Origin of the sequence: Actinomyces urogenitalis (genome assembly GCF_002861525.1) — a bacterium.
Lineage (GTDB): Bacteria > Actinomycetota > Actinomycetes > Actinomycetales > Actinomycetaceae > Actinomyces > Actinomyces urogenitalis.
In genome coordinates, this window is record NZ_PKHA01000002.1 from 287,337 (window position 1) to 333,900 (window position 46,564).

Sequence of the window (46,564 nt, forward strand, 5' to 3'; positions counted from 1 at the left end):
CCGCCCCAACACCGTCAACCTCGACGGCATCTTCTCCCGCCTGCCCTCGGTGGTGTGGACCTCCGCCGGCCCCTGCGCCACCGAGGACTTCGAGACCACGCGGATGCGCCTGCGCGCCAAGCTCGGCCACCCCGTCCAGATCAACTCCGTGGACAAGTTCCCCCGCATGACCGACTACGTCCTGCCCTCGGGCGTGCGCATCGGTGACGCCGCCAAGGTCCGCCTGGGCGCGTACCTGTCCGAGGGCACCACCGTCATGCACGCCGGCTTCGTCAACTACAACGCCGGGACCCTGGGCCGCTCCATGGTCGAAGGCCGCGTCTCCCAGGGCGTGGTCATCGGCGACGGCTCGGACGTGGGTGGCGGTGCCTCCACCATGGGCATGCTCTCCGGCGGCGGTCGTCAGCGCGTAGCCCTGGGCGAGCGCTGCCTGCTGGGTGCCAACTCCGGCCTCGGCATCCCGTTGGGCGACGACTGCGTGGTCGAGGCGGGCCTGTACCTGACGGCCGGTACCAAGGTCTCCCTGCTGCCTTCGGGCGGCGTGGTCCCGGGTGCTCACGGCCTGTTCAAGGAGCCGCGAGTCATCTCCGCCCGTGAGCTGGCCGGGGCCTCCAACGTGCTCTTCCGCCGCAACTCCCAGTCCGGCGCCGTCGAGGCGCTGGCGCGCGGCGGCAAGGGTATCGAGCTCAACCCGGAGCTGCACTCGCGTCAGTAGGAGCACGGCAGGAGCCGTACCCTCAACGCCGCCGGCCAAGCCACTGGCCGCGCTGGAAGGTGTGACGACGACGGCGCAGGCCCGCTCCGCCGTCGTCACACCTTCCAGCGCGCAGCCTGTCTCACACCCGCGCGACGCGGTCCAGGCTGGGCACGCCGTCGCGGAAGGCCGGGTACTCCTTGGCCTCGCGCTCGCGGCGGTGCATGGCGACGTAGTGGCGCTCAGCCTCACCGGTGTAGACCTGGCGCGGGCGGCCGATGCGCTTGGCCGGGTCGGAGATCATCTCGCGGTACTGGGCGATCCAGCCCGGCAGGCGGCCCAGCGCGAACAGCGGGGTGAACATCTTGGTCGGGAAGCCCATGGCCTGGTAGATGAGCCCGGTGTAGAAGTCGACGTTGGGGTAGAGCTTTCGGGAGACGAAGTACTCGTCGTGCAGAGCGACCTCCTCCAGCTCCATGGCGATCTCCAGCTTGCGGTCCCCCTCGCCCGAGCCCAGGCGGGACAGGACGTCGTGGGCGGCCTCCTTGACCAGGGCCGCGCGAGGGTCGTAGTTCTTGTAGACCCGGTGGCCGAATCCCATGAGCCGGACCCCGTCCTCCTTGTCCTTGACCTTGCGCACGAACTCAGCCGTGGTCATCCCCTCACGCTGGATCATGTCCAGCATGCGCAGCACGGCCTCGTTCGCCCCACCGTGCAGCGGCCCGGACAGGGCACCGATGCCAGCGGCCACGGAGGCGTACATATTGGCGTCGGCCGAGCCCACCAGGCGCACGGTCGAGGTGGAGCAGTTCTGCTCGTGGTCGGCGTGGAGGATGAGCAGCATGTCCAGGGCCCGCACCACGGCCGGGTCGATCTCGTAGGACTGGTAGGGCATGCCGAAGGTCATGTGGAGGAAGTCGTCGACGTAGCCGCGCTTGGGGTCGGGGTAGAGCAGCGGCAGTCCGATGGCCCGCCGGGCGATGTAGGAGACCATCGTCGGCATCTTGCTCAGCAGCAGGACCGTGGCGAGCTCGCGCTCGTAGGGGTCGTGCGGGTTGAGGGTGTCCTCGTAGTAGGTGGCCAGGCCGGAGATCCCTGCCTGCAAGATCGCCATGGGGTGGCCGGAGGAGGGGAAGGAGGTGAAGAAGGAGCGGAAGTCCTCGTGCAGGAGGCGGTGACGCGAGATCCGCCGCTCAAAGCGCTCATAGGTCTGGGCGTCAGGCAACTCTCCGTTGATGAGCAGGTAGGCCACCTCCAGGAAGGTGGAGGACTTGGCCAGCTCGTCGATCGGGTAGCCGCGGTAGCGCAGGATGCCCGCACCGCCATCGATATAGGTGATGTCCGAGGTGCACGAGGCGGTGTTGGTGAAGCCCGGGTCCAGGGTCACCAGGCCGGTCGCACCCAGGAGCCTGCCGACGGCGAGGCCGTCCGAGCCCTCTGTGGCGTGGACGCGGGGCAGCTCCAGGCTCGTGTCCTCGACGGTGAGGACACCCGGCCCGTCAGCCTCGGACAGGTCGACGGCGGAGCCGGTAGTGGGGGCGTTCTGCTCAGTCATGATGACTCCTTGCGGATGGAGGCGCGGACCCGGGCAGCTCGTACTGCCACGCGGCACCCGCTGGGGCCTAGGTCCTGTTCCGTAGGCCACTTTAATGGCTTCGAGACGACGGCGGGGCTCGAGCACACCTTGAGAACCGCCGTGCACAGAAGAAGAGAGGGCTAGCGGAACAGCTCCGTGCTCCGCAGACGCTGGCAGGCAGCGGCCACGCGCTCGTCAGTGTCCGTCAGGCTCATGCGCACGCGTCCGGCTCCGGCCTCACCGTAGAAGTCGCCCGGGGCGACGACGATGCCCAGCTCCGCGAAGGCCCCCACCAGGTCGAAGGCGCTCACGGAGGCAGGCCCGGCGAGCCAGAGGTAGAGCCCGGCCACCGAGGCAGGGTCATTGACGAGCCCGGCCACGCTGGTCGCCTCGACCAAGGCCTCACGCCGAGCCCGGTAGGTCTCGCGCTGCGCCTCGACGTGCGCGTCGTCCGCCAACACCGCCGTCATCGCCGCCTGCACCGGCGTGGGCACCAACAGGCCAGAATGCTTGCGCACCTGGGTCACCGCCCCCACCAGCACCGGGTCACCAGCGAGGAAGGCCGCGCGGTACCCGGCCAGGTTAGACTGCTTGGAGGTGGAGTAGAGAGTGAGCAGCCCGTGCAGGTCAGGGCCGCCGTCGCAGCGCCGTCCCGTCACCCGCGGGTCCAGCAGGCTCGGGACCCCGGTCGAGGCCCAGGGCTCGCTCCAGGCCAGCTCGGCGTAGCACTCGTCCGAGGCGACGACGGCGCCGCGCTCACGCGCCCAGGCCACGATCCGCGCGAGCTGGTCGACGGACAGGACGTGCCCGTCCGGGTTGCCCGGGCTGTTGAGCCACACGAGCGCCACGCGGCCGCCCTCGGCCCCTTCCGGAAGCTGCCAGGTGGCCGGGTCAGCGTCCGTATCCACCGGCACCGGGGTGGCGCCGGCCAGGCGAGCGCCGACGTCATAGGTCGGGTAGGCAGCGCGGGGGTGGAGCACGAGGTCACCGGGACGCACGCCCAGCTGCAGGGGCAGGAACGCCACGCTCTCCTTGGAGCCGATGGTCGGGATGACGGCGTCATGGGTCAGTCCCTGGACGCCCCGCCGTCGCGCCATCCAGCCGATGATGGCCTCGCGCACCTGCGGGGTACCGATCGCCGTCGGGTAGCCCGGGGCGTCAGCGGCGCCAGCCAGCGCCTGACGCGCCAGCTGGGGCGTGGGGTCCACCGGGGTGCCGACGGCGAGGTCAACGACGCCGTCCGGGTGCTGGGCCGCACGGGCTCGGTAGGCAGTCAGGGAGTCCCAGGGGAAGTCCGGCAGGGCAAGGGGGCGAGGCAGGAGCCGGGAAGCGTCAGGCGTGTGGACCTCAGTCATGCCGCGATCCTGCCACAGGGCGCAGCCTGGGGCTCCGGGCGCCCGCAGCTCAAGAAGTCATGCGGCCACCTGGCGACCAGCCCGTCAGCGCGCTCGCAGGGCGGTGGCCGAGCGGTCAGGCCAAGCCGTGCTCGGCCTTGTACTCCTCGTTCTGAGGCGGCAGCGCGGCGATCATCGGGTCGTCATAGGGCAGGGCGCCGGTCTTCTGGGCGCCGCCGGGCGAGCCGAGGTCCTTGAGGGAGAAGAAGTCGATGTTGGCGCGGGTGTAGTCGCTCCACTCCTCGGGGACGTCGTCCTCGTAGAAGATCGCCTCGGTGGGGCACACCGGCTCGCAGGCTCCGCAATCCACGCACTCGTCGGCGTTGATGTAGAGGCTGCGCTCCCCCTCATAGATGCAGTCGACGGGGCACTCGTCAACGCAGGCGCGGTCCTTGACGTCGACGCATGGCTGGGCGATCACGTAAGTCATCAGGCAGTGTCCTTCGTGTCCTTCTCAGGTGGAGCGCCCGGGTGGCGCGCGTGTCTGGTGCCAGTATTAACCTCTGGGCGCCGGCACCCAAGGAGGCGGCGTCCTGACGGCGAGGCTACGGCACCCGCGCCGGCGACCGGCCCGGTATTTCGCAAGCCGCGGCTCGCCGATCTGCCAAGGCGCCCCGGCCGGGGCCTGAGAGCTCACTCGCCCCCGCCGCCGTCCTCACCAGCGGCCTCGGCAGGCTCAGCAGGCTCAGGCGAGGGGCAGACGAGCACGTTGTCGGCCTGGTAGGAGGTCGACAGGACGTCGTCGGCCGGGGAAGCGCCCTCGGGCGCGCGGCGCGAGCGCGTGACGGTGATGTCGAAGCCCACCTGCCCACCGCCGTAGGGCACGCAGCTGGCGGCGGTGGAGTGAACCACCTGGACCGGCCGGATGTTGGTCTTGTCCGAGGAGGTGATGGACACCGTGTAGTACGGGGTCGACCACAGGCGCACGTGCACCTGCCCGTCAGCGGCCCAGGCCTGGACCAGAGCGGCGTAAGGGGTGGAGTTCTTCCACTTCAGGTCCAGGTGCCCGGTCCACAAGGTGGCTTCCCGGCCGGCCGGGTACCGGGTGAACCACACCGAGTGGGGGTGGTGCTCGACGTCGTCCATGCCGGCCTCAAAAGCGGCGTTGAAGGTCGTCGTCGTCACCTGGGACAGGCCGCCGCCCATGGCGTTGGAGTGCACGCCGCCGGACAGGACCCCGGAGGAGGTGAAGCCGTGCTCGGCGTCGATGGGGCCGAGCACCTGCGCCAGGGAGAAGGTCTCACCGGGACGCACGAGCGTGCCGTTGATCTTTGCCGTCCCGGTCACGAGGTTCTGGGTGCGCACCGGGTCGTAGTAGTAGGCCGTGGCGTACTCACCGACCACCTGAGCCACCCCCAGCTCCGCCTCGGACTCGGCGTGCGCGGCAGCCACCTCGCTCAGCTCCAGGGGCACGGTGCGAGCGGTCGCGTCCTTGCCTGTGGTCCCTGCCTGGAGCAGGGAGTCGGCCAAGGCCTTGGAGTCGACGGCGGCGCCCGGCGTGGCAGCGACGAAGCTCGGCGTCCCGGCCGGCGAGCCCTCGATGGTGAAGGAGGAGTCCTGGGCCGCGGACTCGATGCCGGCGCCCATGGCCGCGAGGACGGCCTCATGGACCTTGTCCGGGTCCAGGGAGGCCGTGATCTCGCCCTGGGCACTCGTGACGGAGGTCAGCGCCACGACCTGCTCAGGCGTGAGGGTGAGCTGCCCCGAGGCCGCGGACTGCGCGGCGGTCCCCTCCGCCGTGACAGTGAGGTCACCAGACAGCAGCGGCGTGAGGACGTCGTCGATGAGGGCCTGGGCCTCGGCGTCCGTGACCGCAGGCTCGGTCTGTCCACTGACCAGGGCGACGCTGTCCTGCCCCACCGGCCAGCCGGAGGACAGCTGAGCCACGGAGGCCTCGACGTCCAGTCCAGTGCCGGCCACGGCCGGGGTGAGCACCGGTGTGGTGCCGTCAAAGGAGACCGTCGCGTCCTTGGTCCCGGAGGACAGGGTCTCCAGATGGGCATCCAGAGCCGTGCGCAGGGTCGCTGCGTCCACCGGGGCGACCGCGGCGACCGTCTCGCCACGCAGACGGCTGATCAGCGTCAGGGGGTTGAGGGTGAAGCCGGTGAGCCGGCGCACCGAGGCCTGCGCGTCCAGGCTCACGCCGGACTCGGCCGGGACCAGCTGGTCGCTGGCCTGCCCTGCCGTCACGGTGACGGGCTCCTCCAGCTCCGGCGCCAGGACGTGGGCGATGGCGGTGCGCGCCTGCGCGGGGCTCATGCCGCCGACGGCGACCCCCGAGACGCTGGAGGAGCCGAAGAGGTGCTGGGTGGTCGCCAGCGCCGTGCCCGCCCACAGCAGGACGAGGGCGGCACCAGCCGCGACGCCCACGAGGGTCTTGCGCCGCGCAGGCCAGCGCCGGGAGCGGACGCCCTCAGACTCCGTCTCCGCTTCCTGCGCTCGCGCCGGTTCCTCGCTCGCCAGCGCAGTCTCAGCGGGTTCGGCCGCCTCGGCCGGCGTCGCGGCCTGGGCCAGGCTCGCAGCCTCAGCCAGGCTCGACGCCTGGGCCGGGGTAGCGACCTCGGCCGGGGCGTCCGGGCTGTCAGGAGCCGCCGCAGGCGGCTTGGCGTCGCTCATACAGGTTCTCCTGGGCGTGAGATCCGGCAGCAGCCGGGGAGGGAGAGGGCAGGGATCAGGCCTGGCCACGACGGCGGCGCGCAGCCTCCTTGAAGCGCTCCTGGGAGTCCAGGATCACCTTACGGATGCGCACGGCCTCGGGCGTGACCTCCACGCACTCGTCCTCGGCGGCGAACTCCAGCGCCTCCTCCAGGGTGAGATGACGCGGGGGCACGAGTCCCTCGAAGGAGTCAGCCGTCGAGGAGCGCATGTTGGTCTGCTGCTTCTCACGCACGACGTTGACGTCCATGTCCTCGTTGCGGGGGTTCTCACCCACCACCTGGCCCTCGTAGGTCTCCTGGGTGGGGTCAACGAAGAAGGTGCCGCGGTCCTGCAACCGGATGAGGGCGTAGGCCGTGACGGCGCCGGCGCGGTCAGAGACCAGGGAGCCGGTGGTGCGCGAGACGATCTGACCGGCCCAGGGCTCGTAACCCTCGGCGATGGAGGAGGCGATACCGGTGCCGCGGGTCTCGGTGAGGAACTGGGTGCGCAGACCGATCGTGCCGCGGGCCGGGATGAGGAACTCCATGCGGATCCATCCCGTGCCGTGGTTGGTCATGGTCTCCATACGCCCCTTGCGGGCCGCCATGAGCTGGGTGACCGCGCCCAGGTACTCCTCGGGCACGTCGATCGTCATGCGCTCAACCGGCTCGCACTTGACGCCGTCGATGGTCTTGGTGACGACCTTGGGTTTGCCCACCGTCAGCTCGAAGCCCTCGCGACGCATCTGCTCGACCAGGATGGCCAGCGCCAGCTCGCCGCGGCCCTGGACCTCCCAGGCGTCGGGGCGGTCGGTGGGCAGGACGCGCAGGGACACGTTGCCGATGAGCTCGCGGTCCAGGCGGTCCTTGACCTGGCGGGCGGTGACCTTGGCGCCCTTGGTGCGTCCGGCCATCGGCGAGGTGTTGATGCCGATGGTCATGGAGATCGCCGGGTCGTCGACCTTGATCAGCGGCAGCGGACGCGGGTCCTCGGGGTCCACGAGGGACTCACCGATCGTGATGTCCTCGATGCCGGCGATCGCGACGATGTCACCGGCGTGGGCCTCGGTGGCAGGCTTGCGCTCCAGGCCCTCGGTCACCAGCAGCTCGGAGACGTGGGCGGAGCGGATCGTGCCGTCGTGGCGGGCCCAGCCGACGTTCTGCCCCTTGCGCAGGGTGCCGTTGTGGATGCGCAGCAGGGCCAGACGGCCGAGGAAGGGCGAGGCGTCGAGGTTGGTCACGTGCGCCTGCAGGGGGGCGTCCTCGTCGTAGGAGGGGCCGGGGATGCGGTTGATGATCGTGCGGAAGAGTGGCTCGAGGTTCTCGTTGGCCGGCAGCTCGCCGTCGGCGGGCTGGACCGTGTCCGCGCGCCGCGCCTTGGCCGAGGCGTAGATGACCGGGACGTCGAGGACGGCGTCCAGGTCGATGTCAGGGTGCTCGTCCGCCAGGTCGGAGGCCAGCGCCAGCAGCAGGTCCGTGGTCTCGGAGACGACCTCGCTGATACGCGAGTCAGGCCGGTCCACCTTGTTGACCACGATGATGACGGGCAGGTTGGCAGCCAGCGCCTTGCGCAGGACGAAGCGGGTCTGGGGCAGCGGCCCCTCGGAGGCGTCCACGAGGAGGACGACGCCATCGACCATGGACAGCCCGCGCTCCACCTCACCGCCGAAGTCGGCGTGGCCAGGGGTGTCGATGACGTTGATGACGATGCCCTCGGGGACGCCGGCCTCAGCCGCAGCAGGACCCGCGTAGTGGACCGCGGTGTTCTTGGCGAGGATGGTGATGCCCTTCTCGCGCTCCAGCTCGCCAGAGTCCATGACGCGCTCACCGGTGTTCTCAGCGGTGGCGCGGGCGCCGAAGGCGCCCGCCTCCCACAGCATCGCGTCGACGAGGGTGGTCTTGCCGTGGTCGACGTGGGCGACGATGGCGACGTTGCGCAGGTCCTGGCGCACGGTCATAAGCGGGCTCTTCTTCCGTCCGGGAGGCGCGCCCACCAGGTAGAACGACGGCGGAGGGGTCCGTCGTCGCCGGGCGCACAGCAGACCAAGGGTAGGTAAGACCCGGCGGTGTGTGCCATGACGGGGATGACACGCAGGCTGTGCGCCCCCTCACGCCGAGCGCCCGCGGCTCCCGCTACAGGAAGGAGACCACGATGAGTGCCAGGCAGACGGCAAGGACCGCCACAGGCGCCCAGTTCACCACGCTGACCAGGCCCTGGCCGCCCGAGCCCGCGGGCGAGCCCGTCTGCTCGCTGGATCCGCGCCCCGCCTCGCCGTCGGCACGCTCGGCCGGTCCGCGCCCCGATGAGCGCGCCAGGCGCTCCTGACGGCGTCGTTCATGGGAGCGGACCCGCTCGTGAACGGCGCGCCGGTCCGCGTAGGCCTCGATCAGGTCCCCTGCGCCGTCGGCGTCCAGGCTCGTGCGGAAGACTCCCTCGCCGGGGCTCAGGTACTCCTCGCGTACCCCTCGGTGCGTCAGAGCCTCGGCGACGGCGCTGCCACCCACCCCGCGGCCAGTGTGCATCTCACGCTCGCGCAGCTCCTGCCGGCGTCGCCAGGAGGTCGCCAGGCCGCCCGCTCTCTGGGCCGCCGCTGCCGTCACAGCGCTTCCGTCACGCAGCATGATGACCAGGGACCAGCGGGTCGAGCAGTGGGCGACCTGCGTCCAGGGGACCACGTGGGTCCTCCAGGCGTTGCGCACCCGCAGGTGCTCGTCGCTGAGCGTGATCGCCGGCGCCCACCACAGCGCCCAGACCGCGACACCGGCCAGGCCGCCCCAGCCGAGCACCGGGACCAGACCGGCCACGCCGTCGGAGCGCAGGACCATGCCGAGGACGGCAGCGGCTCCCAGCGCGAGCACGACCGAGCCGACGCGACCAAGCAGGGAACGGATGATGACGGTAGGCACCCGCCCATCCTGCCTTGAGCGGGCCGACGGCGCGACCTACCACCCGCTCCCAGCACGAGTGTGGCCCCGCACCGGTGGGTGCGGGGCCACAGTCAGCGACTCAGGCAGTCATGCCGAGCTCAGTCCTTCATGTAACCGATGTTCTCGGCACGGTAGGAGGCCAGGCCCTTGGCACCGAAGTTCGCGAGGTTCTTCGGCACGGCGGTCAGCTCCATGCGCTCGTAGATCGGGAAGTTCATGACGTTCTCCCAGATGAGGGCGTCGCACTCGTTGGTGAGCTTGTAGCGCTCCTCCTGGTCGGCCGTGGTGGCGACCTTCTGGATGTACTCGTCGATCTCGGGGACCGAGATACCGGAGTAGTTCTGGTTCGAGCCGGTGCCGTAGATCTGGCCGATGTTGGCCATCGGGTACTGGGTGCCCTGCCAGGTGAAGGCGGTGAGCTCAAAGTTACCGGTGTTGATGTAGTCCTTGAAGTAGCCGTTGGAGTCCACGGAGTTCAGCTTGATCTCCATGCCGATCTCCTTGACCTGGGACTGCAGCAGCGTGGCCTCGTTCTCCGTGGTCGGGGTGCCAGCAGGCAGGGTGAAGGAGACGGACAGGCGCTGGCCGTCCTTCTCACGGATACCGTCGCTGCCCTCGACCCAGCCAGCGTCGTCGAGCAGCTTCTTGGCGGCCTCGACGTCGTAGCTCCAGTCGCCAGAGTTGTCCTGGTAGCCCGCCTGGTTAGGCATGAAGAAGCGGTTGCCCAGCAGCACCTTGGAGGTGTCCACCGGCAGGCCGGCGAGGTCGGACTCGGCGATGGCCTGGCGGTTGCAGGCGCGCAGCAGGGCCTGACGCACGGCCTTATCGGCCAGGACGCCGGTAGAGCCGTTGAGGGTGAAGTGACGCCACTGCAGACCGTAGTTCTGGCGGACCTCGGCGTCCTCGCGACCGATGCACTGCTGGTAGACGTCAGCAGAGATGATGTAGTCGATGACGTCCAGCGTCTTGTTGGCGAAGGCGGTGGCCTGAGCCGCAGCGTCCAGGACACGGAAGGTGACCTTCTCCAGCAGCGGCTTCTCGCCCCACCACTTGTCATTGGGGACCAGGGTGACGACCTGCTGGGACTTGTCGAAGCTCTCGATCTTGAAGGGGCCAGCGAAGTAGTCGTTGTTGAAGTTGTCCTCACCCGCCATCGCGTTGTTGAAGGCGTCAGCGGTGGACATGAGCTCCTTGGGGGAGACTCCGGAGGCGACGTTGCTCCAGTCCGGGAAGACGGACTTGAAGGTGATCTTGGCGGTGAGGTTGTCGACGATCTCGACGCTCTCGATCTGGTCGTAACCGTCAGTGGAGGCCCACAGGTACTCCTCGTCCAGGCCGTGGGACAGGGACTCCTTGATGTCCTCCGAGTCCCAGCTGCGACCGTTGCCCCAAACCGCCTTCTCGTTGACAGCCATGGTGACGACGGTCTTGCCGTTCTCCTCGGTGCCCTCGAGCTTGGTGAGGAAGTCGGGGTTCGGGGTCGGGGAGCCGTCGTCCGCCCAGTCCAGGACGAAGGGGCTGACGAAGTCCATGATGTTACGGGTGTCCACACCGTTGCCGTCGACCGTGGCCTGGTTCCAGTTAGCGATCGTGGCCGTCAGGGAGAGCTTCAGCTCACCACCCTCCTTCAGGGCGGAGCGCTCCTGAATGTTCATGGCCTTGGTAGCTTCCTGGGCGCCCTCGGAGGCCGAGCCGGAGCCAGAGCCCGAGTCACTGGACTTGGCGCAGGCCGCGAGGGCCGCCATGGCTGCCACGGAGGCGGTGCCACCGAGGAAGAGGCGGCGGTTGATCATCATCATGGGGATCTCCGTTTCAAAGGACGGGTGGGAAGGCAGGTAACCGTGAGGCGCACCCGCCATCACAATGAAGCAAACCATACGAATGTTTCCCGCCATGCAACAGACGTTTGCAGAATCGTCACCAACCCGAAACATGCTCGACGCACCAGGGAGCGTTCGTACAGAGCCCGAACAAGTGAGAGTCTATACATTGAGACGCATAGACTCTCACTTGTCTTAGATGATGAGACACGAGCGTCGGAACGCTCGGCACCCCGGGGTCAGAACACCGCCGTCTGCTCCGGGTAGTAGCAGGCGACCTCGTGATCCTGTCCCTGGGGAGCGAATCCCGGCATCTCCCCCAGACAGGCCAGACGCTGGTCCTCACTGAGAACGCTGGCGAACTTGGGGCAGCGCGTGCGGAAGCGGCAGCCACTGGGAGGGTTGGCCGGGCTGGGCATGTCACCCTGAAGCAGGATCCGGCTGCGCGTGCGCTCCTTCGCAGGGTCCGGGATCGGGATCGCCGAGAGCAGAGCCTGGGTGTAGGGGTGAGCAGGAGCGTCGAAGATCGCGTCCACGTCACCGACCTCGACGATCTTGCCCAGGTACATCACGGCCACGCGGTCAGCGATGTGACGCACCACAGACAGGTCGTGAGCGACAAAGAGGTAGCTCAACCCCATCGTCGCACGCAGCTCGTCCAGCAGGTTGATGACACCAGCCTGGATGGACACGTCCAGCGCCGAGACCGGCTCGTCCAGGACGAGCAGCTTGGGCTGGAGAGCGAGCGCGCGGGCAATACCGATGCGCTGGCGCTGACCACCGGAGAAGTTACGCGGGTAGCGGTTGGCGTGGCTGGGCTCCAGGCCCACCAGGCCCATGAGCTCCTCAACGCGCGGGGCGATGTCCTCCTTCTTCCACCCGTTGGCGCGCAAGGGCTCGGCCAGGATGTCGAAGATCGGCAGACGCGGGTCAAGCGAGGCCATCGGGTCCTGGAAGACGATCTGCAGGTCCTGGCGCACCTCCTTGCGCTGGGAACGGCTCAGCTCACCGGTGTCCTTGCCCAGCACGACGATCTTGCCGGACTGGGGAGCCTGGAGACCCAGGACCTCCATCAGCGTCGTCGTCTTGCCGCAGCCGGACTCACCCACGATCGCCAGGGTCTCACCCTCGCGGATGTCGAAGGAGACGCCGTCGACGGCGTGGACCGTGCCCACGCGCCGCTTGAAGACCGCACCCTTCATGAGAGGGAATTCCTTGACCATGTCGGTCACCCGCAGCACCTCGGTGCGCTCGGCGTGCGGGAGGTTGAGGGAGTCAGGTGTCTTGAGAGAAGGCACCGGGTAGATGTCGGTGTAGTCGAGGCTCTTCTCCTCGATGACCGGGAACCGCCGGCATGCGGAGTACTGCGGGCCAGCAGCCTGGTCCCCGGAGGCGTCCGTGGATCCCTGCCGCACCAGCGCCAGGTCCGGCTCGCCCTCGCGGCACTCCGGGGCCACCATGGGGCAGCGCGGAGCGAAGGGGCACCCGGTCGGTAGCTCCAGCAGAGAGGGCGGGTTGCCCTCCAGGGTCGCCAGGGCGGAGTCCTTCTTGGCGTCCAGCCGAGGCAGCGAGCCCAGCAGCCCGATGGTGTAGGGCATGCGTGAGCGGTAGAAGATGTCATCGACGTCGCCGGTCTCGACGATCCGTCCGGCATACATGACCGAGACGCGGTCGGCCATCCCGGCCACGACGCCCAGGTCGTGGGTGATCATGATGACACCGGCGCCGGTCTCCTTCTGGGCGGTGCGCAGCACGTCAAGGATCTGCGCCTGGATCGTCACGTCCAGGGCCGTGGTCGGCTCGTCGGCGATGATGAGGTCCGGGTTGTTGGCGATGGCGATGGCGATGACCGCGCGCTGGCGCATACCACCGGAGAACTCGTGCGGGTAGGCCTTGGCGCGTACGTCGGCGTTGGGGATACCCACCAGGTCGAGCAGCTCGACGGCGCGAGCCTGGGCGTCAGCCTCGGACAGGCCCGGGTTGTGGACCTTGAGGGCCTCAACGATCTGGTTGCCCACGGTGTAGACCGGTGTCAGCGCGGACAACGGGTCCTGGAAGACCATCGAGACCTGCGTGCCGCGGATCTTGGACATGTAGGCGTCGTCGCGCCCCAGCAGCTCGGTGCCGTGCAGCTTGACCGAGCCGGAGATCTGCGCGGACTCATCCAGCAGTCCCATGACGGCGGTCGAGGTGACGGACTTGCCGGACCCGGACTCACCCACGAGCGCCAGCACCTCACCACGTGCGACGGAGAGATTGACCCCACGCACCGCGTTGACGCGGCCGTCCTCGGAGGGGAAGGACACGTGGAGGTCGGTGACCTCCAGGAGCGGAGCCGGCGAGGCCGGGTCAGGCAGGGCGTCGGACTCGAAGACGGGGGCGTTCTTGCTGGAGCGGCTCATGCCTTGCCTCCGGACTTAGACGAGGGATCGATAGCGTCGCGCAGGCCGTCACCCATGAAGTTCACGCACACGAGCATGATGACCAGGACGGCAGCCGGCGCCAGGAAGATCCAGGGATAGGTCGTGGCCGAGCGCTGTCCCTCGGCGATCAGCGTGCCCAGCGAGGTGTTGGGAGCCTGGACCCCGAAGCCGAAGTAGGACAGCGTCGTCTCGCTGATGACCGCGTAGGCGACGTTGACGGTGGCGTCCACGATGAGCAGCGAGGCGATGTTCGGGATGATATGGCGCAGGATGATCCGCGAGCTGGGAACGTTCATGAAGCGCGCGGCGTTGACGTAGTCCAGGTCCTTCACGCTCAGCGTCAGGGAGCGGACCACGCGGGCGGTCAGCATCCAGCCGAAGCCAGCCAGCAGGATGATGAACAGGGCGATGGAGCCCTTCGCGGCTCCGGCACGCTGGGACAGGATGGCGATGATGAGGAAGGAGGGCACGACCAGCAGCAGGTCGGTGAACCACAGTGCGACCTTCTCCCACCAACCGCCGAAGTAGGCAGCCGAGGAGCCGATGAGCGCGGCGATCGAGGTCTGGAGCAGCGCCACGCACACACCGATCATCATCGACTTGCGCGTGCCCTCCACCACCATGGCGAAGACGTCACGGCCACCCTGGGTGGTGCCGAACCAGTGCTCCGAGCTCGGCGGGGAGAGGAATGCGGAGGTGTCGACGTCCGTGTAGGCCCACTTGCCGATGTAGCTGCCGAAGATCGCGAACAGCGCCACCAGGATGAAGCCGATGGCACCAGCCACTGCCGACTTGTTGCGCAGGAAGCGGCGCAGCGTGATCTGACCGCGCGTCAGGCGCTTGGACTCCGCCGGGTTGGTCTCACGCAGGTCACCAGCCTCAGACTCGCTGACCGGCATGTCCGCAGGCTGGTCCATGGGCGAGTGCCCACCGACGGTCATCTGCTTGCCGATGGAGTCCATGCCGTTGTGGTTGCTTGCCATGTTCAGCTCACCCTCACTCGGGGGTCGACGACTGCGACGAAGACATCCGACAGCAACGCACCGGTCAGGGTGCACAGGCCGGAGAAGGCGACGACCGCGACAGCTCCGTTGATGTCGTAGCCGGCGATGGAGTTAACCGAGTACTCACCCATACCGTGCCAGCCGTAGACGCGCTCGGTGATCGCGGCCCCAGTGAACAGCCCGGCCAGGGCGAACGCGAAGTAGGTGGCCATCGGGATCAGCGCGGTGCGCAGCGCGTGACGGGTCACGGCCTTGCGCTTGATCAGGCCCTTGGCACGAGCGGTGCGCACGTAGTCAGCGCCCAGCGTGTCCAGCATGAGGTTGCGCTGGTAGCGCGAGTAGGAGGCCAGTCCTCCCAGGGACATCGACAAGGTCGGCAGCACCAGGTGCTGCAAACGCCCGGCGAATCCGCTTCCCTCACCGGTGAACTCGAAGATCTGGTAGCCGGTGGAGCGGTTGATCTGCACCGCGAGCACCTGCAGGAGGATGGCGATGACCATAGCCGGGGTCGAGATGATGATCATCGCGAACAGCGAGACCGCACGGTCAGAGAACTTGTACTGGCGGGTGGCCGTCCAGGCGCCCAGCGCCACGCCACCGGTCATACCAATGGCCGCACCGGCGAAGACCAGTCGGATCGAGGCGCCGATCTTGGTACTGATCAGGCCGTTGACCGACTCACCCTTGGGAGTCACTCCCCAGTCCCAGGAGGTGACGATCGAGTGGAGCCAGGTGACGTACCTGTCCCACACCGGGATCTCAGAGCTGATGTTGTACTCGATCAGGTTGGCCCGGATGGCGTCCCAGTTGAGGGTGGGGTCCTCGCGGTTCCAGTTGTTGATCGGGTCCAGTGACGCGGAGGCCAGGATGTAGGCCAGCGAGGTCGCGAGGAACAGCAGGAGTGCGTAGTTCGCGATTCTGCGCGCAAGGTAGGGGAGCATGTGGTCTTCTCTTCCGGAGGACCGAACGGCTTCCGCCACGTCTGGGTGGGCCCCGTCCGGTTACGGACATCTCCGCTCCTGCACAGGTCCCACGATGTGAGATCTAACAGGTCGGACCGTCACACGATACCCGGAACTTGAAACCTGTTGTGCATGAACGGCGTGGCGCAGCCCACTCTATGTGGGCACGGCGTCATCATGACCGCGAACTTCACTCATATGTGGCGCCAATCGCGCGGCACCTGACCGCCACACAGTGAGACGGCACGACACCCGCCGCCTACGAGCGAGGAGCCGAGGCCTGCCAGGCCTGTCCCAGCAGCTCGTAGGAGCGTCGCCTCGCCGCCGCGTCATGGGCGTAGGTGACCACGAAGATCTCCTCCAGGCCCCAGCGGTTAGCCAGGTCGCGCAGGCCGTCCACCACTTCCTCGGGCGTGCCAACGTAGGACAGCCCCATCGCCTGCTCCACCGCCGCCTCGCGGCCGCTGGCCAGCTCCTGCCAGGCCTGGTGGTCCATGCTCGGCGGGTCCAGCGGCGCCGGGCACCCCCCGATGATGCGGGCGGAGGCAGCCATCGCCGTGGTGAACAGGTCCTCCGCCTCGGCGTGGGTGGGAGCCACCATGACGTTGACCGATGCCCCGGCGCGAGGTGCCGCCATGTGCGAGGTCGGGGCCTCGGCGTCGAAGACGGAGCGATAGGTCACGACGGCCGGCTCAGCCTGAGCCGGAGCGAAGTGGGAGGCGACGGCGAAGGGCAACCCCAGCGTGCCGGCCACACGGGCCCCATTGACCGAGGACCCGAGGATCCACGGCTCCACCTCAACCCCCTCGCCGGGGATCGCGCGCACATGCGCCGGACGCGAGCCCTCATCCTGCTGGCTGGGCGCCGTCGCCTGCGAAGCGGGCTGGGCCTGCGGGACGAAGTTGGCAAGCGACCCGGGCACCACCGCGACGTCCTGGGCCGGCCCGAGGTAGGACAGGGTCTCCAGCACCTCCTCGGCGAAGCTGCGCGGGTCGGCCGCACGGCGGCGCAGGGCGGTGGCGGTCAGCGGGTCCGTACCCGGGGCACGGCCCAGGCCCAGGGCGACCCGGCCGGGGTAGAGGGTCGCCAGGGTCCCGATCTGCTCGGCCACGACGAGAGGGGCGTGATTGGGCAGCATGACGCCCCCAGAACCGACCTTGATCCGCGTGGTCGAGGCCAGTACCTGGCCCATGAGGACGGTGGTGGCCGAGGCCAGGAAGGTGATGGAGCCGTGGTGCTCCGCCAGCCAGTACCGGTGGTAACCGTGGTCCTCAGCGGTACGAGCCAGGGCGATCATCTCCTGCAGGGCGTCACGTCGGGTGCGACCTGCGGAAACAGGGACGAGGTCCAGCACCGACAGCACGGGAGAAGACACTGTGTCAGGCATGGCGTCAGCCTAGGTGCGCCGAGGCGGTTTCGGCCTGGGACCGCTCTCCTACGACTCACACATGGCGCCCTCAGCGGGGACCATGAAGGGGCCGCAGGCCCGATCACGGGACCTACGACCCCTTCCGCAGTGAGGTCAGCTCCGGCGCCTCAGTGCTCGACGACGGCGCGAGTGGCCGGGTTCTTGTCACGGTGGCGGTAGTACAGCGCCAGCACGGCACCAGACAGGTTGTGCCACACCGAGAACACCGCACCAGGCAGGGCGGTCTCCGGGGTCGAGGCGAAGTGGGCCGCAGCCAGAGTGGCGGCAAGCCCGGAGTTCTGCATCCCGACCTCGATCGAGGTAGTGCGCGCGGTGCGCTCCTTGCCGCCGCCCAGACGGCCGGCGAAGTAGCCCAGCAGGTAGCCAAGCAGGTTGTGGCACACCACGACCCCCAGGACAATCAGACCGGCCGAGGCGATCTTGGAGGCCGAGTTGGACACCACGGCCATGACCACGTAGCAGATGCCGAGCACGGAGACCCACGGAAGCACCGGCAGGATCTTGGCCACGAGAGAGCCGAAGAGGCTGCGCACCACCAGGCCGCCGATGACGGGAACGAGCACCATCTTGACGATGGACAGGGCCATCGCTCCGGCGTCGACCGGCATGTACTCCCCAGCCAGCCACTGGGTGAGGATCGGGGTCATGATCGGCGCGATGAGCGTGGAGATCGAGGTCATCGTCACCGACAGCGCGACGTCGGCACGCGAGAGGTAGGAGATGACGTTGGAGGAGGTCCCGCCCGGGGCACAGCCCACGAGGATGACGCCAACGGCCACCGCCTCAGGCAGCTGGAAGGCCCAGGTCAGGGCGACCGCCAGGCCCGGCATGATGACGTACTGGGCGACCACGCCGATGAGCACCGGCAGAGAACGCTTGGCCACGAGCGCGAAGTCCGGCAGCGTGAGGGTCAGGCCCATGCCGAACATGATGACGCCGAGGGCGATGTTGGTGCCCTGCGCCAACGGCTTGAAGGTGTCCGGCGCCAGCATCGCCACCGCGAAAGAGGCCAGGACCAGCAGCGGAAAGACGGTGACGGCGCGGCGCGCCGAGCGGTCCTCGTTACTGGCGCTACTGCGTGCGGCAGCAGGAGCGGGCTGAGATGAGGTTACGGGTTCGACTGGGGAGGTCATGGCTCTACCCTCACACGTGGTTCCGCGATGCGGACAATAAATCTCACGATCTGACCAGTGGGGCGGGCCACTGTCAGGCGCGACGAAGAGGAAGCAGCCCCGCCACGACGGACTTGAGCACGTCCCCCAGGACGAAGGGCGTCACTCCCATCGAGAAGGCCGCACCCCAGGCGGCGCCGGTGGCCGCCTTGAGCCAGATCACGCCGGGCACGTAGACCAGCGCCGAGGCCACGAGCAGGAGGGCGATACGCCGGCCGAGCACACCCGCCCGGCAGGACAAGCCGGCCCCCGCGCCCTGGCCGAGGCCCGCACGCGCCGCCTTCCCAGCGACGACGACGGCCAGTGCGTAGCCCAAGACGTAACCGAAGGAGGCGGTCACGCCGCTGCCCCAGCCAGCCAGCACCGGCACACCGAGGCAGGCGGCCAGCGCGAAGACGGCGACCGAGGCCAGTCCTCGACGCGCGCCGAGCACGCCGCCAACCCCCATGACCGCCAGGGTGCCCAGCGTCACCGGCACCGGAGTGAAGGGCAGCGGCAAGGAGACCTGGCCGATGAGGGCAATGGCTGCGGTGCCAGCCAGGACCAGCCCGGCCTCCACCAGGGCCGTACGCACCCAGCTGCGGGACCGCGCCTGGTCAGAAGCTGCCGTCAGTGACTGTAAGGAAGACTGGTTCGTCGTCATGACATAACCGTAAGGGAGCCGATGCGTGGTCGTTCCGCAGGAACAGACCGAGCAAGCAGAGCCATCCTTGTGGGATCACACAAATCTCACCTTTTCGGCCGATCCTCGCCACGCTTCCCTGCGACCGCTTCTCAACGCCGTCGCCTCATACCCACTGGCCGATCCAGCGCATGAGGTCCGCCGTGACCTCCTCGCGGTTGACCTCGTTGAGCAGCTCATGGCGCGCCCCGGGGTACAAGCGCAGGGTCACGTCTCGCACACCCGCACGCCGCAGATCGGTAGCCACCTGGCGCACGCCCCGCCCCATGCCACCGACGGGATCCTGGTCACCTGAGATGACAAGCACCGGCAGGTCCTTGGGAACAGCCGCGAAGGCCTGGGGACGGTTGACCTCCATCGCACCGTGGGTCAGGTCCCGGTAGAAGGCGGCGGTGCAGCGCTGGCCGCTCAGCGGGTCAGCGATATAGCGGTCAACCTCCACCTCATCCCGGCTGAGCCAGTCATAGTCGGTCCTCACCGGGGCAAAGGGCTTGTTGTTCGCCGCGAAGGCCTGCTTCTCCAGCAGGGCTGAGGGGTGACGCGGCCCGGACAGGCGCACCTCGGCCTGCGCCAGGCGCATCCCGATCGGGCCAAGCAGCCCGGGGCTAGCCATCGTGCCCATGGCGATCAGGCCCGCGAGCCGGGATCGCTCACCCTGAGAGGCAACCCAGCCGCGCACGAGCATCGAGCCCCAGGAGTGGCCGAAGAGAACAACCGGAGCCTCGGGCCAGGCGGCGTCAATCGCCTCGCGCACCACGCTGAGGTCGCTCAGGACGAGCTCCCATCCCTCGACGTCGTGCGTATGACCGCGCTCATCGGCCGAGGCGATCGTGCCACCGTGCCCACGGTGGTCATCGGCAACGATCACATAGCCGGCCTGCGTGGCCTGGGTCGCGAAGCGCTCGTACCGGGCCGAGTGCTCGGCCATGCCGTGAGCCAGCTGAATCACCGCACGCGGCTGGTCGGTGGCGGCCGGGGACGCCCCGGCCTGGCCGGTCGACGAGGCAAAGGGGGTCACGCCCTCGGGCAGCCAGGCACGGACGAACAGTTGCTTGCCGTCACGCGCCACCAGGTAGGTCGTCTCGGTCCTCATAGCCGCCTCCGTGCCTCGGCATCGATTCCACGTCGCTGTTGCGACTGTCCGCTCAGCCACATGCTGCCACGCTCAGCCCCGCCAGGCCCGCAGATCCACCCGCACTCACGCCGGCCCCAGGATTTCTCTCCCCTCCACCGACCACCTATGCCTCCACCGACCACCAGTGTCTCCACCGACCACCTATGCCTCCACCGACCACCGAATATGCGTAAATCCCGTGGTCCGGGGTGGTTCTGGCGGTCGGTCGCACTTTGCATGGTCGGTCGTGGCGTGCGCGGCCGGCCGTCAGATGGTCAGTCGCACTCTGCACGGTCGGTCGCGGCATGCGTGGTCGGCCGCTAGGTCGCCACCGCAGCCCCTCCCCCTTGATCCGACGGCGTACGGTGGCTGCCGTGCCCGAGGTCGCCCGTTCCTGCCCGCAGGGCCCGCACCCGGGCCCAGCCCCTGCCCAGGAGCCGCCCCTCCCGCCTCACCAGGCATCGACCAAGCCTCAAGCCAGCGGCCACAACTCCGTCGAAACCGGAGCCCTGCTCGGCAACGGCAAGCAGGCGCTGAGCCTGGTCGCCTGCGCCCTGCGCGACGCCGGCGTCCATACCGTGCTGGCCCCGCGCTACAGCTGCGAGACGATGCTGACCCCCTTTGAGCTGGAGGGGATGCACCTGCGCCTGGTCGAGGTCGGGGACGACCTCCTGCTCGACCCCACCGAGCTCGCCCACGCATTGGACCAGGAACCTGGGGCCGCGGTCCTCCACTGCGAGACCTACGGCGCACAGGCCAGCCCCTCCCTCACCCGTCTCCTGCGTCAGGCACGCCGCGCGGGCAGCCCCGTCATCCTCGACGCCACCCACTCGCTCCTGGAACGCCCTGAGCTGCTCGCCACCTCCCCAGCCCTGCCTGCCGGCCCGTGGCAGGTGGCGCTGGCGAGCACCCGCAAGCTCCTGCCCGTTCCCGACGGCGCAGTCCTGGCATGGTGCGACGGCCCTGCGAACGCTGGCCTGCACCAGCTGGCCCGCACTGCCACTGGCCGCGGCGCCGACGTCACGATCGCGTCCTTGGGCCAGCAGCTGTTCTCAGCCCAGACAAGACTCGCCAGAACACTGGCGTCCCGCACCGTCCTCGATACCGGAGCCTCGGCGCACCTGTCACCACAGGCTCAACAGGGGCGCCTGGAGGTCTGCCGCCTGGCCGAGGCCCACGAGGAGGCCATCGAGCGCGCCATGGAGCCCCGCGCCGCGAGCGCGCTGACGCGCCGAGTCCTGGCCGGCGCAGGCTCATATGTCGAGCGGCGTGGCTGCAGCGCCACTCTGCGCCATGCTTTGGCCCAGCTCCTTCAGGCACGTCCCGACCACCTTCAGCTCCTGCCCTCACCGAGCGCCGGATGCGTGGCCCTGCGTGGGCAGGCCGACGCCGTCGACCGGCTACGCACCGCCCTGTCCGAGGCGGCACTGTGGGGTCCGGTGACCTGGGACCGGCCGGAGGGCAGGCTCGATCCTCGCCCCTGGCCCGCCGTCGTCACCCTGCCTACCGACCAGAGTGAACGCACTGGCGAGATCCTCGCCCTCGTCCGAGCCTGCCTCTAGGGCTGGCGATCCTCGGCACCCCGTGCCGAGACCCCGTGGCGCGTACCGTGACGCCATGGCCATCCACACCTTCACCCTGGTCCCCGCCGCCTACGTCTTCCTGCTTCGCACCGGCGAGCACGGCCAGCCCGAGGTCCTTCTCCAGCTGCGCCGCAATACCGGCTACATGGACGGCTACTGGGCCTGCGGGGTGGCCGGGCACGTCGAGGCCGCAGAGAGCGTGCTGTCCACGGCGGTACGTGAGGCGGCCGAGGAGATCGGTATCACGGTCAACCCTGCCGAACTACGGCCGCTGACCGCGATGCACCGCTCCAATGACGTCGCCGGGGCAGCGCTGGAGCAGCGGGTGGACTTCTTCTTCACCCTACAGCGCTGGTCCGGCCAGCCCCAGGTACGTGAGAGCGAGAAGAACGCCGGACTGTCTTGGTGGCCCCTGGAGTCCCTGCCTGAGAAGGTCCCACCTCATGAGCGGGCAGTCCTCAGCCTCCTCGCCTCCGAGCTCGACGGCGGGGCGCGGGTCCCGGCCGTCACGGTCTTCGGCTTCGATGGCGAGGAGATCGACCGCTATGTCACGGCCCGTGACCACGGACCGGCACGCGGCTGAGGGCCGCCCTCACCCCACCTGCAGCCGCAGCTCGTTGCCCCAGGGGTCGCCGACGAGCAGGCGGTCAGCACCCGCGTCCTGACGAACCTTCACGCCACGGGAGGCCAGCCTCTCGCGTGTGTCCGTGAGGTCGCTTGCCTGAGGCAGGAGGATGTCGACGACGCCGAGGCCCAGCGCCGGGGCACGCAGCCCCGCCCCCTTGGTCCCCCACACGTTCATCGCCATGTGGTGGTGGTAGCCGCCGGCGGCGACGAAGAGGGCGCTGCCCATGTCACTGGTGACGTCGAAGCCGAGGACGTCGACGTAGAAGCGGCGCGCGGTCTCCACGTCACCGACCTGGAGGTGCACGTGCCCCACCTGCCCGGCCACGGCCAGGGCATCGTCCGCGCTGACCTCGCGGTCGCGCGGAGCAGCCGTGATCGCGTGGGCAGCATCCAGCTCCCGCTGGGTCCCGGACACGCCCAGGTGAGTCAGGAGGAACTCGTTGGGGTCGATGTACGAGGTCCCCATGGTCACTCCCTGGGACCCCCACTGCCAGGTTGAGCGCGGCCGGTCGTAGTACAGCTCAACGCCGTTGCCCTCGGGGTCGTGGAAGTAGAAGGCCTGGGAGACGAGGTGGTCCCCGGGCCCCTCAAAAGCCTCCGGGTGACGCACCCACATGCGGGTCAGGGACCGGGCGAGCTCACGCGGGGAGTCAAAGACGATGGCGGTGTGGAACAGTCCAGCGCTGCCCGGCGCCGCCGGCCGCAGATGGGGAGCGTCCACGAGCACGACGACGACGCGCTCACCGAGCCCGAGCACCGTGCGCCCCGGTTTAGTGGCCAGCGGGCTCAGCCCCACGCCACGCACGTAGAAGTCCTCCAGCGCACGGCGGTTAGCGGTCCGCAGCTCCACCGCGCCCATGCGCGTGGCCTGCGCGAGGCGGTCCGCCTCTGGCCGCTGCGCACGAGTCGCCAAGTCGGTGCGGTGCGCGACGTCAAGCAGCGGTGTCATGGTGGCCACAGGAGAAGCCGCGACAGTCGGCTGTGCCGACGCCACTGCGGCGGCAACGGGGTGGCGAGCATCGGACATAAGAACCTCCCTAGTTCGTTAATTATTCAACTAAACTGAAGGCTCCGATCTTCCGAGGCCTCAGTCACATCCCAGGAAGCCCAGGATTCGCGGCAGCTCCGCGCGCGCCTGGACCAGCCCCGCCTCATAGGCCGAGACCACCCGGTCATAGCGCAGCTCGCCGTTCTCCACTGGCATGCGCGTGGGCTGATACAGGTAGACCCGCCCCTCACGGCGCCCCTGCTCCAGCTCATTCATGGTGCGGTTGTAGTGCGCCGGGCGATCGATGATGGCCTCGGCCACGGCCGGATAGCGGCGGAACAGGCGCCGGAAGGCACCGGGGCGCTTCTCCTCGGGCTTGCGGTAGCCCGCTGGCCGGGTCGAGACCACGAGCATGCGCTCGTAGCTATCAGCCGCCGCAGCGTCCGTGGCAAAGCCCCCGGTGGGCCCTAGGGCGCCGTCGAGGTAGGGCACGCCGTCAATGAGGACGGTCGGCATGAGTACCGGCATGGACGAGGAGGCCTGGCACCGGATCGTCAGCGCCTCCAGGCTCGGCATGTCCTCAGCACCCCAGTAGACCTCCTCCCCGGTGTCACAGCGGAAGGAGCCGATGCGCACCTGGCTGGTCGAGGCGGCAAAGGCCGGCAGGTCAAAGGGGATGGACTCCTCCGGCCTCGCGGTGTGCTGGTAGATGTGCTCGGAGTTGAAGTAGCCCTGGCGCCTGGCAAAGCTGCCCCACCCGCCCGCTTGCGGGTCGGTGGTCAGGCGGACAAAGGCCTCACGCGTGCGCCACAGGTCGCGGGAAACCATGTTGACGGTGTTGGTTGACCCCGCGGAGATCCCACCCACCCAGGGGAAGGCGAGTCCCGCCTCCAGCATGACCTGGACCAGCGCCGCGGTGTAGACCCCGCGCATGCCACCACCCTCGAAGACCAGGGCTACGTCCTCCACCTGCCGGGTCACAGGCGCAGGCGCGTGGCCGGGCTGGCCGAAGGGAACAGGACGGGCAGGAACAGACCAGGGTTGTGAGCACATCGCCCTCAGCGTATCGAGGTGCCCTGCCGGCGCCACTGACGCTCACGTAGCGTGAACGCCATGAGTGCACCGCTCCTGCTGACCCCCCTGCCCCTGCGCCACCGGCAGGCCCGCAACCACCTGGTCCTGCCGCCGATGTGCATGTACTGCGTCGACAGTGGCGACGGCGTCCCCACCGACTTCCACGTCCTGCACTACGGCACGCGCGCCGCCGGCGGCTTCGGCACGGTCATCGTTGAGGCGACGGCCGTGGCCGCCAACGGCCGCTTGTCCCCTGCCGACCTCGGCCTGTGGGAGGACTCGCAGGTCCCCGCCCACCGCAGGGTCGTGGACGCGATCCACGCCGGCGGCGCGCTGGCCGGGGTCCAGCTCGGTCACGGCGGCCGCAAGGCTGGCACGCCCCCGTGGCGCCCTGCCGCAGACGGCACCGCTACCGGCCGCACCACCACACTAGAGGGATGGGACCTCGTGGCACCCAGTGCCGAGGCCTACCCCGGCCACGCCACACCACGTGAGATGAACGAGGAGGAGATCCGCCAGACGATCGCCGACTTCGCCTCAGCCGCCCGCCGGGCCGTCGAGGCCGGGTATGACCTCGTCGAGCTGCACGGCGCCCACGGCTATCTCATCCACCAGTTCCTCTCGCCCCTGTCCAACCACCGTACCGACGCCTACGGCGGCTCGCCCGAGGGACGCCGTCGGCTGGCCCTGGAGGCTGTGGCCGCAGTGCGCGAGGCAGTAGGACCAGACACGGTCGTCGGCATCCGCCTGTCCGCCACGGACTGGGCCGAAGGCGGCCTGACCAGCGCGGACACGGCTGAGCTCGCGCGCCAGCTCGTGGTCCAGGGCGCCGACGTCCTGCACATCTCCACCTCGGGCAACGTCCCGGCCCGCTTCCCGATCGGCCCGGGGTACCAGGTGCGTTTTGCCGCCGAGGTCAAGCAGGCCGTCGCAGGGATGACGACGCCGGGTGGCGGCGAGCCCGTCGTCATCGCCGTCGGGCTCATCGAGAACGGCCCCCAGGCCGAGCAGGTGCTCATAACCGGCCAGGCCGACGCCGTCGCCGTGGGCCGCTACGCGCTCCGTGACCCCTACGCCCCGTTGCGCTGGGCCCACGAGCTCGGCGTCAACGAGTGGGACAAGGCCGGCTTCCCGCTGCCCTACTGGCGCGGAACATGGCGCTGACCGGCGTCTGAGGACGCTGAGTCAAGGACGTGGGCGGGCAGAGGTCTTTTCCTCTGCCCGCCCACGTCGTTCACAGCGCCTGGCCGTCGACGTAGAACCAGCGCCCGGCACGCTTGCGGAAGGTCGAGCGCTCGCGCATCTGGTCCGCCACCACCCGGCCGTTGAGGTCTGAGGTGAGGAAGTGGGCCGTGAAGGTCACGCGGGCCTCCTCGCCGTCGGCCGCCTCGCTCCCACCACCGTGGACCTCCTCGACCTCCAGTCCGGTCCACCGCGTGCCCGGATGGCAGTAGGGACCCTCGGGCCGGGTGCGCGGCCACCAGGAGCGGAAGAGATGGTCCTCGTCCCCCAGGGCGAAAGCGGTGTAGCGCGATCGCATCAGCGCCTCGGCGCTCGCCACGGCCCCGCCGTCGAGCAGAGCCTGGCAGCAGTTCCCGAAGGTCTTCCCGCTCCCGCAGGGGCAGGGATCGCTCGCCCCGGCCCCGGCGCGCAGCACAGGCTCGGGGCTCACGCCTGGTCCCCGGCCCAGTAGGCACGGATCGCCTGGGCCATCCAGGGGCCGTCCTCGACGCCGCACATCTCACGCAGGGAGTGCATGGACAGCAGCGGCTGGCCGATGTCCACCGTGGTCACGCCCAGGCGCGCAGCCGTGATCGGGCCGATGGTCGTGCCGCAGGCCACGGCGTTGTTGGACACGAAGCTCTGCGAGGGCACACCCGCAGCACGGCAGGCCCGCTCCCACACGGTCACGCCCACGGCGTCGGTGGCGTAGCGCTGACGCGCGTTGATCTTGGTCAGGGGCCCGCGGTTAAGCAGGGGCTGGACCACCGGGTCGTGCAGCTGGGCGTACTCGGGGTGGACCGAGTGCCCGGCGTCCGCGCTCACGCACACCGAGCGGGCCAGGAGTGCCTGACTCGCGTCCCCCTCAAAGCCCATGGCACCGGCCAGACGCCCCAGCACCTGCTCCAGGAAGGGGCCGCCGGCCCCCGAGCGGGACTCCGAGCCCACCTCCTCGTGGTCATTGGCCACGAAGACGATCGCGTCGCGCGCGCTCGCAGCGTCCCAGGAGGTCCCGTCCCCGGCCGCCAGAGCCTCCAGGGCCACCAGGCCCGCGCTGACCGAGGAGAGGTTGTCCAGGCGCGAGGAGGCGAGGAACTCCCCGTGCCTGCCGAAGCGGGCGGGAGCCTCGGTGGGGAAGGTGAGGACGTCGTGGAAGGCAAGGTCGGCCGGGTCGATGCCGGCCAGCTCGCACAGGTACTCCTCGACCGCGCCGCGCTCGCCGCGCGAGGCGGCATCGTCATGGCGCGTGGCTAAGTGGGCAGGGGCGGGGCCACTGACGCTCGTGGGCGCGCCTGCGGCGTCGTCCAGGAGGGTCCACAGCGGCAGGAGGTTGGCCTGCGGGTTGAGGTGGAGGGAGTCATTGACCCCACGGTCCAGGTGCGGAGCCACCTGGGCCACACGAGCAACCGGCCCGGTGCGCACCAGGTGCACCTCGCCGTCGCGGGTGACCAGGCGACCAGCCAGACCCAGCTCACGATCGAGGAAGGAGTTGAGGAGCGGGCCGCCGTAGACCTCGGCGTTGATGAGCTGGAAGCCGTGACTGGTGACGGCCGCGGTGGGCTTGAGCTTGAGCGCAGGTGAGTCCGTGTGGGCACCCAGGATCCGCAGGCCGGTGTGCTGGCCAGGTGAGTCCGGCAGCATCCAGGCAATGATGGCGCCGTCACGCAGGACGTAGCCACGCGTGGGGACCTCGTTCCAGGTGCGCTTCTCATCGACCTGGCTGAAGCCGACGGCGTCCAGGCGCGCGCCGGCCGTGGCGACGGCGTGGTAGGAGGTCGGCGAGGAGACGACGAGGTCGGCGAGCGAGGCCGCGTAGGCGTCGACGTCATGCAGGGTCTGGCTGTAGGTGTGCGCTGACATGCCCTCAGTGTGGCACCGGTGCGTGACAGGACGGTGTCGCCGAGCCCAGGGCATGATCGAGCCATGAGCACTCCCGCCTCCCCCGCCCCGCTTCCTCCTGCCTCGACGACGACGGTCCGCGCCGTCCTGCTCGACGCCGACGGCGTCCTGCAGCTCATCGGCACCCCGTGGCACCAGGCGCTGACTGAGGCTGCCGGACCGGAGTTCTGCGAGGCCCTTCTGCGTGAGGAGGTCTGCGCGCTGGAGGGCAGGGAGAGCCTCATGGAGGTTCTCACTCGCCTGGTCCGGCGCCTGCACCTGTCCCCCACGCCCGAGGAGCTGGCCACCCTGTGGTGGCAGGCAACCCCTGACCCGGTGGCCCGCGATCTGGTCACGCGGCTGCGCCAGGCGGGCTACCTCACGGTGCTGGCCACCAACCAGCAGCGCGAGCGGATGGAGTGGATGCGCACTCACCTGCACTATGACGGCCTGTGCGACCTGGACGCCTACTCCTGCACCCTGGGGGTAGCCAAGCCAGACCCGCGCTACTTCACCACCGTGCTGGAGCGGGCCGGGGTGGCCGCGCACGAGGCCCTGTTCGTCGATGACAATGCCGAGAACATCGCCTCCGCAGCCTCCCTGGGCATCCACACCCTGCACCACCGCGCTGACGCCGGCGGGGAGGTGCTGTGGGCCGGGGTCAGCCAGGAGCTGCAGCGCTCTCAGCGAGCCGCTGGCGAAGACTGAGACCACCCTCCTCCTTCAGGAGGAGGACCGCCCGTGCGAAGTCTCATCCTTGAGGCCTTGTGAGGGCCCCGGCCAAGAGGACAGACTCGTGCCTGACAGACAGCACAATCCCCCTCAGGAGGCGTGGTGAAGCAGGAGACCGTTCAGGTGACCGCACCGTCCTCCTCACGGCAGCGTCTGGCGGAGCGGCTCAATGACCCCTCCCGCCGCGCCCCTCAGGTCTTCCTACGCATCATCAGCCGGATCCACCGCCTGCTGCCCGTCTTCATGCGCAGGATCATTCCGGTGACCTTCGTGGGGTACGCGCTCATCAACGGCTCAGCCTTCATCCTGGACGTCTCCATCCTGTGGATGACCTACGAGCATCTGCACCTGTTCTACCCGCTGGCCGTCACCATCGGCTACGCCGTGGCCGGGGCCTACTCGCTGCTGCTCAACCGGTGGCTGAACTTCCAGGCGCACGGGCACCTGGCGGCCCAGGGGTCGCGCTACCTGGTAGGACTGGCCAGCCAGTACGTCATCTTCATCCTCGGCCTGTCCAGCCTGTTGCACTGGCTGGGGGTCAACGCCGAGCTCGCACGCTTTGTCTCAGCCTGCTGCGAGGGCGTCTACCTCTACGTCCTCATGCGCCTATGGGTCTTCCGGGGCACGCCCGAGCCTGTGGAGGACAGGGGCGCGGCCCACACGGGGCAGCCGGCCACCGTCAAGGTCGTCGCCTGAGCCGCTGACCTCAGTGCTCTGGGAACCGGGCACCCTGGCTCGACCTTCCTCCCGCGCTCACCACCAGGCGCGCGTCGTCTCCGTCGGACCGTCAAGCTCCGTCAGGCCCGCGTCCACGATGTTGACCGGGCGAGACGCCCCCTCCCAGACCGATCGGGAAGGAAAGTCGACGCGCACACGGAAGCCGTCCTGCGCCCACGCCTGACGCAGGCGAGCAGGCATCTCGGGGCTGAGCCAGGCCAGCTGGGCAGCGTGAGCGACCTGGGCGCACAGCTTGCCGCTCGTCATCTCCTCCAGGGGCGTGACCTCAACCGTGACCAGCGCGTCCTGACTGGAGGAGCCAGGACCGAGCGTGATGACGTCCTCGATCCGCACCTGCGCTTCGCGCTGCAGGGCCGCCGTCACGGCCGCAGGCGCCGCGGGCAGCTCGTCGCCGTGCGGGAAGTGGGTGCCCTCAACCTGGGTCTTGGCCAGCGCCGTCGGCAGGGGACGTACCGGCGCCGGGACGAAGGCACGCGCACAGGCCTGCCCCCAGCCACGCGGACCGTCCTGTCTCACGGTGACGCCTGGCAGGCCCTGGACCTCGTCCCAGCGCGCCCCGCGAGCGCGCCGCACCAGCTTGCGAATGCGCCCGTCCTGCCAGTAGGTCACGGCCTCGTGCCACGGCCCGCCCTCCGAGGCCTCAGGGGAGGCCAGGAGGGCGACGACGGCGCGGGCGGTGGCCTCGGCGACGTCGACACGCCGGGGTGGGTGAACCTTGTCGTAGCGCACCGCGATCTGCATACCCCACGGCACGCTGGGATCAGCCGGAGCGTCGCCCTGCGCCACGAGGGGAGACAGGGGCGCAGGACAGGAAGGTAAGGATCCACGGGCACGCACGACCCGACCGTACCGCGGAGCAGACCTCATACCCGACTCACAAGAAGCGTCGCTAACGTGGTGCTATGACCGATGGACCTTTCCAGCCACCGTCGCCCGTTCCAGGCCCGCAGCCGAGCGAGCCGCCCATCCAGGGCACGCCGGCACCCGCCCCCGCTGACCCCTATGCTCGCCCGGCCGGCCCCGATGCCCGGTCGGCGGCCGCCTATGCGCCGCCAGCCCACCACCAGGCCCCGCCCCCTGGCGGTCAGCCCTCCGGTGGCCAGCCCCTCGGAGCCCAGCCACCACAGCCACCACAGCCGCCGTCGATGCTCAACGGCGCCACCGTCCACGGACTGGGCGGCGTGCCGGGCCTGCGCCACCCTGCGGAGATGCCGCTGGTGTGGGTCAGCGCGGTCGTCACGGTGCTCGGCTACCTGCTGTGGATCGTGACCCTGGTGTGGATGGCGCTGACCGGTGACGCCGTGGAGGAGGGCACCGCCGGCGAGATCACCACCGAGCTGCACAACCTGCTCACTGACGGCGGGCTCATCTCCCAGGTCCTCCTGATCCTGCCCGTCATGCCGATCGCCATCTGGATCATGCGTGCTCTTATGTACGCCCAGCTTCGCGGCCAGGGCGTGCAGATGAGCCCCACCCAGTTCCCCGAGGGCTACCGCATGGTGGTTGAGGCAGCCAAGGCCTTTGGCATGCGGCGCGTGCCCGACGCCTACGTACTGCTCGGGAACGGTCAGATCAACGCCTTTGCGGCCGGACACGGCTTCCGTCGCTTCGTGGTGGTCTACTCCGACCTGTTCGAGGTCGGCGGCGCCGCCCGCGACCCGCAGGCACTGCGCTTCGTCATCTCCCACGAGGTCGGCCACCTGGCGGCCGGGCACGTGGGCTACGTCCGTCTCCTGTTCACTCAGCTTGCCGCTCAGATCCCGCTGCTGGGCCCCGCGCTCTCGCGCGCCCAGGAGTACACGGCGGACAACCACGGCTACGCCTTGGCGCCTCAGGGCGTGCCCGGGGTCATGGGACTGCTCGCCGCGGGCAAGTACCTGGGCTCGCAGGTCAACCTTCACGCCCTGGCGGACCGCGCCACCCGAGAGAAGGGATTCTGGCTGCACCTGAGCGTGTGGATGGCCTCCCATCCGGTGACGACCTGGCGCGCGCACGCGCTGCGTGACCGGAGACGGCCCGGTCGCGTCATGTTCCGACCCCAGGAGACCACGGCGTGGTTCCCGCCCGTGCAGCCAGCCGGCTCCCTGCCCTCCGGGGTGTGGCCGACCCCTGCCCAGGTCCTGGCAGTCCTGGACGCCACGCAGCCCCAGGGCACGAGCGAGGAGCAGTTCGGGCGCTACCCGGGCGTGCACTATGACGTCCCGCGTGACGTGCTGCGCCTGGCCGACCCGAGGCCACGTCCCAGGGACGTCTCTGAGCACCAGGCACCGCCCCAGTAGCCTCCGACCCGCGACACCTCCAGCCCGCCTCCTGGCTCGCGCCCTCGGCGTCCGCCGCGAGGCGGGCTGGAGTCTGCCGTCTGCCCCTCAGTCCAGCGCGTACCCCGTAGCCGGGCCGGACGTGTTGGGCTGCCAGCCCAGCGCCGGCGCCACATGCTCGGCAAAGGCCTGAAGGACGTGCAGGTTGTCGTCCACGCCCAGCTGGCTGGGAATGGTGAGCATGAGGGTGTCCGCCTCCTGGACGGCAACATCGGCCGCCAGCTGCTCTACCAGCACGTCCGGCTCAGCGGCATAGGTCTTGCCAAAGGTCGAGCGAAGACCGTCGATCATGCCGATCTGGTCCTGCGAGCCTTCGCCACGCAGACCGAAGAGCTGACGATCCAGATCGGAGACGATCGGGAAGATCGAGCGCGAGACGCTCACGCGTGGGGTCCAGCCATGCCCAGCCGCCCGCCACGCGTCCTTGTACCACCTGATCTGCTCCAGCTGAAGATCCGCGAAGGCCGCACCGGTGGCCTCGGTCAACAGGGTCGAGCTCATGAGATTCAGTCCCTGCCGCGCCGTCCACTCGGCAGTCTCACGCGATCCGGCTCCCCACCACAGTCTGCGCTGCAGGCCGGGAGAGTGCGGCTCGATACGTAGGCCAGGAGTGGTCAGCGGCTCACCCTCCATGAGCATGCCGCCCTTGTCCAGCTTGGCCTGGGGCACGCCGTTGACGGCCGCCAGAAGCCGCTCAGTGTGCGCGTAGGCGATATCGGCGCCACGAGGGTCGGTGGAGCCGGTGCAGCCGAAGGACTCCCAGCCGCGCAGCGCCTGCTCCGGGGACCCGCGCGAGATCCCGATGGCAATGCGTTGGTCAAGCAGGAGATCCAGGGCGCCGAGCTCCTCCGCCAGGTAAAGCGGGTTCTCGTAGCGCATGTCGATCACACCGGTGCCCACCTCGATCCGCTTGGTCCTCGCGCCGGCCGCCGCGAGGACGGGGACGGGCGCCGCCGCCTGGCGGGCATAGTGGTGGACTCGCCAGTAGGCGCCGTTGACGCCGATCTCGTCAGCTCCGACGGCGATCTCGACGGCGTCCTGGAGGGCCTGAGCAGCGCTGAGGTCACCAGGGCCTCGCCCGTGTCCGTAGTGGCCAAAGCTAAGGAATCCAAACGACTTCATGTAATCTTCAACTATATAGGTTGTCACCCTATTCCCCTCACTCCCACCCTTCAGCGTGACTCCACTCATGGCCCGGGCTATGGCATGACAGTCACTGCGAGGCTCTCCCTCCCGCGCGTCACCGCCACGCGGTATAACCTCTATGCCCCCTCACGCGGCAGACCAGCCCCGCAAGACCCACCCCCCTGAACCGCGGGCCGCGTCCCTGGCCCGATACGCCGAGGCGGGCTGTACCTCCCTGAAAGGACCGCCATGAGTATCCGCACCTGGCGGCGGCCGAAGCCTGACGCCCTCCGACGCCGTCACTACCGCCCCTTGCTCGCTCTCGCCCTGGCCGCCGGACTCGTCCTGCCCACCGGGCTCGCAGCCCCACTGGCCAGCGCCCAGACCCCCGCCACCGCAGCGGTCTACAACGGGACAAGTCCACACACCGCCGCGCCGGACTACCTCGGGATCACCCGCGCCCTGCGCTTCCAGGTCACGAACCGATCCGGCGACGTCGAGGAGACCAACAATGCCTCGGGCGAGCAGTGGTCGGCGCACGGCATGGACAACGCCGCGCTCATCGACGTCGACCAGATGGCCTCCCCCTCCGCTCTCAGCGCCGCCCTGACGCTGACCAACACGACTGACTCCGCCGTCACGCCGAGCGCCAGCTACCTCCTGCCAGAAGGACGTCGCACAAGTCAGGACGCCAGCGCCCCGCGCCTGGCCGTCTCAGGACCAGCACGTCTGGACGGCGCGGCCAACCTGACCCTCAGCTACGACAACGACCAGGCTCCCAAGCTCCTTCGGCTCACCGGCACCCTAGGGGCCGGCAGCTCCGCGACGGTGACCGTACCCCTGACGCTGACCAACCTGGACACCTTGGACATGTCCCTCGGCGGGTTCTCCGGCACCTACGCCTCGATCCAGGAGAACGACATCACCGTCAGCTCCCAGCGACAGACACGGCTGGCGACCGCCTGGGTGCGATTCGTCACCTGCGTCAAGGCCTCCAACGGCCAGGACTACCTCGCAGGCACCCAGCCCTACCTGGGCACGGTCCTAGATAAGAAGACCAGGACCTACACCACCGTTCCTGCCCAGGTGCAGGCTCTCATGCCAGCGATGTCTGCCTCAGACTTCGTCACCGAGATGGTCAATCGCGGCGACTCCTCAGCGAACTACCAAGGAGTCGTCTCCAACTTCATGAGCTCGGCCGCCCAGGACACCACCCTGTACAGCGGCAGCCTGTACTACCTCGACCTCACCCGCATCAAGGCGGCGTTAGCCGGCTCGGGATGGTCGGTCAACAACCTCACCCACGCCGGCTACCACAACGACACGGACCAGGTCTCCGACGTCTACGCCTACCAGACCTGGGGCCGCGCCGTCATCACTGATTCTGACGGCCAGGCCAGCCAGGTCTCAACTGACCGCCAGTACGTTGAGCTCTACCAGGACATCGAGGCTCACGACCTGAGCCTGTGGGTCGGGGACAGCTACTCCCCGCAGGACACCCTGACCTGGATCCGCACCTACGACGGCCAGGGACTTGCGCTGGACGACCCCCGGGTCTCCTACGACGCCTCGGCAGTCGACACCTCCGCCGCTGGGGTCTACCCGGTGACTTACACCTACCAGCCTCGCCCGGGCGGGGAGACGGTCACCCGCACCATCCACGTCACCGTGCGAGACCGTGCACCCGGGCCCACCCCGACGGCGTCCTCGGCACCGAGCACAGCCTCGCCCCCGCCTAACGCATCAGGCTCCGCGCCCACGCCGTCGTCCGCTCCGAAGGCCCAGGCCCGCAGCCTGGCCCGCACCGGTACCAGCACCACCGCACCGGCAGTCGTCGCAGCCGCCGCTGTCGTGGCCGGCGCCCTCGGCACGAGCCTGGCGCGCCATCGGCGCCTCTGACGCCGTCACCGTGGGTCCAGGAGCCGGATCCTGATCCGGTCAGACAGAGCAGGGGGTGGTGCGAGAATCTCTCACACCACCCCCTGCTCCAGGACCAGCCATGCCCCGCCACCACACGCCCTCCCACAGTCTCGCCTCCCAGGACTCGCAAGCCACCCGTCGCATCCAGGAGCGAGTCGGCCGCAACTACCTGGACTTTGACGAGCCACCTGCCCCCGACGCCCACGTCCTGGTCCGCGCCGTCGGTGACCGTCGCGTGCGCGCCTGGGACGTGGCGCAGCTCGACGGCGAGGGCGGCCCGGTCTTCGTCCTCCTGCACGGCCTGGGAGCCGGTGCGCTGCTCTTCCAGGAGGTCATCGAGGAGCTGCGGCGCTACGGACGCGTGCTCGTCGTCGACCTCCCCGGCTTCTCCAACCTGCCGCGCCCCCGCAGACCCATGACGATGGAGGACTTCGCCGCCAGCGTCGAGGCCCTGGTCGAGCGGATCGACCTGTCCGAGGAGCTCGACGTGGACAACCCCGTCCTCATCGGGCACTCGATGGGAACCCAGGTCGCCCTGGAGCTAGCGCGCCGCGCGCCGCGCCTGGCTGGTCGGCTTGTGCTCATCGCACCGGTCATGGGCCCTGGCACGCAGCGACTGGACCACGCCGCGCTGGCCTTCGCTCGCTCCAGCCTCCACGAGCGCCCGGCTGGGGCCCTCGTCTCCATCTCCGGCTTCCTACACGCCGGCCTGGTCTGGCCCGCCCGGACCCTGCCCTTCGTGCTGCGTTATCCCTTTGCCGAGCGCGTCAGCGCCATCGGCGGGCACCTGGAGATCGTGCGAGGCACCCACGACCTGCTCTGCCCGCAGGCCTGGGCCGAGGAGCTGCTCGAGCGCAGCGGCGCCACCGGCTCGGTACGGGTGGCCGAAGGCGCCTCGCACCAGGTCATCCTTGACCACGCTCACACCGTCGTCGAGGCTGCGCTGTCCGCAGCCGGGAGCGTGCCTAACCGGGCTGACCGTCCTGAGTAGGCCAGGCGTTGGCCAGGCAGCGATCCAGGCCACCGCTCTGCTGCATCATGGTCGGCGCCTTGAGCCCCTCCCCCGGGCAGCGCTGGTGCCCGCGCCCCAGCCAGTGGCCCACCTCGTGGTTGACCAGGTAGGAACGGTAGGTCTCGGCGTCGGGGAACCAGGGCACGAGGTAGTTCCAGCGATCGGCGTTGAGGTTGACGGTCGCTGCCTGGCGGCAGCTCCACCGCCCTTCGGTGCTCAATGGGGCGCACAGCTGGTCCGTCGTGGCGGGGGTGGCGATGTTGAGAGTGAAGTCGGCCTCGGCCGGGTCCTGGACCTGCTCGAAGCTGACGTCGTCGACGCTCGCCCAGCCCCGGTCGTCATTGAGCACAGCGTTGACAAAGGGGGCGATCGCGTCGGCGTCGATCCCCGTCCCGCCTTCCACCTGCAACAGGTAGCGGTGGGTTCCCGAGCGCAGCGTACTAGGAGTCTCAAGCGCCGCTGCCACGCGCCAGGTGCCGTCACCGGCGGTGTCCGAGTGAGCGATCCCCATCTCGTCGATGCGGGCCACCGGTGGCGCCGAGAGGCCTGGGGAGTCCGCGGCCTCCTGTTCCTCGCCCTCAGAGTCTCCGGTCAGAGCCAGCGGCGCCTGGGCGGCGGGGGAGGCCGTTGTGCTCGGCGTGGCCTGCGCCGTCGCCGCCAGTCCGAGCGCCGCCTGCGCCTCGTGAGGCGCCAGAACCGGGCGCAGCAGGACCAGTACGGCAGACACCGCCACCACCACGAGGAGGGCACCCAGCCACACGGCCCGAGGGCCGCCCGGAGCCGCGGCCAGGCGCAACAAGCGGGAGGGGGTGTGCACGCAGGCGTGGCCGGGAGACAGGGGCCGGTGAGAGGGACCCGGCCGACGGCGCGGTGCCACTGGCCTGGCTGACGAAGCCACGCGACGCTGGTGGCGGCGGGGCGGGCGGGTCCTCATGCGGCCATTGTGCGGGGCGGGGCGGCGCCCTGGAAAGGACATCTCAGTGCCTCACAGGCCAGCAGTGTCGAAGGCCTCACGCGCCAGGTCACGCCCGACCTCGATGACGCGATCGGCCTCCTGGAAGTCGGTGACCCGGCAGGTCTCGATCGGCACCGAGATCATGACGTCAGGGCGACTCATGGCCGAGCGCCCCAGCTCGATCTGTCCCTGCATGACGTCCAGGGTGGTGGAGAGCATGTCCGCCAACGTCACCGAGGGCGTGGCCGGCTTGCTCTCAGTGGCGACGCGTCCTGGGATGAGCTGACGCAGGCTCTCAGGCAGGCGGTCAATCCAGCGCTCCAGCTCGGTAGCGGCAGCCTCACGGTCCGGGGAGCTGGGATCCAGGCCCAGACGCCTGCCAAACAGAGAGACACCGACGATCAGCTCGGCTTCCTGGCTGAGCGAGGGCTCGATCGGCAAGGGATTGAGCACTCCACCATCCACCAGCAGCCGGCCGCCCAGGCGCACCGGCGTGAAGACGGTCGGGATCGAGATCGAGGCGCGGATGGCCGGGACGAGCAGGCCCTCGTGGAACCACACCTCACGCCGACGCTCGATATCCGTAGCCACGGCCGTGTAGGGAATCGGCAGGTCCTCGATGCGCTGGTCCCCGACCAGGTCCTCCAGGAGCCCGACGATCTTCGTTGCCCGTAGCAGGCCGGGTTGGGTCAAGGTGAGGTCGGCGAAGCGCAGGACCTCGGTGCGAGACATCCCGCGGACGGTCTGCGTGAAGCGATCCATGGCACCGGCGGCGTACAGGCCACCGACCAGGGCACCCATCGAGGCGCCTGAAACAGCAACGACCTCGTGCCCGCGAGCCGTGAGCTCCTCGATGACGCCGATGTGCGCGTAGCCGCGGGCACCGCCAGAACCGAGGACAAGTGCGATCTTCATGACCCTCCTCCCCCGTCCAGTATCACCCGGCTGGGTCACCAGGGCCAGCCTGGGCGCCGCCGGCTGTCGCCCGGCATCCAGTCCCCCGCTGGGCGCCCGGCGCCCAGCCCCCGGGCTTTACAGGTAGTGGGCGCGCAGGTCCTCAGCGCTACGGGCGGACAGGTCGGCGAGCGTGAGGTCAAAGACCGTGCGGGCCCCACGCTCCCCACGTCCGGCCATGGCGACGACGGCGCGCGCCACCGCCACCAGGACACTTCCGGTGAACTCGGGGTTCGAGCCCAGGGCGAGGTCGAAGCCGATCGTGGCAGCCACGCCGTCGGAGGTCTCGCCACGGCGGATGACCTGGCCCCCGTGCGGGATGCCTGCGTGACGGGAGGCCAGCTCCTCGGCGCTGACGAAGGTGACGGTGGTGTCATAGTCGGCGAAGTAGTGGGGCATGGCCTTGATCTCGGCCTCGATGCGGGAGCGGTCCGCGCCCGGCTCCGCCACGACGTAGCAGTCGCGGGTATGCATGGTGCGGGCAGTCAGCTCAACCGGCTCGCCCGCCTTGACCGCCTCGACGGTGGCCGGGACAGGACGGGTGTACTGCTTGGCGTCCGCCACGCCGTCGATGCGGCGCAGGGCGTCAGAGTGACCCTGGGAGACGCCAGGGCCCCAGAAGGTCGTGGAGGCGCCGTCGGGCAGGACGGCCTCGCCGAGCACGCGGAGCATGGAGAACAGACCCGGGTCCCACCCAGCCGAGATGACGGCAAGGTGCCCTGCCTCGCGGGCGGCGGCGTCGACGGCGGCGAAGTGCTCGGGGATGCGAGCGTGGGTGTCAAAGGAGTCGACGACGTCGAAGTAGACGGTAGCGGCCGGGGTCTGGGCGCTCAGGTCCGTGGCCGAGCCGCCACAGTTGAGGCACACATCCACCTTGTCCGCCCAGTTCGGCATGTCGTCGAGGTGGGCGACCGGGGCACCGGCTGTGGTGAGAGTGGCCGGATCACGGCGCGTGAAGATGACGACGAGATCCATGTCCTCGTTCTTGGCGATGGCACGCTCGACCCCGCGGCCGAGGTTGCCGTATCCGTTGATGGCGACGCGGATCATGTCTTCTCCTGGTGTCTGGGAGCCGGTGCACCGTCCACCCTACGGAAGGCTGGTGTTGCCGGCAGGTGACGGTCCAGAAGGTGGCAAGCGGCGCCGGAGCCCTGTGCCAGCCTCCGCGGCTCCGCCCTCGGCTTCCGCAACCTCACCCACTACATCGCTCGGTCGCTGCTCGAAGCCGGAGGGTTTAGACCCGCGCTACACCCTCGTTCGTGAAGAGCCCAAAAACCTACCCTCTACCAACACATCCTGTCCGACCTCGCAGTTGAGACCAACCAACTCAAAACCCCAGTTTCGCCCACCACACCAACCAAAACCCGGAATAAAAACAACACCAAATGTCCTATAGCCCGCACACCACCCTCGTGTTGTATTCGAGGTCAACGCGGCGCAGCTGGTGTGCTGATCGGTGAACTTGCTTGAAGGGCTGCGGTTCGGGAGTGTGAATGTGAGGGAGGGTGTTGCTGGTTGGATGACGTGTGTGAAGGTGTCCACTGTTGCGCCACACCCTGACCGAAGGATGGGCCTTCACGAAGCCCTATCCCTCACAAGCAGACCACCTCGCGGCCCTGCCCGACTGGATCTACTTCCACAAACACCACAGGCCCCACACCTCGATCGGGAAGCAACCACTAATCACGAAACTGAACAAGCTCCCCGAATATCACACCTAGCCGCACTCACGCAGAGCTCGCCTTCCTCGCGCCAGGGTAGGCATACGGGCGAGGTCGGCTCCGCCCACCTCGCCGCATACCCGCCCTGCGCGTCAGATTGGAGCGGGGCCGCCTTCGTCAGATTGGGGCAAGTCCGAAGTCGCCGCCGACATGTCGAAGAATACGAGCATTCCACCCTCTACGCGGGGGGTCAGAGTCAGCGCCGCATGATGCGCGTCGGCGATCGTCTGTGTGATGGCCAGTCCCAGCCCATGCCCGTTGTCGCGCGTCGATGAACGCCCGCTCGCTTTGACGAACGGTTCGACGAGTTCGCTCACGCGCGCAGGATCTACGCGAGGGCCGTCATTGCTGACCGACACCCGTGCGGTGTCACCGTGGTGGCCGTGGGAACGAACCTTAATGTCGATCATCCCCCCGTCGACATTATGAACGATCGCATTTCGGACGAGGTTCGACAATGCCTGCCGCAACAGCACATGGTCACCTTCGACAATTGTCGACGTCAGCTGTGTGCTGACTCTCAAGTTTTTCGCAGCCATCTGCTGCTTCAGGGGAGACAGAGACTCGCGCATGATGTCCGCGAGATCCACAAGTTCACGATTGAGCGTCCCCATCTGTGCGTCTGACAGATCGAGCAGCGCATCAAGGGTCTCGGCGTTCGCCGAATTGACCTGCCGGATCTTGCCGAGAACGTCTCGGAAATCATCAGCGGTCACTTGAGGGTCGCTCAAAGTGACGTCAACGAGGGTTTGAATCGTCGCCAGCGGGGTGCGCAGTTCATGCGACGCATTGGCCGCAAATCGCCGATGCGTTCCAATGGACGCCTTGACGGATTCCTGCATCGCATCGAAGGCATCCGACAGGTCGCGAATCTCGTCGTGTGGGCCACCCAATGCGACCGGCTCGTCGAGGTTTCCCTGCGCGACGCGTCGTGCAGCATCCGCCACGGTCGCCACGGGAGTCAGGACGCGCCCGGCGACGAACCAGCTCACAGCCGCCGACACAAGCGCAAGAATGAGAAGGGCGACGAGCGAGGACGCGAGCAGGGCGTTGAGGAACTCGTTGAAGAGAGTGAGTTGCAGGCTGATGTCGAGGGCTCCTCCGTCGCTCGGCGAGCCCAACGACAGCTGCAATGGAACGAATCTCATGTACGCGTAGACGACCGCGATAAGGCATCCGCCCGACAGAGTCACCAGTCCCGTATAGGTGAGAGTCAGTGACATGCGCAGAGGGAGCCTTCGACGGTGCCGCACGCCGTCACGCAAGCGCGTTTCATGATGTCCCATCAGCTTCCTTCTCACTCGCTAAGGGCGAATCGACATTCTGCTCATCGTCCGAAGCGATATCCGCGTCCGGGAACGGTTTGAATGACCCAGGGCTCGCCCAAGCGGCGCCTCAGGTGCGAGATCGTCACGCGGATCGCATTCGTCAGCGGGTTGGCGTTCTCGTCCCAAGCCTTCTCCAAAAGGGTTTCTCCACTCAGCACTCCCCCGTCAGCCTCCATAAGTACTGCGAGCACGGCGAATTCCTTCGGGCTCAAACGCACGAAGCGACCATCGCGCGTCACTTCGTGCCGGAACGGGTCCAAGCTCACCCCATACCCTTCGAGAACGGGTTGGCGCGCAGGGGCAATACGACGCTCAAGGGCACGAATTCGGGCGACGAGTTCTGGAAACTCGAAAGGTTTGACGAGGTAGTCGTCCGCCCCCATCTCCAGACCGCTCACCTTATCGTCGAGCGTTCGCGCAGCAGTGAGCATGAGCACACGTGTTCCCGGACACGTCAGGGTCAATTCCTTGCACACATCGTCTCCGTGTACGCCGGGAAGGTCACGGTCGAGGACAACGACGTCGTAGTCCGTCATCGAGATGCGGTCGAGAGCGTCCTCGCCATCGTAAACGACATCCACCGCCATCGATTCATGCCTGAGTCCCCGCGCAACAGCGTCGGCGAGGAACACCTCGTCCTCGACCACCAGAACCCTCATACTCCCCCTCTACGCGTCTCAGTCTCCGCGCCGTTGAACAACCACGCCTCTTCAGAGTATTCCCTCAGTGTTTCGAAAACATAAGCAAAAAGAGCAACACTCTCGCAACACCTCATCGTGTCAAATATCGCCGGTTGACCGGTACAGATTTCGCCTCACCGATCAACAAGGAATCAACGAGGCATGAACAACAAGGAGAATCCGTTGAAGGCTCGCAGCAAGCTCGCCACCTCTGCTTCCGCGCTCGTCCTGATGGTCGCATTGGCGGCCTGCTCGTCCGGCTCTCAGTCCTCGCAGCAGTCCTCCGGCTCATCCCCGTCCTCCTCTTCGTCATCGTCCTCAGCGAGCTCCGTCGAGGACTACACCCTGGCCTTCCGCCAGTGTCTGCGCGATTCCGGGATCGACATCCCCGATCCCAAGCCGGACCAGGACGATCAGATCCCCGCCGACATCGACCAGGCCGCTTTCGACAAGGCCCTTCAGAAGTGCACCGACAAGCTCGGTCCCGCTCCGGTAACCGATGCGGACGGTTCCGCCGGGGCAGACCTCACGGAGATCGGTATCAAGACGGCGGAGTGCCTGCGCAAGAAGGGCTTCGACGTTCCCGATCCGAAGGCTGGCGAAGGCATCGTCTTCAATAACGTTCCCAAGGAAGAGGTTGAGAAGTGCTTGTCGACGGTTGAGGACATCAAGTGAGGAATACCACTATGGCGCATGATCAGAAGAACTCCGCGACGTCCGTTGAGCCGCGTCGCTCGAAGAAAAAATGGGCTGTAGCCGCAACGATCGCCTTCCTCGTCCTCGCTGGCAGCGGCGCCGCAATAGGGACCCACTACTACGGGCAGACCCAGGCCGCCGACTCCGAGGCACAGAGCTTCACCGGTTCGACCGAGAAGATCGCCAAGGGCACCCTGTCGGGAGAGACCTCTTTGACCGCGACTCTTCGCTACTCGAATTCACACGGCGTCGCCTCCGGATTCGACGGCGTCGTCACGTCTTTGCCCAAGCCCGGTGACATCATCGGACAGGGGCAGGAACTCGCCGAAGTCGGCGACGAGCCTTCCTACCTCATGCACGGTTCAGTGCCGGCATGGCGCGAGCTGAACATCGACTCAACGAATGGCGAAGACATCCACCAGCTAGAGACCGCATTGAAGGAGCTGGGATTCTTCGAGGACGAACCGGATAATTGCTTCGACTGGGTGACCCGTAAGGCGGTCGTCGCTTGGCAGAAGGCGAACGGGCTCAGGCAGACCGGCACCATCCCTCTGGGGCGCATCGTCTTCGAGCCCCATGACCTGCGAGTCGGCCAGTTGAGTGTCCGTCCCGGTGACCGAACCTCAGTGGGCGCCGAACTGTACAAGGCAACGTCGACCACCCAGACCGTTGAGGCCGAAATCCCCCTCGCGAATCAGTCCCTGGCAACCATTGGTCGAGAGGTGAGCCTTCACCTGCCCGACGGGACGACAACGACTGGGAAGATCGCGACCGTCGGCACGCCCACGGATAAGAAATCCTCGGAGTCTTCCGACCAGAAGACCCGCATCATCCCGGTGACGATCACGCCCGATGATCCGGAAAAGACCAGCGCTTTCCAAGAGGCCTCGATCACCATCGGGCTGCCGTCCGAGTCGAAGGAGAACGTCCTGCACGTTCCGGTGAGTGCGCTCATCGCCCTGGACTCCAAGACCTTCGGCGTGGAGATCGTCAATCCAGATGGAACAACGAAGAAGGTCCCCGTGACGACCGGCCTGTTCGCCGCAGGACGCGTCGAGATCAGCGGCGAGGGCATCGCCGAGGGTGATTCCGTGGTGGTGCCGAAGCAGTGAGCGCCATTATCGAATTAGATCAGGTGAAACGCTTGTACGGCGACCCTCCCGTGGCTGCCTGTGCGGGTGTGGACCTGCGCGTCGAGTCCGGCGAGTTCGTCGCGATCGTCGGGCCCTCCGGGTCGGGCAAATCCACATTGCTCAACCTCATTGGGACTCTCGATCGTCCGTCCTCGGGAGTCGTCAGCATCAACGGTGTTGATGTCTCGACCCTGTCAGACGCGGAATTGTCGGCGCTGCGCGCACACTCGATCGGCTTCGTGTTCCAGCAGTTCCACCTCGCCGAGGGTTCTTCCGCCCTCGACAATGTGGCCGACGGAATGCTCTACCTCGGGGTTCCCCGATCGGTCCGCCGCCAAAAGGCGCGCGAGGCCTTGGAGCGCGTCGGTCTTGCGCACCGTCTCGATCACCGTCCCCACCAGATGTCGGGCGGCGAGCGCCAGCGCGTCGCAATCGCCCGCGCCGTCGTCTCGAACCCGCCTTTGCTCCTGGCAGATGAGCCGACGGGGAATCTTGATTCCCGCTCCGGTGAGTCCATCGTCGAGCTGCTCCACAGTCTGCACGCCGAGGGCACAAGCATCGTCGTCATCACGCACGACAATGATCTGGCAGCCCGCTTGCCGCGTCGCGTCATGATCCGCGACGGACGCATCGTGTCCGATTCGCAGAACGATTCGCTAGAGGAGAGCGCCTGATGTCACGATCCGACACTCGCCTTGCTTCGCACCTGCGCGGTTCCGATGTCGTGCGACTCGCCTCCACTGGAATTCGCGCGCGTCCGACTCGAGCGCTCCTGTCGGCGCTGGGAATCGCCATCGGCATCGCCGCGATGATCGCCGTCATCGGGATCTCTCTATCCTCACGTGCCCAACTCGCCAATCAACTCGATGCGCTGGGGACCAACATGCTGACGGCAACCGCAGGCTCCGACCTCGCCGGTAAGCAAACGAAGTTCTCCGAGGACGCCGTCGGGCGAACACTCCTCATTGACGGAGTCGAGGCGGCATCGTCAACGCAAAAGCTTCCCGCGAATGTCTACCGTTCGTCTCTTTCTAACAAGCAGGCGACCGGCGGCATTGAGGCGCTCGCCGCCGATGAACGCCTCCTCGACGTGGTCGCTGGCGAACTCGATAAAGGCACGTGGCTCAACAAGGCAACGGGTTCGTACCCGACGGCGGTCCTCGGTGCCACGGCCGCCGCGCGCCTCGGAGTGGTCTCCCCCGGATCGCAGATCTGGCTCGGTGACTCGCTCTACACCGTCATCGGCATTCTTAAGCCGGTGGTCCTCGCCCCCGAGCTCGACTCCTCGGCCCTCATCGGCCAGGACAATGCGCATTCCGCATTCGGTCAAGACATGCGTCCGACGACCATTTATGAGCGTTCCAGTGACGATGCGGTGGCTAAGGTCCGCGAACTCCTCGGACCGACGCTCAATCCGCAGGCGCCCACCGCCGTCGAGGTGTCGCGGCCCTCGGATGCGCTCGCCGCTAAGAATGCTGCGAATCAGGCGTTCACGACTCTACTCGCGGGAGTCGGATCCATCGCCCTGCTCGTCGGTGGAATTGGAGTCGCCAACACGATGATCATCTCCGTGCTCGAACGGCGCCGTGAGATCGGTTTGAGGCGAGCACTGGGCGCCAAACGCTCGCACATCCTCATTCAGTTCATCGCCGAAGCGCTGCTCCTCTCGTTCCTCGGCGGAGCACTCGGCTGCGTCATCGGAGTGAGCGTCACCGGCGGAATGTCGTTGGTGAACTCGTGGCCCTTCTCGCTACCCGCATGGGTGATCGGGGCCGGACTCGGCGTGACGGTCGTCATCGGCGCGATTGCTGGCTTGTATCCGGCTATCCGCGCGTCGAAGACCTCCCCGACCGCCGCGCTCAACGCGCAGTAGCCCATAGCGAGCGAATCCCCCTGTGCACACCGCTTTCAACGGTGTGCACAGGGGGATTCGGGGTTATAGGACAAAATGTGTTGCTCGGGGGTTAGTCCCACTCGTTTCGGTAGGGGCTTGTGTGGTGGAGATCGTGCCATGCGATAGCGTCCCCACCGGGGGGATGACACCGTTGGCAGGGTGGGCGTGTGAGGCGCGTTCCCATTGGGCTTCAACCTGAACGTCTGGCAGAGTCGCGCAGTTCTCGGGGGGACCCGGTTTCAGTGTTCCACGCTCGTTCCACGCGCTATACAAGTTTGCCCCGTGACTCCAACTTTCCGGGTTATAGGACAAATTGTGTTGCTGGGGGTTAGTCCCAGGTGTTGTTGTATGGGGTGGAGTGGTGTAGTTCGTTCCATGCGACGACGTCTCCCCATTTTGGGATGATCTCACTGGTTTGGTGTTTAAGGCTGGCTTGTTGCCAGGCGTTTTCTATGTCGGTGTCGGTAGGCATGGTTTTAAGGATTTGCGCGGCTGGTAGCGGGTTATCGGTGTGCATGTAGCACCACCAAAAGATTGCTTTGATACGCCGGGTTAGACGCATGCCGCGATGGTCGCGCAGCATTTGTCGAAGAGAGGAGTTTACTGCGCCCTCGATTTGGTTATTCATAGCCGGCATAGGCATTTGCCAGACGGGATCACAAAACGTGAACATCACGCCACGACTGATGAGCTTGTTAATACTGTTACGCACTCGAACTAAGCGCTCATGAGTGTAGACCCACCCTGTAGCAGTAAGAGTTTTCTCGGCTAAAAAATCACTCCAGTGCTGGTCCCAGGCCTGGTAGTCGGCCATCCAGGCCAGGGCTTGGCCGCTGTTTTTAACCCTTAACAGGCTCTTCACGAACGAGGGTGTAGTCGGTTGAGCGCGTCGGTGGCCGGGTAGGGGTCGAGGTCTCCCGGATGATGGAAGTTCTTCACGCTCGCCATCCCGAAAGACCTCGACGTGCTCCACCCTACTTTCGCGACCCCTGACCTGACCACGTTCTGCCGCCTCGACGAGCTCGGCCTCGTCGCCGTCGGCCAGCTGATCGAGCCGGATCGGGCCACGATCGAATGCCGCGTCGTCGAGGACGACCCGTGGTGTCGGAAGTGCGGTGTCGAGGGCGTGCCGCGGGACACGGTCACGCGTCGACTGGCGCACGAGCCGTTCGGGCACCGGCCGACGACCCTGCTGGTGCGGGTGCGCCGGTACCGGTGCGGACACTGCCGGCGCACGTGGCGGCAGGACATGACGCGGGCAGCGGCGCCGCGTGCGAAGATCTCCCGCGGCGGCCTGGAGTGGGCGCTGCGGGGCATCGTCATCGACCACCTCACCGTCACCCGCGTCGCCGCAGGTCTCGGGGTGTCCTGGAGTGCCGCGAACGCCGCCGTCCTCGCGGAAGGCAAGCGGCGCCTGATCGACGACCCCGCCCGGTTCGACGGGGTCACCACGATCGGTGTCGACGAGCACGTCTGGCGACACACGAGGCTGGGCGACAAGTACGTCACCGTGATCATCGACCTCACGCCCGCGAGGAACAAGACCGGGCCGGCGAGGCTGCTGGACATGGTCGAGGGCCGCTCCAAGGTGGTGTTCAAGCAGTGGCTCGCCGCCCGCCCTGCGGACTGGGCGAAGCGGATCGAGGTGGTCGCGATGGACGGCTTCGCCGGGTTCAAGACCGCTGCCGCCGAGGAACTCCCCGACGCCGTCCCCGTCATGGACCCGTTCCACGTGGTCCGCCTGGCCGGCGACGCGCTGGATGTCTGCCGGCGTCGGGTCCAGCAAGACACCACCGGGCACCGCGGGCTCAAGGGCGACCCGCTCTACAAAGCCCGCCGCACCCTGCACACCGGGGCGAGCCTGCTCACCGACCGGCAGCGGGCACGCCTGGACGCAGTGTTCGCGAGCGAGGAGCACGTCGAGGTCGAGGCGACCTGGGGCATCTACCAGCGCATCGTCGCGGCCTACCGGGAGCCCGACAAGAAGAAAGCGAAGGCGATGATGCAGGAGGTGATCGCTGCGATCAGCAGCGGCGTTCCCGCGGCGCTCGTCGAGGTCCGCAAGCTCGGCCGGACCATGAAGCAGCGGGCGGGCGACATCCTCGCATTCTTCGACCGCCCCGGCACCAGCAACGGCCCCACCGAGGCCATCA

At 68.1% G+C, this 46,564-nt stretch carries 40 protein-coding genes (1 of these 40 running past the window's edge); 14 read left to right on the top strand and 26 right to left on the bottom strand.

The window, feature by feature from the left end; translation table 11 throughout:
- Positions 1-715 carry the 3' portion of a 2,3,4,5-tetrahydropyridine-2,6-dicarboxylate N-succinyltransferase gene (gene dapD, locus CYJ26_RS03950; protein WP_006548949.1) on the top strand. 269 nt of this gene lie to the left of the window's left edge, so the window shows 715 of its 984 coding nt (coding positions 270-984); its start codon lies off the left edge, out of view; it ends in the stop codon at positions 713-715.
- A 121-nt stretch (positions 716-836) separates the two neighbouring features.
- On the opposite strand, the gene CYJ26_RS03955 is transcribed toward dapD, so the two are convergent.
- The 14 genes from CYJ26_RS03955 to CYJ26_RS04020 form a co-directional block, all read right to left on the bottom strand.
- Entirely contained in the window at positions 837-2,249 is a 1,413-nt protein-coding gene (locus tag CYJ26_RS03955; RefSeq protein ID WP_006548948.1) for a citrate synthase, read from the bottom strand.
- Positions 2,250-2,410: 161 nt separating this feature from the next.
- Complete coding sequence (gene dapC, locus CYJ26_RS03960) at positions 2,411-3,625, bottom strand: succinyldiaminopimelate transaminase (protein ID WP_006548946.1); 1,215 nt, start codon at positions 3,623-3,625, stop codon at positions 2,411-2,413.
- A 115-nt stretch (positions 3,626-3,740) separates the two neighbouring features.
- Entirely contained in the window at positions 3,741-4,094 is a 354-nt protein-coding gene (fdxA, locus tag CYJ26_RS03965) for a ferredoxin (RefSeq protein WP_006548945.1), read from the bottom strand.
- A gap of 203 nt (positions 4,095-4,297) precedes the next feature.
- Entirely contained in the window at positions 4,298-6,280 is a 1,983-nt protein-coding gene (locus CYJ26_RS03970) for a VanW family protein (RefSeq protein WP_048684102.1), read from the bottom strand.
- Positions 6,281-6,335: 55 nt separating this feature from the next.
- A complete protein-coding gene (gene typA / locus CYJ26_RS03975; RefSeq protein ID WP_006548942.1) occupies positions 6,336-8,258 on the bottom strand; it encodes a translational GTPase TypA in 1,923 nt (640 codons plus the stop codon).
- A 175-nt stretch (positions 8,259-8,433) separates the two neighbouring features.
- Positions 8,434-9,207, bottom strand: a complete 774-nt coding sequence (locus CYJ26_RS03980) for a PH domain-containing protein (protein WP_006548941.1) — start codon at positions 9,205-9,207, stop codon at positions 8,434-8,436.
- A gap of 119 nt (positions 9,208-9,326) precedes the next feature.
- Positions 9,327-11,027 (bottom strand): ABC transporter family substrate-binding protein, encoded by a 1,701-nt coding sequence (locus tag CYJ26_RS03985; RefSeq protein ID WP_229083509.1) that lies wholly within the window; start codon positions 11,025-11,027, stop codon positions 9,327-9,329.
- A gap of 260 nt (positions 11,028-11,287) precedes the next feature.
- Positions 11,288-13,450 carry a dipeptide ABC transporter ATP-binding protein gene (locus CYJ26_RS03990; RefSeq protein WP_048684108.1) on the bottom strand — a complete coding sequence of 721 codons (2,163 nt, stop codon included), beginning with the start codon at positions 13,448-13,450 and terminating at the stop codon, positions 11,288-11,290.
- Complete coding sequence (locus CYJ26_RS03995) at positions 13,447-14,370, bottom strand: ABC transporter permease (protein WP_374044893.1); 924 nt, start codon at positions 14,368-14,370, stop codon at positions 13,447-13,449. The genes CYJ26_RS03990 and CYJ26_RS03995 overlap by 4 nt, the downstream gene beginning before the upstream one ends.
- An 86-nt stretch (positions 14,371-14,456) precedes the next feature.
- Positions 14,457-15,416: an ABC transporter permease gene (locus tag CYJ26_RS04000; protein ID WP_006548936.1), complete on the bottom strand. Its 960-nt coding sequence runs from the start codon at positions 15,414-15,416 to the stop codon at positions 14,457-14,459.
- Between the two features lie 280 nt (positions 15,417-15,696).
- Positions 15,697-16,824, bottom strand: coding sequence for an LLM class flavin-dependent oxidoreductase (locus CYJ26_RS04005; protein WP_101637982.1), 1,128 nt, complete (start codon positions 16,822-16,824; stop codon positions 15,697-15,699).
- Positions 16,825-16,973: 149 nt separating this feature from the next.
- Positions 16,974-17,999, bottom strand: a complete 1,026-nt coding sequence (locus tag CYJ26_RS04010; protein ID WP_101637983.1) for a bile acid:sodium symporter family protein — start codon at positions 17,997-17,999, stop codon at positions 16,974-16,976.
- A gap of 73 nt (positions 18,000-18,072) precedes the next feature.
- Positions 18,073-18,681, bottom strand: coding sequence for a biotin transporter BioY (locus CYJ26_RS04015; RefSeq protein WP_006548933.1), 609 nt, complete (start codon positions 18,679-18,681; stop codon positions 18,073-18,075).
- A 145-nt stretch (positions 18,682-18,826) separates the two neighbouring features.
- Positions 18,827-19,813, bottom strand: coding sequence for an alpha/beta fold hydrolase (locus CYJ26_RS04020; RefSeq protein WP_101637984.1), 987 nt, complete (start codon positions 19,811-19,813; stop codon positions 18,827-18,829).
- 395 nt (positions 19,814-20,208) lie between these two features.
- On the opposite strand from CYJ26_RS04020, the gene CYJ26_RS04025 reads away from it, so the two are divergent.
- Positions 20,209-21,396, top strand: coding sequence for a hypothetical protein (locus tag CYJ26_RS04025; protein ID WP_006548931.1), 1,188 nt, complete (start codon positions 20,209-20,211; stop codon positions 21,394-21,396).
- 55 nt (positions 21,397-21,451) lie between these two features.
- A complete protein-coding gene (locus CYJ26_RS04030; RefSeq protein ID WP_006548930.1) occupies positions 21,452-22,000 on the top strand; it encodes an NUDIX hydrolase in 549 nt (182 codons plus the stop codon).
- A 9-nt stretch (positions 22,001-22,009) separates the two neighbouring features.
- Here CYJ26_RS04030 and CYJ26_RS04035 read toward each other — a convergent pair whose 3' ends face one another.
- Together CYJ26_RS04035 and CYJ26_RS04040 are read right to left on the bottom strand one after the other, a co-directional pair.
- Entirely contained in the window at positions 22,010-22,993 is a 984-nt protein-coding gene (locus tag CYJ26_RS04035; protein WP_219619531.1) for a VOC family protein, read from the bottom strand.
- 138 nt (positions 22,994-23,131) lie between these two features.
- Entirely contained in the window at positions 23,132-24,085 is a 954-nt protein-coding gene (locus CYJ26_RS04040; RefSeq protein WP_101637985.1) for a patatin-like phospholipase family protein, read from the bottom strand.
- Between the two features lie 51 nt (positions 24,086-24,136).
- On the opposite strand from CYJ26_RS04040, the gene CYJ26_RS04045 reads away from it, so the two are divergent.
- A complete protein-coding gene (locus CYJ26_RS04045) occupies positions 24,137-25,270 on the top strand; it encodes an NADH:flavin oxidoreductase/NADH oxidase (protein WP_374044892.1) in 1,134 nt (377 codons plus the stop codon).
- Positions 25,271-25,340: 70 nt separating this feature from the next.
- Here CYJ26_RS04045 and CYJ26_RS04050 read toward each other — a convergent pair whose 3' ends face one another.
- Together CYJ26_RS04050 and CYJ26_RS04055 are read right to left on the bottom strand one after the other, a co-directional pair.
- Positions 25,341-25,778: a YchJ family protein gene (locus tag CYJ26_RS04050; protein WP_006548926.1), complete on the bottom strand. Its 438-nt coding sequence runs from the start codon at positions 25,776-25,778 to the stop codon at positions 25,341-25,343.
- Positions 25,775-27,187 carry a M18 family aminopeptidase gene (locus tag CYJ26_RS04055; protein WP_034236778.1) on the bottom strand — a complete coding sequence of 471 codons (1,413 nt, stop codon included), beginning with the start codon at positions 27,185-27,187 and terminating at the stop codon, positions 25,775-25,777. The genes CYJ26_RS04050 and CYJ26_RS04055 overlap by 4 nt, the downstream gene beginning before the upstream one ends.
- Before the next feature lie 63 nt (positions 27,188-27,250).
- Here CYJ26_RS04055 and CYJ26_RS04060 point away from each other — a divergent pair, with 63 nt between their 5' ends.
- Together CYJ26_RS04060 and CYJ26_RS04065 are read left to right on the top strand one after the other, a co-directional pair.
- A complete protein-coding gene (locus CYJ26_RS04060) occupies positions 27,251-27,913 on the top strand; it encodes an HAD-IA family hydrolase (protein WP_006548924.1) in 663 nt (220 codons plus the stop codon).
- Between the two features lie 123 nt (positions 27,914-28,036).
- Positions 28,037-28,633 carry a GtrA family protein gene (locus CYJ26_RS04065; protein WP_034236773.1) on the top strand — a complete coding sequence of 199 codons (597 nt, stop codon included), beginning with the start codon at positions 28,037-28,039 and terminating at the stop codon, positions 28,631-28,633.
- Positions 28,634-28,690: 57 nt separating this feature from the next.
- Here CYJ26_RS04065 and CYJ26_RS04070 read toward each other — a convergent pair whose 3' ends face one another.
- Complete coding sequence (locus tag CYJ26_RS04070; protein WP_101637986.1) at positions 28,691-29,416, bottom strand: aminoacyl-tRNA hydrolase; 726 nt, start codon at positions 29,414-29,416, stop codon at positions 28,691-28,693.
- A 404-nt stretch (positions 29,417-29,820) separates the two neighbouring features.
- Between CYJ26_RS04070 and CYJ26_RS04075 the strand changes: the two genes are divergently transcribed.
- The gene (locus tag CYJ26_RS04075; protein ID WP_048684167.1) at positions 29,821-30,954 is read left to right on the top strand and encodes a M48 family metallopeptidase; all 1,134 of its coding nucleotides are present in this window, start codon (positions 29,821-29,823) and stop codon (positions 30,952-30,954) included.
- An 87-nt stretch (positions 30,955-31,041) separates the two neighbouring features.
- Here CYJ26_RS04075 and CYJ26_RS04080 read toward each other — a convergent pair whose 3' ends face one another.
- A complete protein-coding gene (locus CYJ26_RS04080) occupies positions 31,042-32,115 on the bottom strand; it encodes an LLM class flavin-dependent oxidoreductase (protein ID WP_006548919.1) in 1,074 nt (357 codons plus the stop codon).
- Between the two features lie 252 nt (positions 32,116-32,367).
- Here CYJ26_RS04080 and CYJ26_RS04085 point away from each other — a divergent pair, with 252 nt between their 5' ends.
- A complete protein-coding gene (locus CYJ26_RS04085; protein ID WP_101637987.1) occupies positions 32,368-34,017 on the top strand; it encodes a bacterial Ig-like domain-containing protein in 1,650 nt (549 codons plus the stop codon).
- 100 nt (positions 34,018-34,117) lie between these two features.
- Positions 34,118-35,029, top strand: a complete 912-nt coding sequence (locus tag CYJ26_RS04090) for an alpha/beta fold hydrolase (RefSeq protein ID WP_024036017.1) — start codon at positions 34,118-34,120, stop codon at positions 35,027-35,029.
- Here CYJ26_RS04090 and CYJ26_RS10565 read toward each other — a convergent pair.
- The 5 genes from CYJ26_RS10565 to CYJ26_RS04120 all read right to left on the bottom strand — a co-directional run bounded on the left by CYJ26_RS10565 (position 35,004) and on the right by CYJ26_RS04120 (position 40,667).
- Complete coding sequence (locus tag CYJ26_RS10565; protein WP_034236840.1) at positions 35,004-35,984, bottom strand: DUF3152 domain-containing protein; 981 nt, start codon at positions 35,982-35,984, stop codon at positions 35,004-35,006. The genes CYJ26_RS04090 and CYJ26_RS10565 overlap by 26 nt on opposite strands.
- A 51-nt stretch (positions 35,985-36,035) precedes the next feature.
- The gene (locus CYJ26_RS04105) at positions 36,036-36,920 is read right to left on the bottom strand and encodes a patatin-like phospholipase family protein (protein WP_006548915.1); all 885 of its coding nucleotides are present in this window, start codon (positions 36,918-36,920) and stop codon (positions 36,036-36,038) included.
- Between the two features lie 117 nt (positions 36,921-37,037).
- The gene (locus CYJ26_RS04110) at positions 37,038-38,009 is read right to left on the bottom strand and encodes a diaminopimelate dehydrogenase (RefSeq protein WP_034236765.1); all 972 of its coding nucleotides are present in this window, start codon (positions 38,007-38,009) and stop codon (positions 37,038-37,040) included.
- Positions 38,010-38,772: 763 nt separating this feature from the next.
- Complete coding sequence (locus CYJ26_RS04115) at positions 38,773-39,903, bottom strand: sensor histidine kinase (RefSeq protein WP_180950841.1); 1,131 nt, start codon at positions 39,901-39,903, stop codon at positions 38,773-38,775.
- A gap of 104 nt (positions 39,904-40,007) precedes the next feature.
- On the bottom strand, positions 40,008-40,667 hold the full coding sequence (locus CYJ26_RS04120; protein WP_006548911.1) for a response regulator transcription factor: 660 nt from the start codon (positions 40,665-40,667) through the stop codon (positions 40,008-40,010).
- A gap of 183 nt (positions 40,668-40,850) precedes the next feature.
- Between CYJ26_RS04120 and CYJ26_RS04125 the strand changes: the two genes are divergently transcribed.
- Genes CYJ26_RS04125 through CYJ26_RS04140 form a run of 4 tightly spaced genes read left to right on the top strand, consistent with a single transcriptional unit; the run spans position 40,851 to position 44,390 of the window.
- Positions 40,851-41,363 (top strand): hypothetical protein, encoded by a 513-nt coding sequence (locus CYJ26_RS04125; RefSeq protein WP_006548910.1) that lies wholly within the window; start codon positions 40,851-40,853, stop codon positions 41,361-41,363.
- Between the two features lie 11 nt (positions 41,364-41,374).
- The gene (locus tag CYJ26_RS04130) at positions 41,375-42,496 is read left to right on the top strand and encodes an efflux RND transporter periplasmic adaptor subunit (RefSeq protein WP_006548909.1); all 1,122 of its coding nucleotides are present in this window, start codon (positions 41,375-41,377) and stop codon (positions 42,494-42,496) included.
- Entirely contained in the window at positions 42,493-43,191 is a 699-nt protein-coding gene (locus tag CYJ26_RS04135) for an ABC transporter ATP-binding protein (RefSeq protein ID WP_006548908.1), read from the top strand. The genes CYJ26_RS04130 and CYJ26_RS04135 overlap by 4 nt, the downstream gene beginning before the upstream one ends.
- Positions 43,191-44,390, top strand: a complete 1,200-nt coding sequence (locus CYJ26_RS04140) for an ABC transporter permease (RefSeq protein ID WP_006548907.1) — start codon at positions 43,191-43,193, stop codon at positions 44,388-44,390. The genes CYJ26_RS04135 and CYJ26_RS04140 overlap by 1 nt, the downstream gene beginning before the upstream one ends.
- A 349-nt stretch (positions 44,391-44,739) precedes the next feature.
- Here CYJ26_RS04140 and CYJ26_RS10990 read toward each other — a convergent pair whose 3' ends face one another.
- Positions 44,740-45,273, bottom strand: coding sequence for a hypothetical protein (locus CYJ26_RS10990; RefSeq protein ID WP_145990761.1), 534 nt, complete (start codon positions 45,271-45,273; stop codon positions 44,740-44,742).
- Between the two features lie 102 nt (positions 45,274-45,375).
- Between CYJ26_RS10990 and CYJ26_RS04145 the strand changes: the two genes are divergently transcribed.
- Positions 45,376-46,564, top strand: a 1,189-nt coding sequence (locus CYJ26_RS04145; protein WP_101637991.1) for an ISL3 family transposase, incomplete at its 3' end; no start/stop codon positions are given.

Coding starts and splice junctions, on each gene's coding strand:
- CYJ26_RS03985 (WP_229083509.1), bottom strand. CDS start 11,027: ATGATGATGATCAACCGCCGCCTCTTCCTCGGTGGCACCGCCTCCGTG.
- CYJ26_RS04090 (WP_024036017.1), top strand. CDS start 34,118: ATGCCCCGCCACCACACGCCCTCCCACAGTCTCGCCTCCCAGGACTCG.
- CYJ26_RS04130 (WP_006548909.1), top strand. CDS start 41,375: ATGGCGCATGATCAGAAGAACTCCGCGACGTCCGTTGAGCCGCGTCGC.
- CYJ26_RS04075 (WP_048684167.1), top strand. CDS start 29,821: ATGCTCAACGGCGCCACCGTCCACGGACTGGGCGGCGTGCCGGGCCTG.
- CYJ26_RS04005 (WP_101637982.1), bottom strand. CDS start 16,824: ATGCCTGACACAGTGTCTTCTCCCGTGCTGTCGGTGCTGGACCTCGTC.
- CYJ26_RS04000 (WP_006548936.1), bottom strand. CDS start 15,416: ATGCTCCCCTACCTTGCGCGCAGAATCGCGAACTACGCACTCCTGCTG.
- dapC (WP_006548946.1), bottom strand. CDS start 3,625: ATGACTGAGGTCCACACGCCTGACGCTTCCCGGCTCCTGCCTCGCCCC.
- CYJ26_RS04110 (WP_034236765.1), bottom strand. CDS start 38,009: ATGATCCGCGTCGCCATCAACGGATACGGCAACCTCGGCCGCGGGGTC.
- CYJ26_RS04035 (WP_219619531.1), bottom strand. CDS start 22,993: ATGACACCGCTGCTTGACGTCGCGCACCGCACCGACTTGGCGACTCGT.
- fdxA (WP_006548945.1), bottom strand. CDS start 4,094: ATGACTTACGTGATCGCCCAGCCATGCGTCGACGTCAAGGACCGCGCC.
- CYJ26_RS04115 (WP_180950841.1), bottom strand. CDS start 39,903: ATGTCACTGACTCTCACCTATACGGGACTGGTGACTCTGTCGGGCGGA.
- CYJ26_RS04070 (WP_101637986.1), bottom strand. CDS start 29,416: ATGCAGATCGCGGTGCGCTACGACAAGGTTCACCCACCCCGGCGTGTC.
- CYJ26_RS04105 (WP_006548915.1), bottom strand. CDS start 36,920: ATGAAGATCGCACTTGTCCTCGGTTCTGGCGGTGCCCGCGGCTACGCG.
- CYJ26_RS04140 (WP_006548907.1), top strand. CDS start 43,191: ATGTCACGATCCGACACTCGCCTTGCTTCGCACCTGCGCGGTTCCGAT.
- typA (WP_006548942.1), bottom strand. CDS start 8,258: ATGACCGTGCGCCAGGACCTGCGCAACGTCGCCATCGTCGCCCACGTC.
- CYJ26_RS04120 (WP_006548911.1), bottom strand. CDS start 40,667: ATGAGGGTTCTGGTGGTCGAGGACGAGGTGTTCCTCGCCGACGCTGTT.
- CYJ26_RS03990 (WP_048684108.1), bottom strand. CDS start 13,450: ATGAGCCGCTCCAGCAAGAACGCCCCCGTCTTCGAGTCCGACGCCCTG.
- CYJ26_RS04055 (WP_034236778.1), bottom strand. CDS start 27,187: ATGTCAGCGCACACCTACAGCCAGACCCTGCATGACGTCGACGCCTAC.
- CYJ26_RS04060 (WP_006548924.1), top strand. CDS start 27,251: ATGAGCACTCCCGCCTCCCCCGCCCCGCTTCCTCCTGCCTCGACGACG.
- CYJ26_RS04015 (WP_006548933.1), bottom strand. CDS start 18,681: ATGACGACGAACCAGTCTTCCTTACAGTCACTGACGGCAGCTTCTGAC.
- CYJ26_RS03995 (WP_374044893.1), bottom strand. CDS start 14,370: ATGCCGGTCAGCGAGTCTGAGGCTGGTGACCTGCGTGAGACCAACCCG.
- CYJ26_RS04020 (WP_101637984.1), bottom strand. CDS start 19,813: ATGAGGACCGAGACGACCTACCTGGTGGCGCGTGACGGCAAGCAACTG.
- CYJ26_RS04010 (WP_101637983.1), bottom strand. CDS start 17,999: ATGACCTCCCCAGTCGAACCCGTAACCTCATCTCAGCCCGCTCCTGCT.
- CYJ26_RS03955 (WP_006548948.1), bottom strand. CDS start 2,249: ATGACTGAGCAGAACGCCCCCACTACCGGCTCCGCCGTCGACCTGTCC.
- CYJ26_RS04125 (WP_006548910.1), top strand. CDS start 40,851: ATGAACAACAAGGAGAATCCGTTGAAGGCTCGCAGCAAGCTCGCCACC.
- CYJ26_RS04030 (WP_006548930.1), top strand. CDS start 21,452: ATGGCCATCCACACCTTCACCCTGGTCCCCGCCGCCTACGTCTTCCTG.
- CYJ26_RS04080 (WP_006548919.1), bottom strand. CDS start 32,115: ATGAAGTCGTTTGGATTCCTTAGCTTTGGCCACTACGGACACGGGCGA.
- CYJ26_RS04085 (WP_101637987.1), top strand. CDS start 32,368: ATGAGTATCCGCACCTGGCGGCGGCCGAAGCCTGACGCCCTCCGACGC.
- CYJ26_RS10565 (WP_034236840.1), bottom strand. CDS start 35,984: ATGAGGACCCGCCCGCCCCGCCGCCACCAGCGTCGCGTGGCTTCGTCA.
- CYJ26_RS04040 (WP_101637985.1), bottom strand. CDS start 24,085: ATGTGCTCACAACCCTGGTCTGTTCCTGCCCGTCCTGTTCCCTTCGGC.
- CYJ26_RS03970 (WP_048684102.1), bottom strand. CDS start 6,280: ATGAGCGACGCCAAGCCGCCTGCGGCGGCTCCTGACAGCCCGGACGCC.